The following is a 53,848-nucleotide window of genomic DNA, read 5'->3' as shown; positions in this document are numbered from 1 at the left end:
GTGCTGCTCGGCGACATGCCCGGCGTGCGAGCGGAAACCGTCAATGCGTTGATCGACGCATTCGCGGTCGCGCCGGGCGCCAGCGCCATTGTGCCGCTGCGCAACGGCCGGCGTGGCAATCCCGTCCTCTTGGCGCGCGCGCTCTTTCCCCGCGTCGAGACGCTTCGGGGCGACGAAGGCGCGCGGCGCCTGCTGGCGGCGGACGACTCGGTCCTCGAATGCGCCGTCGACGACGACGGCGTGCTGGCGGATGTCGACGCCCCCGCCGATCTGGACAAGTTTCGCGCCCCGATCAGACGAAGCTGATGTTCGAATCCTTGAGCGGAACGCTGCGGATGCGCTTGCCGGTCGCCGCGTAATAGGCGTTGAGCACGGCGGGCGCGGCGACACAGATCGTCGGTTCGCCGACGCCGCCCCAGAAGCCGCCGCTCGGCGCCAGAATGCACTCGACCTTCGGCATGTCCTTCAGCCGCATCGAATCGTAGCTGTCGAAATTCTGCTGCTCGACGCGCCCGTCCTTGATGGTGATCCCGCCATGGAACAGCGCCGACAGGCCAAAAACGAAGGAGCCGGCGATCTGCCGCTCCACCTGCGCCGGGTTGACGATCTGGCCGGGGTCGGTCGCCGCCACGATGCGGCGGATTTTTATCTTGTCTCCGGGCAGCACCGAGATTTCCGCCACGGCCGCCACATAGCTGCCGAACGCCATGAAGGAGGCGAGGCCCCGATACACCCCTTCCGGCGCGGGCTTGCCCCAGCCAGCCCGCTCGGCGACGGCGTCGAGAACGGCGAGCTGCTTGGGCTGTTTCGACATCAGCTTGCGGCGGAAGGCGAGCGGGTCCTCGCCCGCCGCCTGCGCCAGCTCGTCCATGAAACATTCGAGATAGATGGCGTTCTGATTGATGTTCACGCCCCGCCACCATCCCGGCGGCACGGAGGGATTGCGCATCGCATGCTCGATCAGGAGATTGGGGAAGTCATAACCGAGCTGCGCCTCGCCGGCGCCGGAGAGGCCCTGAAAGACAGCCGGATCGAGGCCGTCCTTCACCCATTGCGGCATGACGCTCGCGGAGATGGACTGTCCCGAGATGCGCATGTGGAAGCCGGTCAGCCTGTTGCCCGCGTCGAAAGCGCCGACGAGCTTGCATTGCGTCACCGGATGATAGGCCCCGTGCGTCATGTCCTCTTCGCGCGACCACAGCAGCTTCACCGGAACGCCGGGGAACTCCCTGGCGATCAGCACGGCCTGACGCACATTGTCATTGAAGAGCCGCCGTCCGAATCCGCCGCCCAGCATCACCGCGTGCACGTCGCATCTCTCGATCGGCAGGCCGGCGGCCGCGGCGACGGCCTCCCGCGTCGATTCCGCGTTCTGGGTTCTCGTCCAGATTTCGCATGTCTCCGGCGTGTAGAGCACCGTCGCGTTGAGCGGCTCCATCTGCGCGTGATTCTGGTGCGGATAGCTGTAGACCGCCTCGACCGTTCTGGCGGCGCTGGCGATCGCCGCGCCGGCGTCGCCCTTGCGATGACCGGCGACGGCGGGTTGGGCCTTGTCGAGCCCCTCGGCCAGCCACTTGGCCGTCCCGGCGCTGGAGGCTTTCGCATTCGGGCCTTCGTCCCAGACGATCGGGAGCGCGTCCAGCGCCGTCTTGGCGCGCCACCAGGTGTCGGCCACCACCGCCACCGCCGTGTCGTCGACGCGGACCACCTTCTTCACGCCCTTCAAATTGGCGATCTTGCTCTCGTCGTAGCTTGCGAGCCGGCCGCCGAACACCGGGCAGGCCTTTATGGCGGCGTTGAGCATCCCCGGCAGTTTGACGTCGACGCCGTAAACGGTCTTGCCGGTGATCTTGTCGCGCGTGTCGAGGCGCTTCATCCCCTTGCCGGCGATCTTCCAGTCGCGCCGGTCCTTCAGCGGCGCATCCGCCGGGGGTGTGAGTTTCGCCGCGGCCTCGGCGACCTTGCCGTAGCTCACCGAGCGCCCGGAGGCCCCGTGCGTGATCACGCCCCTGTCCACCGTGCATTCGGCGGTGGGCGCATTCCATTGATCGGCGGCGGCCTGAATCAGCATGGCGCGCGCGATCGCGCCGGCCTTGCGCATGTAATCCTGCGATTTGCGGACGCCCAGACTGCCTCCGGTGAGGAAATCGCCCCACACGCGTCCGCGCGCCGCGCTCTGGCCCGGAGTGGGCGACTCGGTCGTCACTTTCGACCAGTCGCAATCTAGTTCCTCGGCGACAAGCTGCGCGAGGCCGGTCAGCGTGCCCTGGCCCATTTCGGCGCGCGCCACGCGGATGACGACCGTGTCGTCGAGGCGCACCACGATCCAGGCGTTGATCTCCGGCGCGGACGACGCAGCATCCGCCGGCGCGGGGAGGGTGAGGCCCAGCGAAAAACCGCCGCCGAGCGCGGCGGCGCCGGCGATGAACTCGCGACGGCCAAGAGGCAGGGCGTTCGGCAAGGCGTTGCGCATGTCGGTCTCCCTCACGCCTTCACGGCCGCATGGATCGCCGCGCGAACCTGCTGGAACGTGCCGCAGCGGCAGATGTTGGTGATGGCCGCGTCGATGTCGTCGTCGCTTGGCTGAGGCTTTTCATTTAGCAAAGCCACGACCGACAGAATCATGCCGCTCTGGCAGTAGCCGCATTGGGGCACATCCGCGTCCAGCCAGGCCTGTTGCACGCGATGTAGCGCGCCGTCATTCGCAAGCCCCTCGATGGTCGTGATATTTTTGCCTGCCGCGTCGGCCGTCGTCACCGTGCAGGCGCGCACCGCGGCGCCGTCGAAGAGCACTGTGCAGGCGCCGCAGGCGCCCACGCCGCAGCCGTATTTCGTGCCCGTCAGCCCGAGATTTTCGCGGATTGCCCAGAGCAGGGGGGTGTCCGGCTCCGCATCGACGTCGATCTTTTGCCCGTTGACCAACAAGCCGGTCATATCGATTCCTCTTCGCCGCAGGGTCTGCCTTGCAGCGAAAATCCTAGCAAAATAAGCAATTTTGGCCAAGCCGCCTGCGCCCGCGGCGCGTCGATTCACGCGCTCATTCCGGGTCGATTTCGCGGGAGCGACAAAAAAGCAGGCGTAAAAACAAGGGGAATGAGCGGGTCTGATTGCGAATCATCATGCAAATCGTTAGCAATTTGCTGTTGGCTGAGGCTCGCAGCATGTGGCGGCCGATTGCGACGAGGAGAGAATTCTGATGGCCAAGGCGAAAACCACCAAGGCTGCGACCACCAAGGTCAGCAAGGCCGAGGCGCCCAGCATCCGTCCGGTCAAGGAGACCATGACGAAGGCGGCGCTGATCAATCATATCGCCGAGCAAAACGAGTTGCCGCGCAAGACGGCCGCCGCCGTTTATGCGACGATCGAGAACGCCTTTCTCGGCTCGGTGCATCCCAAGGGCGTGGGCGAGTTCACCCTGCCGGGCCTGCTGAAGGTGACGCTGCGCAAGGTTCCGGCGCGCAAGGCCGGCACGCTCGTGCGCAATCCCGCGACCGGCGAGATGGTGAAGGCCGCGGCGAAGCCGGCAAGCGTGCGCGTCAAGATTCGCGCCCTTTCCAAGCTGAAGACCGCAGCCTCGAAGTAAGGGGCGCCTGAGGTTCCGCCGGCGGATGTTGCGCCAGCCGGCCTCCAGGGCGACGGCCGCTCTCAAGCAAGACGGCCGCCGCCTTTTTCATGCCTGCCCGGTCCAGGCGCCGGGCCAGCGCGGGCGTCGCCTGATTTTTGCAATTCAGAGCTATATTGAGCGGAACACCAGGCTCCGGGTCTCTGGCAATGCAAACCGAACCTCTTCCTCCGGCTGCGCGCGTCATCGACGTCGAGGGGCTTCACGCCCTGATCGGCGCGCTGCGCGGCGAAGGCCGCCGCGTCATCGGCCCCGCCGTCGCGGGCGGTGCGATCGTCTATGACGAGATCGACGGCGTTCAGGATTTGCCGAAAGGCATGACCGACGAACAGGAGCCGGGGCGCTACGCCTTGCGGCCGCGCGACGATGGCGCCCTGTTCGGCTTTGCGGTCGGTCCGCACTCCTGGAAGAAGTTTCTGCATGTTCCCGCGCTTCGTCTGTGGCGGGCCGAACGCCGGGGACAGGACGTGACGGTCGAGGCGCCGGCCCCCGAGGCGCCGGCGGTCGCGTTCATTGGCGTGCGCGCCTGCGAGCTTGCGGCCATCGCCATCCAGGACCGGGTGCTGACGGGCGGGGAGTACGTGGATCCCCATTATCAGGCGCGCCGCGAGAATGCCTTTCTCGTTGCGCTGAACTGCGGCAAGGCGGGCGGAACCTGCTTTTGCGTCTCGATGGAGGCCGGGCCGAAGGTCACGCGCGGCTTCGACCTCCTATTGACGGAAATCATTTCCGACGACGCCCACGCGTTTCTGATCGAGGCGGGCTCGCCCGCAGGCGCGGCGCTGCTGGCGCAACTGCCCGCGCGCCCCGCGACGCAGGCGGACATCGACGCGGCGGAGGCGATCGTCACGCGCACGGCGGCCAATATGGGGCGCGCCATGCCGCAGGAGGACGTGCCGGCGCTGCTCATGCGCAATCTTCAGCATCAGCGTTGGGAGGAGGTGGCGCAGCGCTGCCTGTCCTGCGCCAATTGCACCATGGTCTGCCCCACCTGTTTCTGCACCACCGTCGAGGAGCACGGCGATCTGATGGGCGTGGAAAGCGCCCGCGACCGGCGCTGGGATTCCTGCTTCACCATGGATTACTCCTACATCCACGGCGGCTCGGTGCGGCCGACGGTCTCGTCCCGTTACCGGCAGTGGATGACGCACAAGCTGGCGACATGGCATGAGCAGTTCGGGACCTCTGGCTGCGTCGGATGCGGCCGCTGCATCACCTGGTGCCCGGTGGGCATCGACATCACCGAGGAAACCAACGCCATCAGCGCGAGCGAGACGGCGGGAGGCGGCCATGGAGACTCTTGAGCGCATTCTGTCCGGGCACCCCTTCTTCGAGGGTCTCGACAAGACGTTCCTCGAACTTGCCTGCGGCTGCGCCAGGAACGCGCGCTTCGAGGCGGAGCAGTTCATCGCCCATGAGGGCGATCCGGCGGATCAGTTCTATCTCCTGCGCGAAGGGCGCGTGGCGTTGCAGGTCTCGGCGCCGGGGCGCGGGGCCGCGACGTTTCTCACGCTCGGGCCGGGCGAGGTGTTCGGCGTCAACTGGCTCGTGCCGCCCTATCGCTGGACCTATGACGCGAGGGCGCTCGATCTCACGCGCGTCATCGCCATGGACGGCAAGTGCCTGCGCGGGAAATGCGAGGCCGATCACCACATGGGCTATGACATCATGAAACGTCTGATGCCCATTGTGATCGACCGCCTGCACACCACGCGGCTTCAGTTTCTCGATCTCTACAACGCGCATGTCTGACATTTCCAAAGCTTCGGCCGCGCCAATGGTTCCGCAGGTCGCGCATGTGCGCCGTCGCCGTCACGACGCGCCGGACGCCTGGACTCTCGAGTTGGAAGTGGCCGGGGGCGCGCATTTCGATTATGCGCCGGGGCAATTCAACATGCTCACGGCCTTCGGCGTCGGCGAGGCGGCGATCAGCATGAGCGGCGATCCCGCGGCGGACCGGCTGATCCACACGATTCGTGCGGTGGGCCCGGTCTCGCGCGCGCTGACCGAGCTTGGCCCCGGCGATCCGATTGGCGTGCGCGGACCTTTCGGCGTGGGCTGGCCGATGGCCGCCGCCGAAGGCAAGGACGTGGTGCTCGTCGCCGGCGGCCTCGGCATGGCGCCATTGAGGCCGGCGCTCTACCGTCTCCTCGGCGAGCGGACGCGTTACGGAAAGGTCACGCTGCTGTTTGGCTCGCGGCGCCCGGAAGACATTGTCTTTCGTCATGAGGTCGAAAGCTGGCGCGGGCGTTTCGACATTGACGTCGAGGTGACCGTCGATCACGCGGGCGCCGACTGGCGCGGACGCGTCGGCGTCGTCACCACCCTCATCGCGCAACTCGCGATGGATCCCGCCAGGACGATCGCCATGGTCTGCGGACCCGAAGTCATGATGCGCTTCGTCGCCATGGCGCTCTTCGACAAGGGCGTTCCCGAAGAGAGCGTCTATCTGTCGATGGAGCGCAACATGAAATGCGCGATTGGTCATTGCGGTCATTGCCAGCTTGGGCCGACGTTCATCTGCCGCGACGGTCCCGTCTTCACCTATCGCCGGCTGAAGCCGCTCCTCGGCGTGAAGGAGCTTTGACATGCCGCATCGCAAGCCCCGTCTCGGCGTCTGGAAATTCGCGTCCTGTGACGGCTGCCAACTGAGCCTGCTCGATTGCGAGGACGAGCTCCTCGCAATCGCCGGCGCACTGGAACTCGCTTATTTTCCCGAGGCGACGCGTGGCGAGGTGAAAGGCGTCTATGATCTCTCGCTGGTCGAGGGGTCGATCACGACCCCGCATGACGCGGAGCGCATTCACGACGTGCGGCGCCGTTCGAAGAAGCTTGTCACCATCGGCGCCTGCGCGACGGCGGGGGGCATTCAGGCCCTGCGCAATTTCGCCGACGTGCGTGAATATGCAAGCATTGTCTATGCCCACCCCGAATATATCGAAACGCTCGCGACCTCGACGGCCATCGCCGAGCATGTGACGGTGGATTTCGAATTGCGAGGCTGCCCGATCAACAAGGCGCAGCTTGTCGATGTGATCTCCGCCTTTCTCGCCGGGCGGCGGCCGAACACGCCGGCGCAGAGCGTGTGCATCGAATGCAAGCTCAAAGGCAATGTCTGCGTGATGGTGACGGGAACGCCCTGCCTGGGGCCCGTGACGCATGCCGGCTGCGGCGCGCTCTGTCCGTCCTATGACCGGGGGTGCTACGGCTGTTTCGGCCCGAAGGAGACGCCGAACGCCCCCTCTCTGAGCGGCTGGCTCGCGGGCATGGGGCTGGACGAAAAGGCGCTGGAGCGCATCTATCGCACCTTCAACGCCAACGCTGAACCGTTCCGCAAGGAGAGCGAACGTCATGACGCGCAAGACGATCAAGGTTGACCTCCTCGCGCGCGTCGAGGGTGAGGGCGCGCTGAAGGTCGTCGTGCGCGACGGCCGGGTTCAAAGCGCCGAGCTCAATATCTTCGAGCCGCCGCGCTTCTTCGAGGCGTTTCTGCGCGGGCGCCATTTTGCCGAGACGCCGGACATTGTCGCACGCATCTGCGGGATTTGTCCCGTGGCCTATCAGATGAGCGGCGTGCATGCGCTGGAAGATCTGCTGGGCGTGACGGTCGACGGGCCGTTGCGTGAGTTGCGGCGGCTTCTTTACTGCGGCGAATGGATCGAGTCGCATACGCTGCATGTCTATATGCTGCACGCGCCTGATTTCCTGGGTTACGACGGCGGCGTTCAGATGGCGCGCGATCACGGCGAGGCGGTCACGCGCGGCTTGCAACTCAAGAAGGTCGGCAACGAAATCTTGCAGTTGCTTGGGGGACGGGAAATTCATCCGATCAACGTCCGCGTCGGCGGTTTTCACCGCGCCCCGCGCAAGCGCGAACTGGCGCCGCTGGCCGAACGGCTGAAATGGGCGCGGGAGGCGGCGATCGAGACGGCGCGCTGGGTGGCGACATTTGATTTTCCGGAACGCGAGCGCGATTACACCTTCGTCACGCTGAAGCATCCGTCGGAATATCCCTTCAACGAGGGGCGCATCGTCTCGAGTCGTGGCCTCGATATTCCGGCCGCCGATTATGACTCTCATTTTGTAGAGTCGCATGTCGCCCATTCGACCGCGCTGCAATCTCACTTTCGTGATGGCGGCGGGTCTTATCTGACGGGGCCGCTCGCGCGTTTCAATCTCGCCTTTGATCAGCTCTCGCCGCTCGCGCAGGAGATCGCGCGGGAAATCGGCCTCGGCCGCGAGTGCCGCAACCCTTACCGCAGCATCATGGTGCGCGCGGTGGAAATTCTTTACGCCTGCGACGAGGCGCTTCGGGTCATTGACGTGTATGAGGAGCCCGAGCGGCCGTTCGTGCCGGTTGAGCCGCGCGCGGGCGTTGGCTATGCGGCGACCGAAGCGCCGCGGGGGCTTCTCTATCACCGCTACCATATCGACGACGCCGGAACGATCACCGACGCCCAGATCGTGCCGCCGACTTCGCAAAATCAGGCCTGCCTGGAACAGGATCTGATCGACTTTGTCGGCGGCTTCCTCGATTTGCCGGATGAGGCGTTGCGGCATCGCTGCGAGCAGACGGTGCGAAACTACGACCCTTGCATCTCCTGCGCCACGCATTTCCTTCGGCTGGAAATGGACCGGGGGTGAGCGCGCCCATCCTCGTCATCGGCGTGGGAAATCCCACGCGCGGCGACGACGGCGCTGGCCGGGCCGTCGCGCGGCGGATCAGCCAGCGCAACCTCTCGAATGTGCGTGTCGTCGAGACGGAGGGCGAGGCGACGGCGCTGCTGTCGCTGATAGAAAGTGAGCAAGCGGTTTATCTGATCGACGCCTGTGTGTCAGGCGCGGCGGCCGGAAGCGTGCGCCGCATCGACGTCACGCAAACGGATTTGCCCGAAGCGGCCTATGGGCTGTCGTCGCATGGCTTCGGTCTCGCCGAGGCGCTGGCGCTGGCGAAGACGCTCCGACGCTTGCCCCGCCACTGCATCGTCTATGCAATCGAAGCCGCGCGTTTCGATATGGGCGCGCCGCTTTCCGAGCCTGTCGGCCGCTCCGTTGACGCCGTCGCGAGCATGCTGATCAAAGAGATTGCGAGATTGGCTTAACGCGGCAAGGCGTCGCGGAGCCGCTCGGCCGCGCTTTCCGGCGTGATGTCCCGTTGCGGCGAGCCCAGCAATTCGAACCCCACCATGAATTTCCTGATCGTCGCCGAGCGCAGCAGCGGCGGGTAGAAATGGCCGTGGAAATGCCAGTGCGGATGCGCGCCGCCATCGCTCGGCCGCTGGTGAAAGCCCATCGAATAAGGGAAGGGCGTCGCAAAGAGGTTGTCGTAGCAGCGGGTGATCTGGCTGAGAATGTCCGCGAGCGCCCGCGAGTCTTCCGCCGTGAATTCATCGAGCGCGACCAGATGACGGCGCGGCAACAGCATGGTCTCGAAAGGCCAGGTGGCCCAGAAGGGCACGAGCGCGACAAAACCGTCATTGGCGCAGACGATGCGCGCATCCTGCTCGAGCTCGAGAGAAAGATAATCACACAGAAGGCAACTGCCACGCGCCGCGTAATAGCCGCGCTGGCGGGCCGATTCCTTGACCAATTCATTGGGCTCGCTGTGCGTGGCCCAGATCTGGCAATGCGGATGCGGGTTGCTGGCGCCCATCATCGCGCCGCGATTCTCAAAGATCTGCACCGCGCCGACAAGCGGATCGGCGTCGAGAGCTGTAAATTCCGCGCGCCACAGCTCCACGACCTTCTCGATCTCCCCCACGCTCATGCGCGACAGCGTCAGATCATGGCGCGGTGAAAAGCAGACAACCCGGCAGACGCCGGGCTCGCCCCTTGCGACGAGCAGTCCGTTGTTGTCGATCTCCTCCTGCGGCGATTCCGGCAGCAGCGCAGCGAAGTCATTGGTAAAGGCGAAGACGTCGTCATAAGCCGGATTGCGCTCGCCATTGGCGCGCAGATTGCCCGGGCACAGGTAGCAGCCGGGGTCATAGGCGGGGATGGCGGTCTCGGCCTTCGCTTCCGTCTGGCCCTGCCATGGACGGCTGGTCCGGTGCGGCGAGACAAGCACCCATTCGCCTGTGAGGGCGTTGAGCCGGCGATGTGAATCATGTTGCAGGCGAAGCATGTCGGCGTCCGTCACAAATGCGCCGGGCCAGCGCCCGCGCCCGGATAGCAGGAGAAGATCATTGGCGAGAGTCCGGTCGCCTCTTCGTACGCCGGACCAACGATCGCGGCGAAGCCTTCGGCGGCTTCGGCCGCCACAAGGCTGACCGCGCAGCCGCCAAAGCCGCCGCCCGTCATGCGCGCCCCATAGACGCCCGGCGCTCGGCGCGACAACTCCACCATCAGGTCGAGCTCGGGGCAACTGACATTATAATCGTCGCGCAGGCTTTCGTGAGAGGCGTTCATGAGAGCGCCGACCGCCGCAAAATCGCGGGCTTCGAGCGCCGCCACCGCGTCCAGGACGCGGGCGTTTTCGCTGACGACATGCCGGGCGCGCTTGTGGATCAGCTCCGGCAGGCTCGCGCGATGTTCGTCGAGCTGCAAGAGACTCACGTCGCGCAGCGCGGACACGCCCGTGAGCTTTGCGGCAAGACGAGCGACGGCGTCCTCGCAGTCCCTCCGCCGTTGATTGAACTCGCTGCTCGCCAGCTCGTGATGCACCATCGTGTTGCAGACGACAATGCGGATGGCTGGGTCGATGGGAATCGGCCTGGCGTCCAGGCTGCGGCAATCCAGAAGCAGAGCCGCGCCTTCGACGCCATGGCAGGAGATAAACTGGTCCATGATGCCGCAACGCATGCCGACGAACTGATTTTCGGCCCGCTGACAGATCTGCGCAAGTTTCAGACGGTCGATGGTTTCGCCGGAAACGCTCAGCAAGGCGTAGCCAAAGGCGACTTCCAGCGCGGCGGAGGCCGACAGACCCGAGCCCATGGCGAGCGTGCTGAAAACACTGACGTCCGCGCCCCTGAGCCGATAACCCGAGTTCATGAGCTCGACGGCGACCCCGCGAATATAATCGCTCCAGTCATGGGCGGGCCTTTGAGGCGTGTTGAGGTCGAACTCGAAGGCGGCTTCGAGATTCAGCGAGTGAACGCGGATCACGCTGTCGGCGCGAGGCGCGATGGCCACGAAGGTCGCGAGGTCCAGCGCCGCGGGCAGCACGAAGCCGTCATTATAGTCCGTGTGTTCGCCGATCAGGTTCACGCGCCCGGGCGCGCGAAACAGCTCGGGCTCCCGGCCGAAACGATGTTTGAAGGCTTGCGGCAAGTCGCTGGCGGCGCCCGTGTGCATGTCGTTTTTCTGCCTCTCGCTCCAGGCTGTCTTACAGAATTTTCACGTCACGCTGAAGGCTCCTGGGTGAAAAATGCTGGCGCTTTTACGTAGTTTCGCGTAGGGGTTTTCGCCTCGCTGATCGTAATATTCGCAATCTGGATTTGTCTTCCATTCGACCCTCGAGTAACGGCCGGGTTGCTGGCCAGGGACGACGTCTGTGAAGAAAGCGCGTATCAGCCTCGATGGCATGTGGGAATTCCAGTATCTCGGCAGCAGCGCGCCGTCGCTCGCCGGGAAGCGGAATATTTCTGTACCAAGTCCCTGGCAGGCCCAGTTCCCGGATCTGAGCATGCGGGGCGGCGTCGCCGTCTATCGCCGCAGGATCGATGTGCCGGCCGAGTGGCTGGTGCAGCGCGTGTTTCTGCATTTCGGCGCCGTGTTCCATATAGCGCATGTCTTTGTGAATGGCGCCTTGATCGGCAGCCACGTTGGCGGTTTTCTGCCCTTTCACTTCGACATCACAGACAATCTCTCGGTCGGCTCCGCCGATATTGAGGTGCGCGTCGAGAGTCCGACCGACGATCCTGCCGAGTTTCCGCATACGCCCTTCGCGGAAATGCCGTTTGGCAAGCAAAGCTGGTACGGGCCGCTCTCGGGCATCTGGCAGTCTGTCTTCATCGAGTGCAATGCGCCCGATCGATTGACGTGCCTGCGCGTCGGCTCTGATCTCGACAGCGGCGATGTTTCGGCGCAGTTGCGTTTCGAGCGCGCCCTCTGCTGTCGCACGGACGCCGTTCTGGATGTGTTGGACCCGCGGGGCGAGGTCGTCGCAACAGCAAAATCCGAACTCGCGGTCGGCGCGGAGCATGCGACCATGCGGACGCAGGTCGCCGCGCCGCTGCCCTGGTCGCCCGATGCGCCGAATCTGTACCGCCTGCGCCTGCGCATGAGCCGGCAGGGCGTATTGGTGGATGAGAAGGAGACGGATTTCGGTTTCCGCAAGATCGAGACGCGCGCGGGCAAACTCTATCTCAACGGGAAGCCCTTCTATCTGCGGGCCGCGCTGGACCAGGACTATTATCCGGATTCGATCTGCACGCCGCCGTCCCTGGAATTCATCGAGGATCGTTTCCGCAAGGCGAAGGAGCTTGGCCTCAACGCGCTGCGCTGTCACATCAAGGCCCCCGACCCGCGTTATTACGAGGCGGCGGACCGTCTTGGCCTTCTGATCTGGGCGGAGCTCCCGAACGGCGGCTATTCGACGGAGCGGTCGCGCGAACGCAAGGAAATGACTCTCAAGGGCATCATCGACCGAGACGGCAATCACCCCTCGATTTTCTGCTGGACGCTGATCAACGAGAACTGGGGCGTCGATCTCGTCCACGACGCCAAGCATCGCGCATGGCTGCGCCGTCTGTATCTGTGGCTCAAGGCCTATGATCCGACGCGCCTCGTGGTCGACAATTCGCCGCTCGCGCCGAGCTTCCATGTGCAGAGCGACCTCGCGGATTACCATTTCTACGCCGCCATCCCCGACAGCCGCCACGACTGGGACCGCTTCGTCGATGCGCTTGCGAGTCGCGGCGACTGGCTGTTCAGCCCCGAAGGCGACGCGGTGATGACGGGCGAGGAGCCGCTGCTGTGTTCCGAGTTCGGCAATTGGGGCCTGCCCGATCCCGAGAAGCTCAACGACTCGGACGGGCGGGAGCCGTGGTGGTTCGAGACGGGCCATGACTGGGGCGAGGGCGTCATGTATCCCCATGGCGTGCTCAACCGTTTCCACGACTGGAGTCTCGACCGCGTCTTCGGCAGTTTCGAGGGCTTTATCGAGGCGACCCAGTGGCAGCAATTCCGCGCGCTCAAATATGAGATCGAGGCGATGCGCCGCCATTCGGAGATCGCTGGCTATGTCATCACCGAGTTGACCGACTGCCATTGGGAGTCGAACGGCCTGCTCGACATGCGCTCGAACACGCGCGCCTTCCATGACGTCTTCCACACGGTCAACGCCGACACGACCATTGTGCCGCGGCTCGAGCGCGCCGCGTTCTGGTCGGGCGAGACGCTTCGGCTTCCCTTGCGCATCGCGCATGGCGGCGGCGAGGCGCTGGAAGGGCTGACGCTGGAGGTCCTGTCGGACTGGCCGCAGACGCTTCCCGTTGCGCGGATCGATGCGGCGAGCGTGCTGGACCTTGGCGAGGTCGCGATTCCGTTGCCGGATGTGGACAAGCCGGCCATGCGGCGCGTCTCCTTCCATTTGCGCGCGGGGAGCGACGGTCCGGTGATCGCCCGCAACGAGATCGAGTTTGCGTTGCATCCGGCGCGCAAGGAGGCCCCGAACGTCTCGCTCTGGTCGCCCGATCCAGACGTGCGCGTTCGCCTTCAGGGTCTGGGCTATCGCCTCGCGACGGCAATGGGAGACGCCGATGTCGTCGTCGCGCTGACGAGCACGCCGGAGCTTGCCGCCCATGTTCGCGGTGGCGGACGCGCGCTGCTGTTGCCGGATGAAGAAGGCACGCTGACGCCCTTCTTCCCGCACTGGCAGAACGTGAAAGTCGTCGCGCGCGACGGCACGCTGTGGCGTGGCGACTGGGCCTCGTCCTTCGCCTGGCTGCGGCGGCGCGGCGCGTTTCGTAGTTTGCCGGGCGGGCCGCTGATCGACCAGACCTTCGATCGCGTCATTCCAACTCACGTGATCTCCGGCTGCAATCTCCTCGACTTCCACGCGCGCGTCCACGCGGCGCTCGCGGTCGGATGGATTCACAAGCCGGTGGGACTGGCCGTCGAGCGCAATTACGGCGAAGGGCAGATCGTAATCTCGACGTTCCGGCTGCTGCGCGACGCGCCGGGCGTGGACCCCACCGCCACGACCCTGTTCGATGCGCTCGTGACCGTCGCGCTCAACAGAGCGTCCGCTCCCACGCTCCAGCCGGTGAAGTTCGAGTCGGCCTGACGGCGCTTACGCCGCCGGGCGCGGGGCGGCATCGCGCACGTCGGCGTCGACAAAGGGCGCCAAACTCTCAAAGTTCGCGCGAAAGAGCTCGACCACCCGCGCCGCGGCCTGCTCATAGGCCGCGCGCGCGCCCCAGGTGCCGGCCGGGTCCAGCAGGGACGGATCGACGCCCGGCGCCGAGAGGGGCGTCTCGAGGCCGAAGTAAGGATCGCGCCGGAAGGCGACCTTGCTCAATGCGCCCTGGAGAGCGGCGCGCAGCAGGGCGCGCGTCAGGGTAATGGGCATGCGATGGCCCTCGCCATAGGCGCCGCCTGTCCAACCCGTGTTGACGAGCCAGCAGGCCACGCCGTGGCGCAAGATCCGTTCGCGCAAAAGCGCGCCATATTCGCTTGGATGACGCGGCATGAAGGGGGCGCCGAAGCAGGTTGAAAACACCGCCTGCGGCTCGCGGATCCCGGCTTCCGTCCCGGCGACCCGCGCCGTGTAGCCGGAGAGGAAATGATACATGGCCTGCGAGGGGTCGAGGCGCGCGATGGGCGGAAGCACGCCGAAGGCGTCGCAGGTCAACATGACGATGTTCCTGGGGTGCCCCGAACACCCTTGCCGCGCCGCATTGGCGATGAAGTCGAGCGGATAGGCGATGCGCGTGTTCTCCGTCTTCGAATCGTCGTCGAAGTCGACGTTTCGCGTCATCGGGTCGAATCCGACGTTTTCCAGCACGGCGCCGAAGCGTTGCGAGGCTGCGTAGATGTCCGGCTCGAACTGCGGGGACAGGTGAATCGCCTTGGCATAGCAGCCGCCCTCGAAATTGAAGAGGCCGGAGGCGCCCCAGCCATGCTCGTCGTCGCCGACGAGGGCGCGCTCGGGGTCGGCCGAAAGCGTCGTCTTGCCCGTTCCGGAGAGCCCAAAGAAGACGGCGGCGCCGCTCTCATGGTCGTTCGCGGCGCAATGCATCGGCAGCACGCCCTTCTCGGGCATCATGAAGTTGAGGAAGGTGAAGACGGACTTCTTGATCTCCCCGGCGTAACGGGTGCCACCGATGAGCGCGATTCGGCGTGTCAGGTCGAGGGCGATGACGGTTTGCGACCGGCAGCCATGCCGGGAGGGCGTGGCCCGGAAGGAGGGCAAATCAATAATCGTCAGATCAGGCTCGGCGTCCGACGGCGCGGCCGGTCTGATGAGCAGATTACGAATGAACAGCGAATGCCAGGCATATTCGCTGTAGGCGCGAATGCGCAGCCTGTGCTGCGGATCGGCGCAGCCCTGGAGGTCCTGAGCGAACAGCGCGAGGCCGTGCGCATGCGCCAGCATGTCCGCATGGAGGCGCTCGAAATGCTCTGGGGTCATCGCCTGATTGTTGTCCCACCAGACGGACGGCCCTGTCAGCGCGTCGCGGACGATGAATTTATCGGCCGGGGAGCGTCCGGTATGCGGCGCGGTCTCGACGACCAGCGCGCCGCTCCGGGCGATGGCGCCCTCGCCACGGCGGATCGCCTCCTCGTAGAGGCGGGGGGCGTCGAGGTTCCTGAAGGTGGGCCGCAGCTCGTGGAGGGATGGATGGTTGAAGGGGGCGTCCGCCGAAACCCTCATCTGCGCCGTCATCTGTCGAAACCTCGCCCGTGTGAATCTTCGGCGAAACGCGCGCTTGCGACCGGATGTTCCAGCACGGCTCTCTCTTCGGGGCGGAGCAACCCGGGCGCCTGTGCGCCAAAACCCCAGACATGGGCCCAAGCTTGAAAATGGGGATTTTGGAGTTGACAGGGGCGGGGCAAGGATCGCATATGCCGCTACCGATTGGCCGCCGCTGGCGGCTCGGTCTCACGCACAGCCGTGAGAAATGGGGGAATGTCCCGAGCGGCAAAGGGGGCGGACTGTAAATCCGCTGGCTAAGCCTTCGTAGGTTCGAGTCCTACTTCCCCCACCATTATTCCCGTCCACCATCCATAACATATTGAAATAAAAGCGGCTTCAAGAAAGCCTGATTTCGGCTCTGTCCCAAATCCCCAGCCAGCTTGTCCCAAATCTTGTCCCAGAAAAGGGCGTGAGCAAGAGAGCGCCTCAGCCCTCCCTCAACGCCTTCCGAACTTCCTCCTTCGTCACGTAGCCCCGCTCAAGATTGAACAACGTCATACCGTCCAGCCCTTCCATCCATCCGTCGTCCTCCTCACTCGTATGCGGCTTGCTTTCACCGCTTAGCAGTTCCTCAAAGGAGCGTGGCTCTATAGAAGGTCTGGTCTGTGCAAAGCTGAGTAACGGGTCTAGCTTACGCTCAACCCTGAGCATTATCTCTTTGAGTTCAGCGTTAGCGATTAACTCATCACCAGAACTAGTATTAGTCATATAATTATGCTTCTCCATTAGCGTATATGTGATCGTAATAGGACTTAACGCTAGATAGCAGTCCCTCCTCGCTTAGTATCTCCCTCACCATCTTGCCTAGCATCTTGTAAATAGACTTCTGAGGATTATACTTATCTCTTAACTTAACAACTTGGTCGTATCTCCTAAATTCTTGATTAGCCCATGATGGCTGCTTCTCAACTCTAACCTGATAGACCTCCCTCTCTTGCTCGACCTTTGCCCAACCGGCCACGATCTGGCCGACCACTCGATTTGTGAAACCGTTCCTGATCCTTGGCCCGAATACCTGGTCCCTGCGCCAAGTGTAGAGCTCGGCGACTAGGTAGAGCTTGACGATTGACAGCGGATCGCCAGCCCGCTTATGCAGGAACCAAGCAAGAATGACCTCGGCCCGTGTCCGCTGCGTCATCTGCTTCTGAACCTTCCTTGGCGGAATAGCTGAGCTAGGCGGGGCGCTGATCTCTCTTGCCGCTGACTTCAGCCAAGCGTCCACCCGCTCCTTGCCGTGCTTCTCTGCCAACCACGCAAGCATCTTGTCGCCTTCGGCAAGCATCCACTTCCGTTCCTGGCCCCTTGGCATCACCAAGAGGGGATGTCCTCTGTCCTGATGCTTGTGAGCGTGAGCTTTACAGAACTGCGAGATACCCCGCCTATGGACTTCACAGCCGGGGACGCCGCATCTAAGTCGCTCGTTTACCGCCGTTTGTTCTTTGATTGTTTGTCTGGCCCGCTTGCGCGTGGCGTCAGACTCGATTGTGTAGAGGATCACTGGTCCTGAAAATCCGTGATAGTTGGTCAGCCCAACGGGGATGAACGATGAAAACCGAACTTCACCCCCGTTTAACAACAGTCAAACCCTTGAAAACAAAGGAGAAAAATGGTCGCCTTCGACCCCTGCAATGTTAAATTTTAACAGATGTCAGTCTAACTAATTGAAAAACAAAAGCTTACCGCTCAACCCGTTCGCCTCCGCCTAACTCCGTTAACCCCCTGCAAGCCTCTGTAGACTGAGAGGGAGTGGGAAGCGTCTGTCGGCAGCGGCCATGCGGCTTAGAACTCAGGCGTCATATCGACCCAACCGCCAGCCTTCTCCATCTGCTCAGCAATTTGTTTGACCAAGTAAACCGCCTGACCTCTAACCTGAGTGTCAGTAGTAGCTTGATAAGCCTTGAACGCAGCCTCAAGCATGGCAACGGGGTCCGCTTCGTCCTTCCCCTCGCTTACCTCGTCAACGCCAGCGTTAGCAACAGGCTTAGCCTTAGCTGACCAATCCACATCCTCAACCTTATCTCCCATCGCAGAATAAATCTTAGGAAACTCAGTCTTCATCCAGTTCCTTAGTGTTCCATAGTTTATAGCCAGCTTAGTTCCCATATCACGATAAGACATATATCTAGTCTTACCTTGTCGATCTTTTCCCAATACGTTCTGCTTAGCTTCGACAAACCTTCTGAAGGCTTCCTTAAGCTCTATCTTAGTCGCCTGTAGACCATGGCTCATATTAGCCTCAGCAGCCTTCCACCGGGCCAACTCAGGCTCCAAATCTTCAACAGTCGCTTGGATTTCGACCAAGCCAAGCTTCTGATAGGCCGCCAGCCTGTGAAACCCGTCAATAAGGACAAGCATTGGCTTACTAGGGCTACGCCCATTAGCGTTGTCAACCTTCACCCTAGCAAGTCTAACAGGCGGCATGACCACGCCAGCCTTGATGGTCTCTGCATACCTATTGACTGTAGCTTGGTCAGTCTTCTGCCTAACCTGATACTCAGGGGACTGAGTGATAGTTGCTATTTCGACCGTTATGACCTCATTAGTATCAGTCTTATCAGCAGGGGCATTAGGCGTAGTGTAAGTATTAGCCGCACTATTGCTTGCAGGCTTAGCCTCATACTCACTTGTATCGGTCCTAGCTACCACTCGTTTTACATTGTTTAACTTCACCATCTAACTTATTTCCCAATCGTTATTAGCTTCATGTTTCACCTGTTTGTATCCTGCTTACTTCTTAACATAAACTTCACACTGAAAGAGGGCAGCGGACGGAAAGGAGCGCAAGCCGAGGGAAAAGGAGCCCCACAAAAGGCTTCTAGGAAGCCCGTAGAGAAGCGTTCTGTTCTCCCGCGACCCGTATTGCTCCCTCTCCCGTCTCGCTTGTCCTAACTCGCAGCCCCCACGTTCTATGCCGCCTCACGCATGGGGCGTGACCTGCCGTGGGAAGGCGGAGGTTTGTAGTTCCTAAACCTCAGTCCATGGTCGCCTTCTTCCACGGCCTTCCCGGCTGCGATACCGACCTCAGCCCTCATGCTCATAGTTGACCCTCTATAGGTCTCAACAGCATCCATAGCATCAGCCTTGCCATTCTTAAGCAACCACCTAGCAGATGCAAACAGAGGTTCACTACTTACGCCTATATGCTCACCCCTGTAGAACATATTGGCTCTACCGTGTTTAGTAGGCGTCAGGTCAATCCTGTGGGTTAGTCCTTCTGTATTGCTGTCTATTACGATCACATTGCTTAGTCTTATCATCATTCTACAGCTTAATACTCAGTGTCATTGCTACTCTTATTCTTGAAATACTTAGCGCCAGCCCCAGCAACAGAGCTAGCAATGTTCAACCCCAGCGCCACACCCGAAGGCTGAGTCTGATAGCTCATAGAGTTAATCCGATCCTGAGCTTGAGCTTGAACCATCTTCCCTTTTGAGCCGTAGGCTCCCTTGAGGTCATCCACCTTGAGGCCGTAGTTCTGTTCGTTCTCAGCTACCCTGCGAGCCTCATCAGCCATCACAGCGCCAACAGTCAGAGAGGAACCGGTGAAACCAGAAGCGCCAGCAGAGGCTAAGGCAGTCCCTTGAGCTTGCCTGCCTTGCTGGACAGCCTGTTGAGCCTCTTGCTGAGCCGTTCTCGCCTCATAGGTGAACTGCCGCCCAAGATCGCCATACTGATTGGAAGCGGCGATCCCTGCGCTCTGAGCGTTCAACGCCACGCTCTGGTTATACCTATTGGTCGCATCCCGATCGGCATTGTAACCCACGCCAGCGTGGAAGGCTTTTGTCCCTGCGTTAATGCCGAATGATAGCAAAGGTATAGCTTGTTGTATTGGCCCACACACTGTTAAGCAGCCTCTACAGAGGCCATAGCAGCCTTACAACCGGGCATAGCCTTATCAATAAGCTCAGCAATCACACTCGATACTGTAGCCTTAGTTCCATACTGCTCAGTGTAGACCTCAATCAGCCACTCAACCTTAGCCATTTGCTCAGCCGTGAGCCGAGTTCCTACATTGATCCTACCGCCCTTAACCTGCTTACGCTTATGGATACCCTTGCCAAGCTTATTGATATGCCTGTGAGCGCCAGCGAGCGCCTTAGCAACCGGGATAGGTGTATTGAGGAAGGCTACTTGGTGGAGGTCTCCACTTGTAGAGTCTAAGTTAGTTAGGTCAGTCGCAGTGTCATACTCATTGTGTAAGTCATTGTTATTCATGGTGTCAGTCATGTAGTCCTTTGTCGTGTTCCGTCCCGGAAGTTACGTTCAAGGTAGCTCCAGTGGGGAGGCGTTATCAATCCGTATGCTGACGATGCAAGCGATTGAAATTACTGCATTTGCAAGCCAGAACTTCGGAAGGGTTGTTATCAGCTCATACTGATGTGCAACTAATGTTAACTGTTTGATTTCACGAGGCAAAAATTTAACTTAACCTTTGCGTTTGTTTGGGTGCCCGACGCCTCAGCCGCTGTGTTCAAGTCTCAGCATCTCTCGCCCGAACGTCGATTGCAGACAAATGTGAAGTTCTAGGCTGTTTAGAGCCTCCGCCATCTCGGCGTAGCTCAAGGACGTTCTCGGTCCCGCTGTAAAGGCTGACCCGCATCCTTTGAAAGCACCTTATAGACCATCGCCCGCTTGCATCCGACCTTGGCGGCAATATCCGTAGCGCCCATGCCTTGCGCCCTAAGTTCCCTGATCTTGCTGTGGTCGAGCTTGGCGGGCCGTCCCTTGTAGACCCCCTCGGCCTTGGCCTTCTCAATGCCAGCCCGCTGGCGCTCTTTGATAAAGCCGAGTTCCATTTCAGCCACCATGCCCAGCACTGTGAGGACCATCTTGCCCATAGGACCGGCTGTGTTGACCTCAGGCTCAAGCACCCTCAGGCTAGCTCCCTTCTGTTCAAGCTCATGGACAAGGTTGAGAACGTCTCTGGTGGACCTCCCAAGTCTATCGAGCTTGACCACTACAAGCTGGTCGCCCGGCCTAACGAAGTCCAATATGGTCTCAAGCTCGCTGCGCCCCTCTCTGGACCGCCCTGAGACCTTCTCTTGCCGGATGACTTCGCATCCCGCCGCTTTCAATCGCTCAACCTGAGTGTCCGTCTTCTGGTCAGTGGTGCTGACTCTCGCATAGCCGATTACGGTCATTGCCCCGTCTCTCTGTGTCTACTCTGGGCTTGCCCTTGGTAGGCGTCTACTCGGAACCCGAAAAGCGTCTACGTTGGGTCCATATTGGATCAGTAGACGCAACGACTCCTGTGGTCAAGAGGCAAAGTAGACAAGTGGGCAGGCCGTTGGCAAACGAGTTTGCTTGGTCTCCATTTGCTATGAAGCTTCAGCTATCCGAGCGGATGTTAATGACCTCAACGAGGCGACCCGTCTGGGAATGCTACCTGTCCACCCAAGTAGACAACGCTGCAAATTCAATAAATTGCGCTACTTAGAAATAGGGGTGAGAAGGCATGAGTAATGCAAAAACCCTCGCTGATCAAATCGGTTGAGACACAGGACCAGTTGCTCATCCAGCGGCAACTGGGAGACGCACTACGTGGTTCGTTTGAGGCGCTAACGCTCGAAACGCTCCCTGACCAAGTCTCGTTGTTACTCTTGCAGTTGGCTCTTGCCGAGTTAATCAAGCAGATGCGAAACCCCGAAGAGGGTGAACGTTGAACCTTGAGGGCATGTTCTTAAAATGCCGGAGCCTCCAGATTTCGGCCTGTCGGAAACCCCGCAGGAGGAGTTGATCATTCAACGCAGGCTGGGGCAGGAGTTGCGCCGCTCGTTCCAGGCGATGGTAGACGAACCTTTGCCTGAGCGGATGGCATTGTTGCTTATGGAGTTGGCTTTCGCTCAATCGCTTCGAGTTCGTCCTACCCAAGAGAATGAAGCCGAAGGAGAGAAGCCCACCTCTGGCAATGCCGGGGAGGCTTGACCGCTTGGGTTGCCGCCACGTAGCTGCGCTTACGAGATTGCGAAAGCCATCTCAATCCGCACTGAACAGACCCGGCCACCCAGACGGGGGAAAAGTTTGCCTTCGGCAATAGCAAATAGGCTTTCAAATGTTCGTGACAAAAAAATGAAGATTCACAATGCAAGAGGCTGGATCAGCATGGAATGGATAAAATGGTTTCAGCAGCAATCAACCGAGGTTCGGCTGCTTCTCAGCGTCAGTTCTGTTCTACTCAATGCTGCCTTTGTCTGGATTCTATGGAGTGGGCCGAGGAGTGAAAATGAACCGCTCGCTCAAGGCCGCAAAGCAGAGGTAGGCAACATGATGGAAGCTGAGAGCAATGGTGTAACCATTTCAGGCAGCAACAATACGGTGTCGATTGGGCAAACCGGCGGCGTTACGGCTGGCACATACATCAACCAAGCCGTTCAGCCGGCCCTAAAACTGGTGGAGGAAAAGGATTTCGAGAACCAAGATGGAACTCATACAAAGGTTATTCGTGTGGCTGTTGCCTCTACTCACACGCCGGGCCGTCTTCTGATGAAAGCCTCAGGGAATGGAGTTCTATCAGGGGACGTCAACCCGATCGATGCGGGAATAGTGAACTTTAGTGGCGGTGTCGAACATGGCGGATATAAGGTTGCTATCCAAGCGCCATTCGGGAGATATGATGTCTCTGTCACAACGACGGTAAAAACACCAATAAACCTTGATTACGCCTTCGAGCGAATAGCCCGTTAGCGCTTTTCCGCTTAAAAAGAATACGAGAGCCATCCCCGTCCGCATGTAATAAACCGGGCCACCCAGACGGGGGAAAACGCCGCTTTGATCGATAGCAGATAGGCTCGGACATTTTCCATCAAAAAATGAAAGCCTTACGGAATTCAGGGGGGTTGGGCCGCATGTCCGTGGTTGAAAACGTCATCACAAGAATTGATATTCCTACGCCTACGGGAACACTCCCGCTTGAACTAAGGTCCGGCCACTCAATCATCTTGGCAGGAGCCAACGGTGCCGGAAAGACCAGACTCGGCGTCTATCTAGAGGAACGACACTCTCCGCAGGTGTTACGTCGGATCGCCGCACACCGATCATTGTCTATGTCTGATACCATATCTGCGATCACGCTCGAACGAGCACTGAAGGGATTGGCGTTCGGAAATCCTGACAACGCTAATGCAGATAATAACATGCGGCAAGCGTTCCGCTACGGCAATAAGCCAGCTGTCGCATTGCTGAACGATTTCGATTTTCTACTCCAGGCACTTTTCGCTGAGACGAGTCGAGTAGCGATCCAGCATCTTGAAGCTCATCGTACAAACCCCTGTGAGCCTACGCCAGATACTGTCTTGATCAGGCTGAAGGGTATCTGGGAGCGTTTGCTACCTCACCGCAAACTCCGCGTTCAGGAACTTGGTGTTGTCGTCACTCCGAGCGGGACTTCTGCAGGTGAATATCCCGGTTCACAGATGAGCGACGGAGAGCGAGTGATTTTCTACATGTTAGGGCAGTGTTTGCTAGCCGCCCCTAATTCAGTCATCGTCATCGATGAACCAGAACTACACATTCACAAGGCGATTCTTGGTCGGTTGTGGGACGCCATCGAAGCGGAGAGAACCGACTGCGCATTTGTCTACATCACGCACGATCTCGACTTTCTAGTAAGCCGACCCACGGCAACAAAGCTACTCGTTGCCTCCTACTCTTCCGAGCCTTGCTGGCAAATCGAAGCTTTGCCGAATGAGACGGGTTTGCCGGAACGGGTCTTGTCAGAACTGATAGGAAGCAGACAGCCAATTTTGTTTGTAGAAGGAACCAGAGGCAAGCTGGATGCTACAATCTATCAATGCGTTTTCCCTAATTACACGGTCGAGCCGATCGGCTCATGCGATGCGGTGGTACATGCCGTAACTTCATTCCGGACCAATCCAAGCTTGCATAGAATAACCGCCTTCGGAATAGTCGATGCAGATGGGCGTGACAGCGATCAGGTCAACCGATTGAGAGATTGCGGCGTCTTTGCTCTCCCCGTCGCAGAGGTAGAAAATCTCCTACTGTTACCGAAAGTCTTCAAGCAGTTAGCTTTGTCGTTACATTTCACCGAACAGCAAGCGGAGGGATTGCTAGCAGAGCTGACATCAGCGGTTATGGAGATAGCAAGCGAACAGGTAGAAGAGGTTTCCGCACGTTTCGCTGCTCGCAGGTTGGACGCCGAACTGAAAAAACTTGTCTCATCAGCGAAGACTATTGCAGCACTGAGCAATGACTTCCAGACGAACATTCAATCACTTAATCCTGAAGCCTTAGCGAGCGAATACAAAGCTCGCCTCCAGACGGCCATCAAAGCTAGCGACCTCGAAGGTGTCTTATCTCTTTACGACAACAAAGGGTTACTCAGTATCGCAGCGCGAGTTCTGAGGCTCAAAGGACGTGCTGACCTAGCTGACTTATTGAGCCGTCTATTGGCCGGCAAGGATGCACCGATTACGGCGGCAATCACAGCGGTTCTGCCTGAGATTGCTTGAGTGTGTCACTGGTAGCGTCAAATGGATGGCTGAGCGAGGCGTGAGCTTCCCCACGCCCTGCCAACCACCTTGGATCACCCAAAGCAGGTAGGACCTGCCGAAGAGAACGCCCACGCCACTAAACCCTTCTGAAACAACCGCTGCCCTGCCTTGTCATAGATAAACGGTAAACCCAATTCCTTCTCCCGTTCCTCGATCCACGGACCAAGTTCTTTCGCCTGCTCTCCTATCTCCTCAATGAAGAAGGGCTCGAAGCCTCTGATATAATCCTCGATTGTTATATATCCCCCAGCCATTTTTCGTCCTTTTGATTATTAAAGAATGTGCAGCACTTCGACAAAAGGAGCAACAGGGGCTTGTCCCCCAACGAAGCTCTAAAGGCGAAGCCTGCTTTCACTGCTACGTGCTGGAGAAAGGGAAGTCAACTAAAATATAAATAGCGTTAGTGTAATGGCTGCATAAGGGTAACAAGTTCAGGTGTGGGTCCACTTCTCATTCATTGGCTCATCTTCGTCCTCAACGCCAAGCGCCTTCTCCAGCGCCCTACTTAGAACGTCCAGCCAATACCCATTGCCGTAGCGATCCGAAATCTGGCCACGGTCATGGGCCATGATTGCATCTTGTAAGTCGGAGTCGATGAGAGCGTTCCTCAACTTGTCTTTCATCCGATGACGAGTTGAATACGCCGTGATCTTCGGATCAGCAATCTTAAGCTTCTTGCGAATGAGTTTGTTTTGAACTGCTGAAAGAGCATCCGCCCCTCTCGGTCGCCCGTAACGAGGGAACAAGGGGGCGTTAGGTAAGGCAGTGCCGCCGCCATTCCGCTTTCGAGCTTCCTCGACAGCCTCTCTGGCGCTCACCAAGGCAGGGCCAATCAAGGGAAGCACACGCTTGCTAGCGGGGGTCTTGAGCTTCGGCCTAGTTTCGTTGGGGCGTATGAAGATGTGAGGTATTTCCCCATCATGAAGCGCAACGTCTTGAACCTCCAGACCGGCAATCTCGTCTGTTCTCGCTCCTGTATAAGCCATCAGCACGGCGCAATGCTTTGCCTGTGAGTTCATCCCCTCTGATGCAGCGGCTAGATAAGCCTCTAGCTGTTCGTCCGTGAACGATTTTCGCTTCTCTCCCTTGGCCTCATGGTCTTCAAGGTAAAGCCCGCTGAAAGGGTTCTTTACATCAAGGGTATATTCCCGGATTGCATGATTGAAGACGGCCACGATGGCTTGCAAACTTCGGTTGATGCTTTCTGGTGCAAGCGCCGTCCCATCACGAGAGTCCTTGCGTCCCTTCAGATAATCTCTGAACTCACGCGCATCCCCACGACTTATATCCGTGAGCGGTTTGTCTCGCTTAAGAGACGCAAGCAAGTATCGCTCATTGCGTCGAATGTGCAGCTCGAACTGTTTCGCCTTGCTCTCTGTCCGCTTGCCGGGTGGATTTCTTTCACGGAGATAAAGGTTCACCGCATCCCTGACGGTAGGACTTGGCCGCTTAAGGCTTCCCTGTAGAGCGGCGATCTTCATGCTGGTGAAGGGATCAGGCTTGCGCTGATACTCTTCAGCCAACTGATCAGCGTAGCCAGACCGAGCATCAAGCTCGCTGTCTGAGGTTTCGCCTCGACGGAGTTTCTTGTTCTCCAATCCGAGGGAGTGCAGCCAAGAGACCGCTTCGTCAAACATTGTCAGCGCAGATGCCGAGCCGGTTTGACCAGCGAGTGATTGCTCAGCAACGAGGAAGCGTCCCTTCCATTCTTCATGAAGCCGCATGGCCATAACGAGGGCCTTGCGATGGTCTTTCGTCTTGAGTGACTGTTTAACCTCCCGCTTGCCGATGACCGGGCGGAGCTTCTCAGGGACGGCAATGCGGAAGGAGAAGGCGCCCGTCTTTGGGCTTCGCTTGAGGTAATTGGGCAGGTTCATGGAGGGGCAGGGGGCAAGGCCGCATGACGGCTAATGGACGAGCGCTTGTGCCAAATCTATGTGCCAAATCCGGCACATAAAATCAACAAATACAATGTGATCAGATACATGCTGAAGGTGCTTAGATTTATACTTCCCCCACCATCCTCTCCATCCATGGCATTCGAACGCGCCGCCTGCCGGCTTGCGCGTCTGCCTGTTTTCTCGGCAGTCACTATGTGCCTTAAAATCGGGCGCCGGCTTGAGGGGGCTATGGCAAAAAGCCAGCTTCTCCAACGAGATGAGTGTGGCACGACCATTGCTGTCCCAAGGTGACACACGTCTGGGAGGCAATCGTCGATGAGGTTGATTGTGATCTTGGCTGCCCTTGTGGCGCCTGTGAGCCTTGCAGGCGCCACGACTTATGAAGCTTCCGTCGACCGGGCGATGAGCACAGAGAGCGCCACTGTCGATTATACGGACGCGTCGGGGCGCCTGATCGGCAGCGTTACGAAAATCGGCGGGGTCACTTATTTTGCCGGGCCGGACGGCGTTCCCCTGGGCGTCGCGGAGACGGTCAACGGCAAGCGCGTCTTCAGGCGCTACTGAACGCTTGCCTCGATGATTCGGCGGCGGGGTGGGGAACGCCTCGCCCGAAGCGGCGGCCCGGCCGCGCCGCAGGCTTATTTCTTGGTTTCGCTCTTCGCGGTTGCCGCGCGGTTGCGAGAGTCGGCGGCGGCGAACCCATTGGTCGGCGGCGTGGCCGAGGCCGAGAACCCCACGAGATGGGCCGGCCGCGTCGGCGGGAGCAGCGTGGCGGCGTCGCCTGCTCGGGCGGCGGAACGCACGCCCGTGATAGGCGCGCCCAAAACTGTGCGCGCCGAGGCGCGCGCGGCGGGCGTTGCGGCGGTCAGCGTATTGAAGTTCGAGCGATCCAGCCGGGCCGGGACGAGGTCGCCCTTCTGGGCCGACGCGCGCGCGGGTTTGGCGTCTTCCGGCTCAGGCGCGGCGGAGTCCCCCGCCGGGGCATAGGCGAGCGCGGGATCATCCTGGCCCGCATGGCTTTCCGGCGAAACAGCGTCCGGCGCGAGGGCGTGGGCGGTCCTGGATTTTTGCTCGCGCTCGTTGGCGCGTTCAGGTTCAGTCGCCGCGACAAGCTTCGCAGGACGTCGGGGAGGAAGCGGGGCGCTGACATAATGACGCTTCCCCTGCTCGGAGCCTTCGTCGGCCTGGGCGTCCGTGGTCGGGCGCAGGTCCGCGGGGTCGTTGTCGAGGCTCGCCGTTTCCGTGGTTCTGTTTTCGAGTGACGCCGGGCGACCCCTCGGCGGCAATGGCACATTGGCGTAGTGGCGACGCTTCCCGTCTTCGGCGGGCGTCGCGTCGGAGATGTCTTCCGGCGGAACAGGCGCCGCTGTCTGCGCGCCGCGCGCGGGCTGGGGTGCGACGGCGACGGCGCCGGTCGCCGTCATGACAGTCTCGCCGCGCGGGAGATCGGCCTCCGCTCGGGCGATCTGCCCGCGGCCGCGCCGGCCGCCGGATTGTTCCTCGGCGCCGCCTTCTTCGCCGCCGCCGTCCTCGCCCTGCGCGCCACGCGACCCGCGCGGGGCCAGCGCGGACCATTGTTTGCGGGCGCTGGGCGGTGGGGCGGCGATCTCCGCGTCCTCGTCTTCGCCGCCTCCGCCAAACAGCGCGGCAAGAAAGCCGCCGAAACTCCTGCGGGGCGGCGCGGTGACATAGGCGCCGTTGCCCCGCGCTTCGATTTCGGCCCGGGCCTCCTCATAGCCGGGAAGCGGCTGGCCGTTCGTGGGCAGATGGACCGTTTTCCCATCCGGGAAAAGCCGGACAAGCTGTTCATAGGTCATGCGCGGCCAGGCGCGCACATTGCCCACGTCGAGATGAACGAAGGGCGTGTTGGCGTTGGGATAATAGCCGACGCCCCCGCGCTGCATCCTCATCCCGATCTCGCGGACCTGGGACATCGGCATGCCGGGCATGGTCGTGTCCATCGCCTTCCCGAGCATGTGCTGGGAGTATTTGGCGACCGCGCGAGAGCGGGCGCGCAGCATGGCGTTGGTTTCGGGAGAGCGATAGGCGGAGACGACGTTGATGACCTGATTTCCCGCCCCCGCGTTGCGATAGGCCTCCCAGACCACGTCGAACAGGCGGGGGTCCATGTTTGTCGGCTCGTCGCGTCGCCAATCGCGCAGGAACCAGTTCAACTGTTCGAGGACCCGGCTGTCATACTGTCCATTGACCAGATAGGTCGCGGCGATGTCCTCGCCGGTATGGGCGTGATGGAGATAGATGGTTCGGGTGTCGCCATTGGCGACGGCGGTTTCCGTGGCGCCCGGGATCAGGGTGAGAGCCAGCGCGGCGAGACAGCCCAGCGCAAGCGAAACCGGCGATTTTGAATAGCGTTGGTCGCTATCGCGAGACGTCGTCAATAGGATCGCTTCCCAGGCTGGCTTGAAGCGAAGCCCCGCCAGGCTCTGCCCAAGACTGTGCTCCATCCCTTGCCCTTCGTGGCGGCTGACAGCCGCCCGGCGGACACTTCCGCGCTCGGCGGAAATTGTTTTCTTCGACCTCGATCGTGGCGCGGCCTTGTGTCGGCCCCGGCGGAGCGCCGGGCCGCCAAGCACACGGCCCCAAACGCCCTTAGCGCTAGGTTAACATCATGGCGAAAAATAGCCAGACAGGCAGGCGGATGCGTGGCGCGCTTCCCGTTACCGCGCGTCCACGGGCAGGAATTTCGCGCTGAGGATCGGCTGCGAGCCAGGAATCATCCCGTAGAGGGGGGCGGCGTCCCTGGCCGTGAAGGCCTCGGATGGCGGGCGGCGCGGCGGCAGGGGCGGATTCTCGATGAGCGGAGCCGAGCGCGGAATCGTCGTCGCGGGATCGGAGCGGGCGACGGTGTCCGACAGGGTGCGGTTCTGGGGAAGGTTTTCGCGATCCGCGACCGCGATCCGGATGGAGGCCGCCGGCTGCTGGCCGGCTGGAGCGGACAGCGCGCTGGCGACGGCGGTCTGGACCCGGCTGGCGAGATCGCTGAAGGGATTGATCGTGGCCGTGGCGGCGGGCGCCGGCGACCTGACCGGCCGCGCGCTGGCGACGGCGGTGGGCGGCGCCTGCCGCTGCCTGCGGCTCGCGATCAGGACCGGATTGTCGCCCTCGCAATTGCGCATGCCCAACGCAATCAGCTCGTTGCCGCGCAGCACCCTGTATTCGCGCGTCAGATAACCGAGCCGCTGCTGCACGGCCGAAGGGTAGGAGGCGAAGAGCTTGGCCGAAATGCCGAGATCCGTCTCCCTGGTGATCGCGTTATAGGCCTGATGAAACTTGATCTGGGAATCGGGATAGACGCAGACGTTGGGGAGGCTGAGCGCGAGGGTGCAGGCCGAGCGGCACTCATGGAGCCGCACGTCGCGATTCTCGCGGCGGTATTGTTCGGTCTGAGCCTCATAGTCGCTGACGAGGCCGCCGACGTCCTTGTAGACGATCACGGGGGCAGGCGCCGGCGGCGGCGAAAGATATCCCAAGACGCACCTCTACTCTTCTGGACGCAACGCCTGGGGAATCTTCACCATGTCGTGGTGAACAAGATCTTAAAGAGCGATCAGCTCCTTATGCCCACGCGGAGGCCCGGCGAGGGTCGTTCTTGCAGAACATTGCGGCGAAAATGAAATAGAGCCGCCGGGCGACCGCCGGTCCGCAAGGACATCTCGCCCGTGGGTTCGACGATTGCAGACGTTTCCACCAGCCGGCGGAAATTCTGCTTGTGGAGATGGCGCCCGGCGATGGCCTCAACTGTTCGTTGCAGTTCGGTCAGCGTAAAGGCCGCGGGCATGAGTTCGAAGATCACGGGCCGATACTTCATTTTGGCGCGCAAACGGCCCATGGCGGTCGCGAGAATGCGCCGGTGGTCATGCCGCATCGGCGCTCCCAGCGGCTCGAGGGCGCCCCGCCGCGCCGCGGCTTCGCGGCCGTCCCGCAAGGCCTCCTCGATCATGCCCGCTTCATAGAGCAATTCATATCGCTCGAGGACGTTCTCCTCGTTGAAGCCGCGCGCGCCGAAGAGCAGTTCGACGCGCTGGCGGCGCGACAGCCCCGAGGATGAAATCGCTTCCGGCGCTTCCGTCACCCAGCCGGCGAGGCCGGGACGGATGCTCGATTCGATGAGCTCCGGGCGGCCGTTGCGCCAGTCCTCCCAGGGGAAGAAGTCGTACCAGCTCCGCCAGGCGCCGAAGGCTCCGCGCTGTGCGTCTTCGCCGATTCGGGTCAGGGCGAGATAGCCCACCGAGACGACGTGCGGATCGCGGTCGCCGGCGCGGGCGTGCCGGCCCCGGTCGCCAAACGTATAAAGCTGCTCGACATAGCCGAGCGGCGCGCCGGTCTGCTCGGCGACCCAGGCGCGCAGGCCGATTTCGAACGTGCGGTGGCGGATGGGGTCGAACGGCCCGGAGGGAAGGGCGGCTTCGGCGTTCTTGTCTCGCGCGGGGGCGGTCAGGATGAGCGGGGCGTCTCCCCCCACCGCCACGATCGCCGCCGTCAGGCCGATTTCAACGGGCGGGGACAACATCTGGCGTGGGGCGCTGGCGCTCGCTTCGATCAGGCCAGCTCAAGCGCGAAAGGCGCCCCCTCGAAACAGTCCGCCCCGCGCCCGATGGCGGCGATGGCGGCGACCATGCGGCCTTCGCGGCCCAGGCGGCGGTCAGCCAGCGCGACCAGGCGCCGATTCGGCGTGGCGGTCGGCGAGATGCGGCGAAGCTCCCGCGCAAGTTCGAATTCGCAGCGCTGGGGGGCGAGGGCGCAGGCGGCCACATAGGCGGCGGCGGGCGACCGGCTGACGCCGGCATAGCAATGAATGACCATGGGATCGGTCTGATCCCACTCCTCCATGAAGGCGAGGAGCCGGTCGATATGCTCTTCGCCGGGCAGGATATGCCCGTTCAAGGCCGTGTCGATGTCCGAGACGGCGATCCGCAGATGGCGCTCGCGGGCGATTCCACAGGGGCGCACGAGGGAGGCGCCGGCGGTCAGGATTGTCACGAGCGAGCGCGCCCCGCTCGCCCGCACCGTGTCGACCACCTTGGTCATGGAACAGACGTACAGTCGCCCGCTCGACATCTAAACCCTCTTGGTCGTCAACTAGCCGCGATCAATCTCAAGGAAACGGGCGAGGAAACGCGCCTGCGTCGACTCCACGGCGGTTGGCGTCATCTCGTCCGTCAGGGCCTGCGGCGAGATCGCAGGGAGGCCGAAAATGCGCTCTGCCTCGCGCCGTGTAAAGCCTGCGAGAGACACCGCCTCGAAAAAAGCGGCCGCGCGGTCCGCCTGTTTGGCCAGTTTCAGCGTCGCCTGCGCCGGGGCGGGCGGAAGCGAAAAGCGCAGCATGATCGCCTCCAATATTCTGTTTTCAACGGATTTATAAGCGTCGCCGATGACCGCCTTGAACGGCGAGATCATGTCCCCGATGACATATTCGGGGGCGTCGTGGAGCAGCATGAAGAGGCGCTCGGCCCGCCCGACGGAGGGTTGTATTTCGGCCGCGATCCTCTCAACCAGCAAACTGTGCTGCGCAACCGAGAAGATATGCGGCCCGATGGTCTGGCCGTTCCAGCGCGCGACCCGGGCGAGGCCGTGGGCGATATCCCCGATTTCGATATCGAGCGGGGAAGGATCGAGCAGATTGAGCCGGCGGCCGGACAGCATGCGCTGCCAGGCCCTCGGCGGGGCGTCCCTGGAGAGGCGTTTCGGGGCGGATGAAAAGGTCATCGGCTCTTCGTCCGCAGGTGGCAGTCCACAAGATGGTCGTTCACCATCCCGACCGCCTGCATGAAGGCATAGACAATTGTCGGGCCGCAGAACTTGAAGCCCCTGGCTTTCAGATCGCTCGACAGGCGCAGCGAAACCGGGCTCTGGGTGGGAATGTCTCCGATCCGCCTGGGATGATTCACGATCGGCTCGCCGTCGACGAAGTCCCAGATGTAATGCGCAAAACCGCGCGATGCCTCGATGTCGAGCCAGGCTTGCGCCGACAGGATCGCGCCTTCGATTTTGGCGCGGTTGCGCACGATCCCCTCATTTTGCATCAACGATTGCACGCGGGCGCCGTCAAAACGGGCGACGGCGGCGGGATCGAACCCTTCGAAGGCGCTCCGGAAGGCGTCTCTCTTGCGCAGAATGGTGATCCAGGACAGCCCCGCCTGAAAGCCGTCGAGAATCAGTTTCTCGAACAGCGCGCGGCTGTCCCTTTCAGGTCGTCCCCATTCGTTGTCATGATAGGCGACATAGAGCGGGTCGCGCCCCGGCCAGGGGCAGCGGGACAGGCCGTCCTCGTGCAGGAGCACGCAATCTCCCCAACTTGCAGGTTGTTCCCGGGTCGGCGGCAAGACCTTTGCACTCCATGGTGGCCAGATCGAGCGCTTTATGACGCGTTCAGATTGCGTTCACAACCGTGTTGGGACTATCGTTGCGCCGCCGCTGGACGCATCGTCGCAGCCATATGGCGCGCTGCGTGCTTGATCGCGCCTGTCAAGTCGCCGCCACATACCTCAGCGGCTTCCATAAGGGAGATTTATATGGTGATCCGTCTTTTTGTTTCCCGCGCTGCGGTGGGTCTCTTCGCCATGGGCCTCGGCGTGGCCGTTTCGGGCGAAGCCTTCGCCCAGGCCAATGTGCTGAAGGAATGCGGATCTCGTTATCAGGCGAAGAAGGCCGCCAATGAACTCGGCGGCCAGAGCTGGCAGGAGTTTCTGAAGGAGTGCCGCGCGACCCTGGCCGAACCGGCGCCTGCGGCGGAAGCCAAGCCCGCGGAAGCCAAGCCGGCTGAAACCGCCGCGCCGGCCGAAGCCGCGAAGCCCGCCGAAGCTGCGAAGCCCGCGGAGACTGCCGCGCCCGCCGAGGCGGCGAAGCCTGCGGAAGCGGTGAAGCCCGCGGAGACCGCCAAGCCCGCCGAGCCGGCGAAGCCTGTTGATGCGAAGGCCGCCACTCAGGCGCGCCAGAAAAAATGCGCCGCCGAGTGGAAGGCCCAGAAGGCCGAACTGCTGAAGAACGACAAGAAGCTGACTTGGCCGAAGTTCTGGAGCGCCTGCAACAAGCGCCTGAAGGAAGCTGGCGAGTAACAACCGGAAATCTGTTTCGACGCGCCCGGCGGAGCTTTTCGCCGGGCGCTTTTTTGATCAGGACCGATCTTGCCCGTCGCCCGCGTTCATGTCACAGGACGGGCGACGCGCGTATCAAGGAGGCGGGAGTGGAAAAAGGCGAATTGCGAAAGCTGCAGGCGTTTTTGCGCCGCTCCTTCGGCAATGACGACATCCGCGTCGCGCTCGATCCCAAAAATACGGAGACCGCCGCCGTGCATCTCGGCGAGCGCAAGATTGCATCGCTCTCCGTCGACGATGAGGACGGCGACCGCTCTTTTGCCTTCGAGATGAAGCTGCCTGTCGGGCGGGAAGTGCTGCAGTCTTATCTGCGCAAACTCTTCGAGAACGACCGTCTGACCATCGCCGCGCGCGGCCGCAAGACCGATTCGGTGGAGCTCAACAGCGACGGCGAGTTCCTCGGCGTGATTTCCGCCGACGACGCCAAGCTTTCGAGCTTCACGCTGCAGATGGCGATTCTGGATTTCGATCTCGAAGAAGAGTGACCGTCAGCGGGCCGGGCGCACTGCAAGACGCTGCATGCGCGCGAGCAAGGCTCGCGCGCCCTCATAAAGCGCGTCCCAGTGGTCCAGCAACTCCGGCGGATAGCGCAACTCCACTTCGAGCGCGCCAGTGCGGAAAATGGACAGACAGCCCTCGCCCGGCGCGCCGAGTTGCGCCTTGGGACAGCGCGCGAAGAACTCGCGGCCATCCGGCGGCGCCAGGAACAATTCCTCCGAATCATAAGGCGAGTCCGGCTCGAAGCGCCGTAACACCAGGCCGCTTGGTCCCTCCAGAGTTTCCGAGGTGAGAAAGCGCGCGTAAAGTTTGGCGGGCCGGTCCTGCGGATCGAGCCCTTCTTCAACCGGCGTGACGGTGACCTTGACCAGCGGCGCACGCGCTTTCCCAACAGGCGCGGTGAAGCGGGGGTAGGAGGCGAGGAACGCCAGACGGTCGGCGAGACCGCCCGCCGCTGTCACCTCGTCTCGCGCATAAGCGCGCTCATAGGCGAGCTTCATGCCGGCGAGTTCCGCGCGCACGAGACGAGCAGGGCTGTCGTCGCGCGTCAGCGACGCCAGCGCGGCGCCGGCCACGGCCGCCAGCAGCAACAAGGCGATGGCCCGTTTCATCGAAATGGCGTCGGACGACGTGCGGGGATCAGCTCTTCACCCGCCATTCGCCGTTGTCGCGGCACGCCTGGCCCCTGGCTTCCTTCGGCCGACCATTCACAAAGATGCGGTGGGCGTACTCACGGCAAACGCCATTTTCAGCCCCCGGCGTGACAATGCCATAGGCCCCACGCTCTCCGCGCCAGCTCTTGCGCGTTCCGGATGAGACCGCCTCGTGCTGGGCGGCGATCGCGGCGGCGCGATCCTTCTCGTCGAGCGATTGGCCGATCGGGCCGTCGAGAACGCCGGGCGCGGGCGGCGGCGGGGGAGCGGCGACCACGACAGGCGTCGGCGCCGGCGGCGCCGTGGAACTGCAGGCGCCGAGGGCGGCGAGGGTGGAGAGAAGGGCGATCGTCAGGGTCGCTTGTGCGCGCGGCATCGACAACTCCCGTTCAAGGTTCAGGTTGCGCTGTCATGCCGGATGGGGCGCCGGCTGTCAAAACCCCGGCAGGCGGAGCCGCGCGCGCAATCCGCCGCATGGGCTGTCGTCCAGTTCGAGGCGCCCGCCATAGGCCGCCGCGAGATCGACCACGATCGAGAGGCCGAGTCCGGAGCCCGGTTTGGTTTCGTCGAGCCTGCGTCCGCGTTCGGTCGCCTGCGCGCGCAGATTCGGCGCGAGGCCGGGGCCGTCGTCGTCGATGGTGACGATGAGCGCGCTGCGGTTCAGGTGTTCGCCCGGCTCGACGGCGGCGGCGAGGGCGACGCGCTCTCTGGCCCATTTTCCTGCATTGTCGAGCAAATTGCCGATCATCTCTTCCAGATCCTGGCGCTCCCCGAGGAATTTCAGCTCCGGATCGACCTCGCCGGAAAACGCCACGCCGCGCTCGCCGTAAATTTTGGTGAAGGTGCGCAAAAGGCCTTCCACGCAGGGGGCGACGGGGGTCGCCGTTCCCAGCGCGCCGCCGCGCGCCGCCGCGCGGGCGCGATCGAGATAGAAAGAAATCTGGTCGCGCATGATGCGCGCCTGCTCATTGACTTTTTCGGCAAGCGGCGAGGGCGCCGCATCCGCTTCGTTCACCATCACGCTGAGCGGCGTTTTCAGGGCGTGAGCAAGATTGCCGACCTGAGTGCGCGCGCGTTCGAGAATGTCGCGATTGGCGCCGATGAGCAGGTTGAGCTCGCCGGCAAGCGGCGCAATCTCGTTCGGATAGGCGCCGGTAATATGGTCGCGCTCGCCGCGTCGTATGGAGACCAGTTCACGCTGGAGCAGGCGCAAGGGCCGCAGGCCGAACCGCACCTGAAAGGCCGCGACGCCGGCAAGCGCGATCGCCAGCGCGGCGAAGGCGATGATCAGCTCGAATTGGAAGCGCGCGGTCTGCTCTTCCATTTCCTCGGTGCTGGCTGCGACTTGAATAAGATAAACGCCCATGTCGCCGGCGTCGATCACGCGTTCGACGATCCGCAGCCGACGTCCGTCGGGTCCCCGGGCGTCGCCGCGACGCGAGCCGCCGACTCCCGCTTGCACGCCGAGATCGGACAGCTTGGGCAGGCGCTCGGCGAAGAGCGAGCGCGACGCCTTGATCTCATGCGCGGAATCGTCCATCCGCGTGATCTGCCAATACCAGCCCGAACCGGGCAGCTCGAATTGCGGATCGCCGAGCTGGCCCGGACCCGTCCGGCCCTCCTGTCCGGATTCCGATACGTCCGCGACGATGGCGCGGAGATAGACGTCGAGCCGCCGCTCGAAAATCTCTTCGGCCTCGCGACGGTAATAGGCCGTGAAGAACATGCTGGCGATGAGCAGCACGACCGAGCTCAGCGCGGCCGCCGTCAGAAAGAGCCGCGTGGCGATGGAGCGGCTGATGAAGCGCGGCAGGCGCATGCGGCTAGCGGTTCACGTCCTGAGCCGGAGCCGCCGCCATGTAACCGAGGCCGCGGATGGTCTGGATGAGATCGACGCCGAGTTTCTTGCGCAGCCGCCCGACGAAAACCTCGATCGTGTTGGAGTCGCGATCGAAGTCCTGATCGTAAATATGTTCGATGATTTCGCTGCGCGAGACGACCCGGCCGCTGTGGTGCATCAGATAGGCGAGCAGCCGATATTCATGCGAGGTGAGTTTCACCGGGGCGCCGTCGACCACGACGCGGCCGGCCTTGGTGTCGAGCCGTACGGGGCCGCACACAATCTCGTTCGTGGCGTGTCCTGCCGCGCGCCGGAGCAGGGCGCGAATGCGCGCGAGAACTTCCTCCATGTGAAACGGCTTGGCGACGTAATCGTCGGCGCCGGCGTCGAAGCCCTGGACTTTTTCGCTCCAGCGGTCGCGCGCGGTGAGGATCAGCACGGGCATGGCGCGGCCGGCGGCGCGCCAGGACTCGAGCACCGTGATGCCGTCCTTCTTTGGCAGGCCAATGTCCAGCACGACGGCGTCGTAAGCCTCCGTCTCGCCGAGATATTGGCCTTCCTCGCCGTCGAAGGCGCGGTCGACGGCGTAGCCGGACTGTTCGAGCGCATCCGCGATCTGGCGGTTGAGATCCTTGTCGTCCTCAATGACGAGAAGCCGCACCTTTTCTCCTCCTGGCGAACGCCTGGCTGGCGTCACCGATCCTTGTGGCCAGAATGCGGCTTTCCCGTTGCGGCGTCGAAAAGAAGCCGCACGATCCGCCCGTCCGGCCGCAACAGGCTGATCTCGTAGAGAAACTGCTCTTCGACACGGCACAGACGCGCGCCGAGGGGCTCGCCATGATGCTCGCGCGCGGCGGAGCGCATGCAGGCGAAAGGATCGACAAGCTTGTGCGCCTCGATCCTTTCGCGGGTCTGGGCCGTCGAGAAGCACTGGCCGCGCTGGGCCGTGTGCTCGGCGCGTTCGACCTCCTCTTCAGCCGCCCATGCGCCGCCGCCCCCCGCGGCGACGACCGCGAGGGTGAGGAAGCTGCAAAGCATGAACGCGGCGCTGGTCATGTCCTCTCCGGCCCGAACCTAACCCGTTCTCTCCTGAATGGCCGCTGAACGCCGCCCAAGCTGATCATGGCGGCCTTCAGCGGCTTTCGCAATCAGCGTTCGGGGCGCAGGAACGTCATGAGGGCGCCTGCGGGCGTCGTCGTCAGGCTGCGCATGACGGCCATCAGGATCGCGGAGCCCACGGCGACGGCGCCGGCCTTGGGATCGTTCAGGAAGGCGATCCAGTCGGTCGAGGCCAATGCGCCAAACATCGCGACGAGCGCGGCGGCGAGATAAGTGCGGTATCCGGTCATTTCGGTTTCCTTCGGTTTGTCCCTGGGTGGGATGGGTTCAGCGGGCGACGGCCTGGAAATGCATGGGGTCGACGTCGCCATTGGCGCCGCGCCAGATCAGCCCGCACTCCTGGAAGACGCGCGCCGCTTCGATCGGGATGAAGCCGGGGCGCCATTTCGACCGGAACGGATTGTGCTCGGGATCGATGTCGAGCGCCGCGCCGAAACTGTGCGTCGACCAGCTATTGCTGGAGCCGCGCTTCAGCCGCACCATCAGCGAGCCGCCGGTGAGATGCAGCCGGTGAGCCTCGATGTCGTTTTGCGTTCCGTAGAGTTTCTTCACCGCGAGGAGCGCCTCGCCGAAAGCGTCCCGGCATTTCCTGTGGAATCGCAGTTTGGTCACTGGCGGACCCCAGGAGTACCGCATGGCGTAGGGCGGGATGAGATCGACGATGTTGTCGCGCTCCCATTTGGGATTGATCGAACTGTGCAGCACGGGGTCGCCGTAAAAGGCGACCAGTTCGGCGCTGCGTTCATGAGGCCATTGCATGTTGGTTGCTTTCCTTTCGGGAAGGGTCAGGCGCGGATCGCCGCCGCCTGCCGGAACAGGCGGTCGAGCGCGGCGGCGTCGAGATCGAAGGTCTTGGCGAGCGCCTCGACAAAGACGCCTTCGCGCGTGACTTCGGTTGCGTATTCCCAGGCGAGGGCGAGGGTCGGTTGGTCGCTTCGGTGCGCGTCGACATAGGCGTTGACGGCGTCGAGCAGACAGGACCCGTCGGGCGTCGGAACGCGCCTCAAGGCTTCGCGCGCCTGAAACATCGACACGGACGCCGGGGGCGCGCTGTCGCTTTCGTGAGGCGGCGAAAAGCGCCCGCCGTCATGGGTCCATCCCGGGCCGGCCTCCGCGGAAGCGATCGCGCGCAGGCCGGGCTCGGGAGTGAAATCCGTGTCGGCTTCGATGACGTTGATGACCACGCCGTCCTTGATGAGGGCCAGCCGCATGGGGGTCTCCTTTCAGAAATGCTCGACGATGACGACGAAGCCCGCGCCGCCGGTCCCGCCCGCGCCGCCCGTTCCGCCGTTTTGAAGCGCGCCGCCGCCGCCACCGCCGCCGCTCGGGAAGCCGCCGGCGCCGCCGTTCCCCGCCACGGTCAAACCGCCTGCGCCGCCGCCTGCGCCACCGCTGGGTTGGTTCAGGGCGCCCGTCAGGGTCGAGCCGTCGCCGCCGTTCAGCGTCCCGGACGTCGAGCCGGCGGCGCCTCTGATGTCGACGCCGCCGGGAAAGAAAGCGCCGCCGCCGCCTCCGTTCGCCGCCACATTCGCGGCCGACACGCCGCCGCCGGAGCCGCCGCCCGAGGCGCCGTAAAATGCGTTGCCGGCGGCGTTGCCGGCGCCGCCGGACGAACACCCGCCGCCGCCGGAACCGCAGAAAAGGGTCGTGACGGGGCTCGTTCCCGGTCCCGCGGAGCCGCCGGTGCTCAAATTGGCGGGGCCCACGCCGCCCGTGGCGCCCGAGGCGCTCGCGCCGGCTTGCAAATGGTTGCCGCCGGCGCCTCCGCCCGAGCCGATATTCAGGCCGCCGCCAGACCCGGCGCCCCCGCCATAGGCGCGCAGGAGCGAACCGAACAGCGTGGTTCCGCCGGCGGCGCGGCTGACGCCAGCGGTCGAATTGGTGGTCTGCGCCGCGCCGCCGGCGCCGCCGGCGCCCACGGTGATCGTCTGCGACGTTCCGATCGCCGAGGCCGGGAAGATGGCCCGTGCCATGCCGCCGGCGCCGCCGCCTCCGCCGCCTGAAGCCGCCGCGCCCGGCGCCTGCCGGGCGCCGGAGCCGCCGCCGCCGCCGCCGCCGAAGAGGATCACGTCGAGGAAGCGGACGCCCGGCGACGGGGTGTAAGTCGCGCTCGCGCGGAAGGTCACGATCCTGGACGGCCCGCCGCTGGGAAAGGAGACCGCGCCGGTGGCCTGGTCGATCACAAGGCTGTCCCGCCAGGCGGCGCCGTCGGCCGAGACCTTGATGCGGAAACTGTCGTCGCCTGTCAGTCCGGTTTCCGCGCGGCCGGAGTAATTGGACTGATAGAGCTGGGAAACCGTGCGCGCCGGTCCCTCCTTGTTGAGAGAGAGCCGGAGATCGCCGGCGCCGCCTTCGGCGACGCTCCGCGCCGTGAAGAGCGCCGCATTGAGCTTCGCGGCGAGCGGCGTCGTCTGGTCCGCGGTCGTTCCCACGCCAAGGCGCGTGAGGTTCTGCAACTCGCGCAGGCCGGAGCCGAGGTCGGTCCAGTTGGCGCCGTCGAAGAGCAGCATGAGCTGCTCCGCCCCCACATGGAGACGCCAGCCCGCGCGCGGCTGGAGGAAGCTCCAGCCGCCGGCGAGAAAGGCGGCGATCTGTTTGTCCTTGCCGGTGAAGGCGCCCGTCGCGCCGGTTCCGATCAGAAACCGGTCGCCTTCGGCGGGCGAGGCGGGCGGAGTGATCACGTTCCGCGACGTCACGGAAAGATGCACGAGCAAGTCGAGCAGCGCCAGCGCCTCATTGTGCGTGACGTGTTTTTGCGCCTGTGCGGCGTCGATGAGCGGCAGAGAGAGATGGGAGCTTTGGGTCACGCATTGACCTCCTGGACCGGCGTCAGGCCGGTGAAGGGAAAGCCGCGCCCGACAGTGGCGCTGAGCTGATAGAGCGAGAGGCTGAGCGCGCTCTGGGGAGTGCCGAAATCGGCCAACTCCTGGGCGGCCGGATAGAGGATGGAAGGCGTCGTCGCCGACAGCAGGCGCAGACCCGTCGGCAGGGCGATCTCCGCTTCATATGCCTCGCTCGCCTCGCCGAGCGGGATGTCGATCGCCTGCCAGGCGTCGGCGTCCTGACGTCCGCGTCGCATGAATGTGATGCGAATGCCGGCGGCGCTTCTGACGGCGCGCACCTGCGTCGGCGCATAGGGCGTCAGCGCCTTGCTGGTCGCGGTCACTGTCGCCCGCGCGTAAAGAGGATCGGCGAAGTCCCGGTCCGATGGGCCGATCGCATAAGTGATGGGCGCGCCGATGTCCGAGACGGCCGTGGCGAGAGGCGTCAAGGCGTCGTTCAGGAGCACGACCGTCGCGCCCGCCGGAGTCGACCGCGCGGCGAGGCGTTCCTCGCCGCCGAGCCCGCGGATCAGGCGTGACAGGCGATACGTGTTTTCGGCGACGAGTTCCGCGCGCGCGAAGGAAAAGATTTCCCATGCGCCGTCGCCGCCCTGAACCGCCGCCGTCGTCGTTCCGGCCAGCGCGCTCAGATCGTCGACGGAGGCGAGCTGTCCATCGCCGAAGCGCACCGTCACGCTCGATCCCTGATCGAAACGCCCGACAGGACCCGCGGGCAGGACGTCGAGCGTGTCCCCGATCGTCGCGCGTTTCTCGATCAGCCCGACGGTTTGCGCCGAAGCGCCCGTCAGTTTGACAATCGCGAGCGCGCCTGGCCACGGGTCCGCGAAAGCGGCGACATGAGACAGCGCCTCCGGGTTGCGCGCGAGCGCCAGATCGAGCACGACGATACGCGGCGGCCCTGGAATCTTCGGCGCGGCGATGACCGGGTGCGCGAGCTTCGGCGCTGGCGCGTCGTAGACGCGCTGATCGACCGCGCGCGCGCTGACGCGTCTCGCGGCGCCGTCGGTGATCCGCTGAATCTGAAACAGCCGGCCTGACCCGAGGCGCACGATGTCGCCCGGTTGCAGGGCGACAAGGCCCGGACGCAGCGAGAAATCCGCCGTCTCCCGGCCAGCCCAGATGTCCTGCAACCAGAGATCGACGAGCTTCTGCGCGGCCGCCCGATGCAGCATCACTGCAGCCTGCGCGTCGGTCTGGCGTACGGAATGGCCTTCGAGACGGCGCGAGAGAACCCGCGCGAGCTGGCCATTGTGTTCCGAGTCGGCGTATGTCAGCGCGATTTCGCCGGGCAGTTCGCTTTCCTGCGCGCGCGTCAGGGTGACGAGCGACATGTCCTTGCCCGCGACCAGATCGTCGTCGGAGAGGGCGCGCGCCGGCTTGCCGCGTCGGTCGACAAAAGTCAGCCTGCCGCCGCCGACCACCGCGTCGACGCCATGCAGCGCCGCGAGCGGATCAATGGCCTCGCGCGGCGACATTGGCCGGTCGAGCACATAGCCGTCGATAAACCCGCTGATCTTCGGCCGCTCGATTGTCAATCCGGGAGTCGCGACAGCCTGCGCCAGAGTCATGACGAGGCGATCGAGCGGCGCGCCTTCGAGGCGGCCGTTCAGCCAATGCCCGGCGCTCCAGTTCGGCCCGTCGCTCCACTCCGCCGTCACGGCCGGGAAGGCGGGAAAAGGCCGCGCGTCCCAGCACCAGATATGGATGCGCGCGGGATCGACCATGGGCCCGCCATAAACGCTCGACCATGGATTCGCGGCCGCGCCTCCGGGACGGGTCGGATCAAAATGCGTCAGCATCGCCTCGATGAAGCGCGCCTGCATGAGGTCGTCACGGCCGTCGCGCGAGAAATAGGGCAGGCCGCCGTCGCTGGAGTGCGCATCGGGGAAGACGTTCGGCGCGTTTGCGCCGCGATCCACGGCGGGACACCCCGTCTCCGTGATCCAGATTGGCTTCGATCGCGGACTCCACGCCGTCGGCTGTCCCAGCTCCACGCCGCGGACGCGCTCGTAATGCGGCTGCGACCAGAATGATGCGAGGTCCTTCGGGCGATAGACCCAGGGCTTCCCGAGGCCGTCGGTAATCGGCGTGCGGATCTGCGCCTGCCGCGCCTGATCATCCGCGTAAAACCAGTCATATCCCTCGCCGCTGGCCACGCGCGCCGTCAGATAGTCGAGATCATAGACGCTCGACGCCGCCTGCGCGTCCAGATGTCCGTCGCCGTCGCGCCAGTCGGAGAGCGGCCAGTAGACGTCTATTCCAATGAAATCCACCGAGGGCGACGCCCAGAGCGGATCGAGCGGGAAACGCAATTCGCCGGCTTCCGGAACATGCGCGCCATATTCCGTCCAATCGGCGGCATAGGAAACCTTGACGCCGGGTCCGAGCGCGGATTTGACCTCGCCCGCCAGCGCGGCGAGCGCGGCGACGAAGGGATATTGGCCGGGTCCCGAGCGAACGCGCGTCAGGCCCAGGAATTCGGAGCCGATCAGAAAGGCGTCGATCCCGGACGATCGACACAGCTCGGCATAGTGCAGGACGAAGCTGCGGTAAGACGCGGCGAAAGCGTTGATCTGCGCGGCGGCCCCCGCGGTCGTGTCGGGAGACCCGGCGCGGCCGGGAGCCGGATCGCATGTGATGCGCCCACGCCAGGGGAACGCGGGTTGCCCGATCAGGCCGGTACGCGGATCGGGGAGCGCGTTTCCCGGCGGAACGTCCATCATCACGAAGGGATAGAAAACGACGGACAGTCCGCGCGCGCTCAGATCGCTGATCGCCGCGCGAACCGAGGCGTCGCTCGGCGTGCCGCCATATGCGGAACGCCCCTCGATCTGTGAGACGAGCCTTGCGCTGGCGCGTGTCCGGCCTGCGACACTCCAGTCGGCGGGCCAGGCCGTTCCCAGAACAAAATTGAACTGGCCAATCGTCTTGAACCGCGAGTCGACGCGCGGCTCGATGGTGCAGTACTGGGCGCGCAGGTCATCGCCGAACCAGGCGACGACGAGCGCCACGCTCGTGAGATTCGGACAGAGCGCCTGCAATGCGTCAATCGACGCGATCCAGTCCGTCTTCGCGGTCAGTTGATGGCGGTTTTCAGCGCTCGACGCGCCGGGAGACCAGAAATTGAGCTTCAGCTCCGGCAAATATCCCGCTTCGCTGGCTCCGGGGATGAGGTCGATGGCGCGGATCATCTCGCCGAGGCCGGCGACGGGCTTGACCACTTCGAAGGTGAATTGGGGAATGCGATTGCCGAAGGACGCGAGCGGCAGCGCCTCGAAAACCACATAGGCCAGTCCGCGATAGGCGGGAGCTTCGCTCGCGCCCTCCTTGGCGACGATCAGAGGATCGGGCTCCTGGTCTTCGCCACCCCGATAAATTCGGATGGGAAGCGTCGTCAGATCGAGTTCGGAGCCGTCCGCCCAGATGCGGCGGACGAAGGCGATTGGGCCTTCGCAAAGACCAACCGCAAGATTGGTGAAATAGGAATAGCTGACGTTCGTCTGTATCCCGCCGCTCCCGCCGCCGCCGCCGCCTTTGCCGCCGCTTGTCGCGGGCGTGGCGGCGAAGGAGACATTCGTCGTCTCGAGGAAGCGCGTCGCCCAGATCATCTGGCCGCCGATGCGCGCGCGCCCGTAAACGCGTGGGATGCCGGCGCCCTCCGTCGAGGTGATCCCGTCCATGGATTTGAGGCGCGGCCCGACCGTCACGCGCGCCGCCGTGTGCGACGGCGAGCTTTGATCGACGAGGGCGCCGCCGAGGGCGCCCGCCATCCGGCCAAGGGCGGAGCCGACCGGCCCGCCGATCGCGCCGCCGACGGCGGAGCCGACGGTCTGAAGAACCAGCGTCGCCATTGAGGTCTCTCAGGGTTTGATCAGAAAAGCGTCAGTCGATGACGTCCGGAAAGGCGAAAGCCGCGGCGAGGCGCTTGCGCCAGGGCGCGATGGCGACTTCCGACACGCAGGCGCCGCTATGCGCGTGCGCCATATGCGTCGCGGAGGTCGCGACGCCCAGATGCTTGGCTGGCAAGTGATCGCGGAAGCGAAAGGCGAGCACGTCGCCCGCCCGGAATGCATCGACGGGCACAGGCGTGAAATGCCGCCCGGCGGCGTCGAGCAGGGTTTCGACGCCGAGCGTTTCCGCCCACTCCGGCGTATAAGGAGGGGCCGCTTCGGGTTCCTCTCCGATCACCTCGCGCCAAACGCCGCGCACGAGGCCGAGGCAATCGCAACCCACATGGATGAGCGACGCCTGATGGCGATAGGGTGTGCCGATCCAGCGCCGCGCCGCGATCACAATCGTCTGGCGTGCGACGCTCATCGGAACAGGCTCCCGCCGTCCATCGCCGGTTGCCGGGAGCCGGGATAGGCGATCACCCGGTCGTTGCCCGGCATGTGCGGGAATCCACGAAAGTTGGCGATGTTTGCGAATTTGTTCCAGCAGGTCGCGGGGGTCTTGTCGCAGCCCGCCGTGAGCAGAACGGCGTCGCCCGCGGCGATCTCCCCGGCAGGCGGCGTCCAGAGCTCGATCGACCCGCGCAGGCCAGCTTCGAGCCTGTGTGATTTGACGACGAATTTCGCGCCTGCGTTGGAGCCGCTCGAAAATCGCAGCACGCCACCCGTGAAGAAACCGGTCGGCTCGGCGTTCGCAAGATCGACAGTCACGACGCCGCCCGCTGAGGCGACAACCACGCCGGCGATCGAACAGGCGGCCAGATTCACCTTGCAGCGCGCATCCCCCAGATCGGCGCTGCAGCCGCGCTGAAAGGTGCGGCCCTGCGGCTGGTCGAAGAAATGCGCGTTGGAGCGCAGCTCGGCGCTGAAGGCGTGTTCGCCGCGCCGCACCTCGCCGATCGACGCGATGTCCAGGAGCGTGCGATCGTCGCTGTTGGTCCAGTCCACGAGCCATATCTCGACAGAGGCGCCATCGTAGACGCCATTGAGAAGATCGCTTTCGGAGAGACTGTCGTCACTCAACGCGCCAGCGGCCTCCGTCGTCGTCGCCGCGAGTCCGAGGCTCGACTCCGCTTCGCTTGCCGAGAGGCTGGTGTTGGCGCGAAAGGTGACGCCGTTGAATGAAAGATCGCGATCGTGGTCCGTGAAGCCGAGGACGCGTCCGTCATTTGTGGCGATGCGCCAGCAATGACAGAAGGTAGTCGCGCGCTGATCGAGCTTTTGCTGAAGAGTTGATGTCAGATCAAGCATGGTCGAGCCTCACGGCGTGATTTCGATGATCGGGATTTTCGGAATCGCGCCGGCCTCAAACGCCTGCATGTCGATTTCGAGATAATCCGAGTCGAATCGCGCCGGCACGTCGAAGAGAAAACCAGCTGTCACGATCGACCCGGCCGGCGGCGCATTGCCCGGCGAGAAGGTGACAAGCCCTGTCGTCGCGTCCAACGAGAATTGCGGCGCCGTCTTTTCCGCTCCGTCGACTGCAACCCGGACACTTCCGGCGACAGGCTTGGCGATGCTGCGAACATAAGGCGCAAATGCGCCGCCATAGGTCTTGGTCAACGGGAAGATGCGTTGCGCGCCGTCGCCGACGCCAATCCGCTGATCGCCCGCCGCGACCGAGGCGCCGGGCGCGCAGGAGGCGAAATCCGCGCGGTCGCGCCAGCGAAAGCCATAAAGCCGTCCCCGCCGCTCTTCGAAGAAGGCGATCACGTCGGAGAGCTGCGCGAGCGTCTTGACGCCATAGCCTGCTTCGTAACGCCGCCGTGAATGCGCCCAGCGCGCATTGCGCGACTCGCGGTTCGATCCCAGCGTGACGATCTCCGTGCGCCTTTCTGGCCCGCCCCGCCCGTTGAGCGAAACGTCGAGCGGAAAGCGCACTTCGTGAAAGTCGCTCATCTTGCGAAACCCATCAGAGCTGGCGCTGGCCGCGCGCCACCGCGCGGGCCAGTGCGCTCGAAATCTGCGCCTCGGAGCGGCGGAAACTGTCGATGTCCTGCGCGGCGATATTCACCGTGACCGCGACCGGCCGCGCGCCGCCTCCGCCCTGGGCCATGACGCCGAGCCTCCCGTCAGCCCCTCGCGCAAGCGGCATGACCGCCTCCGCGCCGCGTTCGCCCATCAGACCCATGGCGCCGCCATTTCCGAAATAGGTCGGGCTGGCGACGACGCCGCCCTCCGCAAAAGGCGTGATTTGCTGAGCGCCGCCAAAAGCGGTGTTGAACAGACCCGAGAGACTGTTCGACAGCCCCTCGGACAGCGCCTTCGCGCCATCCCGCAGCGCAAGGCGCGCCATCGACTGGCCAATCGTCACCAGCGCGTCATTGAAGTTTCTGCCGCTCGACGTCGCGGAGCCAAAGCCGGTTGAAAGCACCTTCGCCACCTTCTCACCCGATGCGCCGATCTGATCGAGCAGGGTTTTCATCGACGTCAGATCCTGCGTCGCGAGAGACCCTGGCGCGCTTGTCAGATTGAACATGTCTGTGAGAGTCGTGTTGCCGTTATTGTTCATGGCCCCTGTCTCCATCAGGAAAATCATGTATCAGCGCGTCGAGCGCGGCGCGGCTCATGGAGCCGTCGCCGATCCCGTAAACACCTGCGGCCGCACGAAACAGCTCGCGCGGCGTCATGGACCAGAAATCTCGCGGAGCAAGCCGCAGGACGCCGAGGCCAAAGGCCATCGCACGCGAAAAGGGGAACGGCGCGCGGGGGGAGGAGGCGCGCACCGTTCCACGTTCAATTTCGCTCAGGCGTCCTGCGGCGACCGGGGGTTTGCGCCATGCGTCTTCGGCTCGTCGCCGAATGTTGCGGCCAGGAGGTCAGCCGCAATTCGCACATAGGCCGCAAAGCCGCCCGATACTTTCATTCGTGAGATGTCATCATCGCTGAGAGCGTGGCCCGCCCCGCGCAGGCCGCAGCCGATAATGCGCAGAATATCTTTCGCGGAGAGTCTCCCGCTTTCGAATCTCTGCGCGAGCGCCACGAGATCGCTCGCCTCAAAGCCGCTCTCGAGCTCGGCGAGCGCGCCGAGCGTGAGGCAGAGCGTGTAGCGCTTGCCATCAAGAAGCGCTTCGATCTCACCACGTTTTGCATTTGCCATCGCGACGTCTTCTAAAGGGCTGTGAAGGTCAGGGCGCCGGCGGAATCAAGCGAAATGTCGAAGGTGACTTCGGTTGCGTGCTCGCCGCGATAGTCGAGATTGGAGATTTGAAACGGCCCGGAGAGAACGCCGAGACCTGGAATCACGATCTGCCAGTCGCGCAACAGCCCGTCGAAGAAGACCTGGCGCAACAGGAGATCGGACGCCTGGTCCTTGAAAATGCCGGTTCCCGAGACGCTCGCCCGGCGCACGCCCGCGCCCGCGAGCAATTCACGCCACCGACCGGACGATTCCGCGTCGGTGACGTCGACCGTGTCGGCGTTGAGCGCGAGGCGGCGTGTGCGCAGGCCGGCGACGGTCACAAAGGCGCCGGCGCCGTCACTGATCTTAAGGAGCAGGTCCTTGCCTTTCTGGGCGGGCATCGTTCGTTTGTCCTCGAATGCTAGAGATATTCCGTCGTCGCTCGAAACAGGATGGAGACGCGCGCAAAGCGCCCGGCGGCGTCACGCTTGGTTTCCATCGACACGAAGCGCAGATCGACAAGCGCATGTCCCTCGAGCGACAAGGGCGCTTCATCGAGCAGATCGATCATTTGTTGCGCGGCTTTGAGCGCAGCGCCGAAGCCCCGTTGCGTGGTCACCACCGCAATCGTATGGAAATGTTCGGCCCCGCGCGACGCCGCGCCGGACCAGTCGCGCATCTGCGCATCCGCGAATAACACATAGGGGGTGGCCGCGCCCTGCGGGGCTTCCTCGTAAACTCGGGGTCCGCCGAGCATGGCGACAAGCGCTGCGTCCGACAGCAGGCGGGCGCGGATGGCGGTGCGAAGCGCAATGACTGGAGACGCGCTCATGAAGAGTCCCTCATGCGATTTCCTCGCACTGACAGATGAGAAAGCGTCGGCGCTCATCGCCATCCACGACGCCTTTGATCAGCAGTTTTCGGCCCCGGAAATCAAATCGCATCTGGCTCATCACATCGCTTCGCCAGCGGATCGTGACCGCTGAGCGACGCAGTTGCTCCCGACGCTGTTCGACAAAATCCTCGTTGACGCTCTGTGTCTCGACGCGCGCCCAAATCTGCGCGAGCGGCGCGAAGTCGCGTGTGAAACCGCCGAGGCCGTCGTAAAGATCGACCGGCCCTTCGAGCGTGACGCGATGACGCAGCGCACCGATCGGCGGGGGCGCGCTCAATTGAGCCTCCAGCGTCGAAACGGCGCCGCAAGCTGCGCCGCCGCGGCGGGCAAGGGGTCGTTGGCGTCGTCCCCACGCTTTTCACGCCAATGCGCGACAAGCATCATGATCGCGCGTCGCAGCGGCTCGGGGACATTCGTCGCCAGACCGCCATATCCCACCGCAAAATCGATTTCCACGCCATCGGCGGAGCGGCCGGGCGCGGGTGGCGCGGATCTGAAGATCAGGCGTCCCTCCTCGCTCGACGCCGGCGCCCGATAGGACGTCGGCGCCAGCGCCAGCGCGACGTCGGAAGCGTCATAGATCCGGATTGCGGAGACCGTCTGAAACGGCGCGAAGGGAATGACGATCACGTCACCGCCTGGCGGCCAGGCGTCGAAGATGATCCGCCAGCTTTGTGTGATGAAGAAACGCCGGGTATAGGCTTCGAGCGTCATGCGCGCGGACGCGATGAGGGCCTGGATAAGCTGATCCTCGTCACTTGAATCCTCACGCAGCCATGATTTCATTTCCGCAATGGAAACCGGCTCGAGTGTGGGCGCGGCGATGAGCATGGGTCTCATGACGGCTCCTGAAGGAATTGGGGGAAGGCGCCCGCGGCAAGGCCGCGGGCGGAAGGGCTTAGGAGACGCTGAATTTCAGAAGCTTGATCGCTTCGAAATTCTGCACGCCGCCGCCAACGCGCTTCGTCGTATAGAAGAGCACATAGGGCTTCGCCGAATAGGGGTCGCGCAGCACGCGGATTCCGACGCGATCCACGACGACATATCCGCGCTCGAAATCTCCGAAGGCGATGGAAGAGCTGTTGGCGGCGGGGTCCGGCATGTCCTCCGCCTCGACAACCGGGAAGTTCATCAGCGTCGCGGCGCCGTCGGCGCTGACGGGAGGCGCCCATAGGTAGTCGCCCGTCGTCGTCTTGAACTGCCGCACGAGGGACTGCGCGCGGCGGCCCATCACGAATTTGCCGTTCTGGCGATAGCCGGCGCGCAAGGCGTAGACCAGGTTGAACAGTGCGTCCGATGGATTCGTCGCGGCAAAGGCTCCGGAGACGCCGGTCGCCACATAGCCGATATTTCCCCAGCTCCAGCTCGCGTCGGCGACAGTCGTGTAGGAGAGGAAGCCTTTCGGCTTGTTGACGCCGTCGCCAGCGACAAAGGCCGCTCCTTCCTGCTCGGCGAAGGCGACTTGCACTTCGTCTGCGATCCATTGCTCGATGTCGACGACAGCGTCGTCGAGCAGCGCTTGCGTCGCCGCCGGCATGGCGTAAAGCTCCATCGCCGGAAAGGTCATGTCGGCGATCTGCTGATTGGATGTCTGCGGACGCGGATCCGCTTCCGCCACCCAGCCGGCAGCCGGGCCGGTGGTCGAATAGGCGCGGCGGAGCGATTGCGTCGAGATTTCCTGCACGCTCGCGATGGCGCGAATGGGTGACAGTTTGGCGAGGCGGCGCAAAATCTCCTTTTCAGCGGGCGTCGGCACCAGATAGCCGCCGTCGGCGCCGGAGGTACGCGACATGGCCTTGACTTCGAGCGCCTTCAGGCCGTTCGACTCGCCCGAGCGCATGTAGCTGTTGAAGGCCGACTTGTGCTCCCTTTCGGTGTGATCCGCCGGCGGCGCGCCGCCCATGCGGGGACGCGCCAGATCGAGCGCCAGACGATCGAGACGGCCTTTTGTTTCGTCGAGCGCCTGGTCGATGCGAGCGAGCTTTTCTTCGGACACGACGTCGACGCCCATGCGCGTCTCGATTTGCGCGAGACGCTCGTCATTCGTCTCCTTGAACGCGGAGAAGGCGCGATTGAGATCGGCGATGATTTCATCGCCAGTTGTCTTGGCGTCCATTGGTGACATGGTGATCCTGTCTGAAGGCGCGCGAGTTCGCGCCGGCCGGCGGCAAGGTCGGCAGGAGCGATGGACTCGGAGCGCGGATATGGGCCGTCGCGGAATTCATCCGCGCCAGACGGCAGGCGACGCGGAAAGGCTCTTCGCCTCTGTCAGAGGCGGGCTGATTGCAACATGCGAAGGCGATGCTGGAAGCGCATTGCCGCCGCTTGCGCCTGTAATCGCACGAAGGCGGCGTTACGCGCCTGCGGTGTTTGCAGGGGCGCCTTCTTGACGGCGCTGATGCGCGCCAGCGTCTGCATCGGGAAGGTGACGACCGAGATTTCCCAAAGGTCGATTTCCAATAGCCGGCGCAGGCCGCTTCTCTTGTCGGTCCTGGCGTTCTTCACGCGAAAGCCAATGGAGAGGCCATCGATGGCGCCGCCGCGAATGAGTGAGAGCGCTTCCCGGGCTCGTGCTATGGAAAGATCGAGTCGGCCTGAGACCTTCAGTCCCTTTGCGTCTTCCACGATCGACGTCCACACGCCGATTGGCTCGGCGGCATTGTGTTGCCAGAGCATTTTGACGCCCTTGGCGCCACGGCGCGCCAGTGACCGCGTGAAAGCGCCGGCCATCACAATATCCCGGCCGTCATCGGCGACGCCGAAAAGCGATGCATAACCTTCGATGACGCCAGCGGCGTCCGTATGAGGGAGCGTGGGGCTGGCGCGTTTGAGCTCAAGCAAGGCCATCAGGCTTTCTCCGACGCCGGAGCCTCGCTGGCCCCGTTCTTGGCATGCGCCTGCATTCGGCTCAGCAGATGTATGAAGGTCTTGAAGATCGCCGATGGATCGTCACTCCGGCGCGGCCGGCGTCGACCGCGTCGCGCGAAGGGCAGTTTCAGTTTCAGATGTGTCATGTGTCGTTTCCACAGCGGCGGTTGAAACGGGCGAGTTCACGCACGAAGGCGTCGATGCGCCGCGTGGCTTCGCTGACCTCTCGCATGGCGAGATGCGCCTGGGCGGTCGCGGCGCAGGCCCACAGAAACAGCGCGAGATGGGCCAGATCGCCGCGCTGGAGGATGGCGTCGAGAATGTCGGACAGTGAAGCGGTCTCCTTTCTTTCGAGCAATCTTTGGTGGGGTGAGCAGTTCTGCCGGCGAAGCGGCGCGGCTTTGTCGCACGGCGCTGACGGTCGCTGGGGTCAGGCCAGTCTTTGCTCGATGATGGTCAGAACTCGGGGCAAGGCCTGAACGACAGCCGGTTCATCTGGAGGCGCGCCGGGGCCAGAGTGGGAATCGGTCCCTGGATGAGCGCGCTTCATTAATTTGCTGAGCTGTTCCGCGGCGTCGGGTCGCTCCATTACGCTCGAGAGGAAGTCCCGCAAAATCACAAGGTCGTCGCGCGCACACCAGCTCAGCCCGTATTCGATGGCTCTGTCGAGATCGGCCCCGCGAACCGCCTTCGGCACGCCTTGCGCATCCGCGTTCAGCGCAATATCGAAGCAAGCACAGAAGGCCTCGAACTGCTGCGGGGCGACCGGATCTTTGATCACTTCATGACGGGCGCGCATCACCTCGAAGAGCTTGCGGCAGTTGCTGCGCCGGCCCCGCATTGGCTGTAGCGCCGCTTTCGATGCGCGCCAGATTTCGCGCAGCTCGGTTTCGGAATAATCCCCCGACTGTATCTGGTCGAGAAAAGCTCGCGCGGAGCGCTGCTGCGTCGGAGTCAGCGATCGCCAGCCATCGTCGATCATTTCTTCGACAGAAGCGTAAATTTCATCGGCATACTGCAAGAAGAAGGCCGTGAGCTGGTTGAATTCCGGAGGATTGTGCGGCGTTGTCATTTCTCTCGACCTCGATTTTCCTCCTGAGGACGAATGCGCGATTGCCGCTTAGGCGAGCTTCTGTTCTATGGCTCTCAGCACCCTCGTGAAAATCTGAAGGATAGCCGGCTTATCCGCCGGTGCGTCGGGACCGGAGAAGAAGACGTATCTCGGACGCGTCTTTTTCCAGAGTTGATTCATCGTCGCTGCGCTGTCATGGCCTTTTAAAACGCTCGTCAAAAAGTCCCGCAGAATCACAAGATCCCCGTGTTCCCATCCATCTAGCCCATAATCGATCGCGCCATCGATAAACGTGTCGAAATCGCCTTTGCGCTTGCGCGGGGTGTCCCTGTAGAGAGCCACGTCGAATCCGACGCAGAAGCTTTCGAACTGTTCGGGCTGGAGGATGTCGCGCATGTAACTATTCCTTTATATCGAAGAATGGGAAAGCTGTGACTATGGAGAACCCTCGCTCAGTATTCGGGTTTTTGACTATGACAACTGCGGCACCGTAGGTGTCTCGAATTGCTATTGGCGCACTTGGGTCCCATGGACGGTCTGTGAAAGCTTCGAAGCCAGTGGGCGACGCGAACCACTTGTTGAGCCTTATCTGTTTTCGTGACGCTCCCGAGATGACTTGTTCGACCAAGGAGCGGTGCTCGGCGAGCACCGAGTTTATAAGCTTGTTTGCCGCACCGAGCGAGCTAAATGTCCCCGCGCGGCTATAACCGCCGCCGGCAAGGCGTGTTCCCCAAGCGGATTCCCGTATGCGTCTTACCAGGTACTCCTGGCCCTTGCCGACATGCTCCCTGATCGCGTGCCCGCCATACGCGCCGCCCTCTTCATCGACGCTCGGCGGCGAGAGCTTCCAGTCGGTCGACGTTGTAGTCGAAGCGAAAGTCGCCGAAGCCCGGCCGCAGCCAGGCCTGAAAACTCTTCTGCACGCGGGTGACGAGCGGCAGCACGGTCTGGCGCCAGAATGCGCGATTGGCTACCGAGTAATTGGTAACAGTATTGTCGCCCGGCGGCCTGCAGCAATTATAAATGTCTCAGGTGTTGGTTTTCCAATAGCGGCTGATCAGGTCGAAGAGGCGCGCTTCATCCGTCTCTACATCCTCGGTCCCGACGAAATAACTAAACTCGAAGTGGTCGACGAAGAAAGTTGCTTCCACTCGACATCCAACGAGGTCAAACGAAACCTCGATTCCATCATCCACCTGTTGCTGAATTCGGTAGGATATGCCTTTCGTTCGCAAGAACGCAAGGAACTCGAGCATTCCTTCCAAGCCGTTTTTCATTGATGCGCTCCTTCTATTTCCTGAAACGATCTTCGTTTAGCAGCTTTTTGCATTTCCTTGCTGCGACGTCGCCTGTCTTCGCCTGCTGTAGCACTTCGCGCACCAAAGAGCCCAATAATTGTCCGGGGATTTCCCCTGCTATCGACCCCGCGCAATAGCCTGAAACAAAGTCTTGGACAGTCATATCAAGCTGCTCCGGCGTAAAGCCTCCGGCGATTGTAATCCTGTCTCTGCCGAAACGAGGAACGTTTTCCTGATTATTCCCTCCCCCGCCGCTCGTCCACTGCCCGCCGTCCGGCGATCCCGCCGGCACGCGCGGCTGGCTGGGAGAGTAGCGCAGCTCCCCGCCAACCCACTTCGCAAACACCGCGTCCTTCGGCGCAGGGCTGTATCCCACCGCCTCGCGCTGTTCGTCGAGCGTGAGGAAATGCGCCTTGCCGATGCGCTCCCATTCGCTGGCGCGCTCGGCGGCGAGAGCTTCCAGTCGGTCGACGTTGTAGTCGAAGCGAAAGTCGCCGAAGCCCGGCCGCAGCCAGGCCTGAAAACTCTTCTGCACGCGGGTGACGAGCGGCAGCACCGTCTGGCGCCAGAAGGCGCGATTGGCTTCGGAGTAATTGGCGAAAGTATTGTCGCCCGGCAGGCCCAGCAGCAGCGGCGGCACGCCGAAGGCGAGCGCGATCTCGCGCGCGGCGTTCGCCTTC

General features: G+C 62.9%; 65 protein-coding genes, 1 tRNA gene and 1 pseudogene (1 of these 67 cut by a window edge). 17 read left to right on the top strand and 50 right to left on the bottom strand.

Features of this window, described 5'->3' with window-relative positions; translation table 11 throughout:
* A protein-coding gene (locus tag ACR652_RS25785; RefSeq protein ID WP_434509331.1) for a nucleotidyltransferase family protein crosses the window boundary here: on the top strand, positions 1-306 show its end. 306 nt of this gene lie to the left of the window's left edge; the window shows 306 of its 612 coding nt (coding positions 307-612); its start codon lies off the left edge, out of view; its stop codon occupies positions 304-306.
* On the opposite strand, the gene ACR652_RS25780 is transcribed toward ACR652_RS25785, so the two are convergent.
* Together ACR652_RS25780 and ACR652_RS25775 are read right to left on the bottom strand one after the other, a co-directional pair.
* Positions 293-2,473 (bottom strand): molybdopterin cofactor-binding domain-containing protein, encoded by a 2,181-nt coding sequence (locus tag ACR652_RS25780; RefSeq protein WP_434509330.1) that lies wholly within the window; start codon positions 2,471-2,473, stop codon positions 293-295. The two genes, ACR652_RS25785 and ACR652_RS25780, sit on opposite strands and share 14 nt — an antisense overlap.
* Positions 2,474-2,484: 11 nt before the next feature.
* On the bottom strand, positions 2,485-2,934 hold the full coding sequence (locus tag ACR652_RS25775; RefSeq protein WP_434509348.1) for a (2Fe-2S)-binding protein: 450 nt from the start codon (positions 2,932-2,934) through the stop codon (positions 2,485-2,487).
* A gap of 262 nt (positions 2,935-3,196) precedes the next feature.
* On the opposite strand from ACR652_RS25775, the gene ACR652_RS25770 reads away from it, so the two are divergent.
* The 7 genes from ACR652_RS25770 (at position 3,197) to ACR652_RS25740 (ending at position 8,724) form a co-directional block, all read left to right on the top strand.
* A complete protein-coding gene (locus ACR652_RS25770; protein ID WP_434509329.1) occupies positions 3,197-3,583 on the top strand; it encodes an HU family DNA-binding protein in 387 nt (128 codons plus the stop codon).
* A gap of 188 nt (positions 3,584-3,771) precedes the next feature.
* Complete coding sequence (locus tag ACR652_RS25765; protein ID WP_434509328.1) at positions 3,772-4,926, top strand: 4Fe-4S dicluster domain-containing protein; 1,155 nt, start codon at positions 3,772-3,774, stop codon at positions 4,924-4,926.
* Positions 4,913-5,374, top strand: a complete 462-nt coding sequence (locus tag ACR652_RS25760; protein WP_434509327.1) for a cyclic nucleotide-binding domain-containing protein — start codon at positions 4,913-4,915, stop codon at positions 5,372-5,374. The genes ACR652_RS25765 and ACR652_RS25760 overlap by 14 nt, the downstream gene beginning before the upstream one ends.
* Positions 5,367-6,209 (top strand): FAD/NAD(P)-binding protein, encoded by an 843-nt coding sequence (locus ACR652_RS25755; RefSeq protein WP_434509326.1) that lies wholly within the window; start codon positions 5,367-5,369, stop codon positions 6,207-6,209. The genes ACR652_RS25760 and ACR652_RS25755 overlap by 8 nt, the downstream gene beginning before the upstream one ends.
* 1 nt (position 6,210) lies before the next feature.
* Positions 6,211-6,999: an oxidoreductase gene (locus ACR652_RS25750; protein ID WP_434509325.1), complete on the top strand. Its 789-nt coding sequence runs from the start codon at positions 6,211-6,213 to the stop codon at positions 6,997-6,999.
* Positions 6,974-8,266: a Ni/Fe hydrogenase subunit alpha gene (locus tag ACR652_RS25745; protein WP_434509324.1), complete on the top strand. Its 1,293-nt coding sequence runs from the start codon at positions 6,974-6,976 to the stop codon at positions 8,264-8,266. Before ACR652_RS25750 ends, ACR652_RS25745 begins: the two co-directional genes overlap by 26 nt.
* Positions 8,263-8,724, top strand: a complete 462-nt coding sequence (locus tag ACR652_RS25740) for a hydrogenase maturation protease (protein WP_434509323.1) — start codon at positions 8,263-8,265, stop codon at positions 8,722-8,724. Before ACR652_RS25745 ends, ACR652_RS25740 begins: the two co-directional genes overlap by 4 nt.
* Here the strand turns inward: ACR652_RS25740 and ACR652_RS25735 are convergent.
* Both ACR652_RS25735 and galK read right to left on the bottom strand, forming a co-directional pair.
* On the bottom strand, positions 8,721-9,746 hold the full coding sequence (locus tag ACR652_RS25735; RefSeq protein WP_434509322.1) for a UDP-glucose--hexose-1-phosphate uridylyltransferase: 1,026 nt from the start codon (positions 9,744-9,746) through the stop codon (positions 8,721-8,723). The two genes, ACR652_RS25740 and ACR652_RS25735, sit on opposite strands and share 4 nt — an antisense overlap.
* An 11-nt stretch (positions 9,747-9,757) precedes the next feature.
* The gene (gene galK, locus ACR652_RS25730) at positions 9,758-10,918 is read right to left on the bottom strand and encodes a galactokinase (protein ID WP_434509321.1); all 1,161 of its coding nucleotides are present in this window, start codon (positions 10,916-10,918) and stop codon (positions 9,758-9,760) included.
* A gap of 199 nt (positions 10,919-11,117) precedes the next feature.
* Here galK and ACR652_RS25725 point away from each other — a divergent pair, with 199 nt between their 5' ends.
* Positions 11,118-13,853 (top strand): glycoside hydrolase family 2 protein, encoded by a 2,736-nt coding sequence (locus ACR652_RS25725; protein WP_434509320.1) that lies wholly within the window; start codon positions 11,118-11,120, stop codon positions 13,851-13,853.
* 6 nt (positions 13,854-13,859) lie between these two features.
* Here ACR652_RS25725 and ACR652_RS25720 read toward each other — a convergent pair whose 3' ends face one another.
* Positions 13,860-15,455, bottom strand: coding sequence for a phosphoenolpyruvate carboxykinase (locus ACR652_RS25720; protein WP_434509318.1), 1,596 nt, complete (start codon positions 15,453-15,455; stop codon positions 13,860-13,862).
* A 237-nt stretch (positions 15,456-15,692) separates the two neighbouring features.
* Between ACR652_RS25720 and ACR652_RS25715 the strand changes: the two genes are divergently transcribed.
* Positions 15,693-15,777, top strand: a tRNA-Tyr gene (locus ACR652_RS25715).
* 134 nt (positions 15,778-15,911) lie between these two features.
* Here ACR652_RS25715 and ACR652_RS25710 read toward each other — a convergent pair.
* The 7 genes from ACR652_RS25710 to ACR652_RS25680 form a co-directional block, all read right to left on the bottom strand.
* Positions 15,912-16,193 carry a hypothetical protein gene (locus ACR652_RS25710; RefSeq protein ID WP_434509317.1) on the bottom strand — a complete coding sequence of 94 codons (282 nt, stop codon included), beginning with the start codon at positions 16,191-16,193 and terminating at the stop codon, positions 15,912-15,914.
* Between the two features lie 4 nt (positions 16,194-16,197).
* Positions 16,198-16,767: a hypothetical protein gene (locus ACR652_RS25705; RefSeq protein ID WP_434509316.1), complete on the bottom strand. Its 570-nt coding sequence runs from the start codon at positions 16,765-16,767 to the stop codon at positions 16,198-16,200.
* Positions 16,768-17,264: 497 nt separating this feature from the next.
* A complete protein-coding gene (locus ACR652_RS25700) occupies positions 17,265-18,158 on the bottom strand; it encodes a ParB/RepB/Spo0J family partition protein (RefSeq protein WP_434509315.1) in 894 nt (297 codons plus the stop codon).
* A gap of 233 nt (positions 18,159-18,391) precedes the next feature.
* The gene (locus ACR652_RS25695; RefSeq protein ID WP_434509314.1) at positions 18,392-18,745 is read right to left on the bottom strand and encodes a hypothetical protein; all 354 of its coding nucleotides are present in this window, start codon (positions 18,743-18,745) and stop codon (positions 18,392-18,394) included.
* 8 nt (positions 18,746-18,753) lie between these two features.
* Positions 18,754-19,296, bottom strand: a complete 543-nt coding sequence (locus ACR652_RS25690; protein WP_434509313.1) for a virion core protein, T7 gp14 family — start codon at positions 19,294-19,296, stop codon at positions 18,754-18,756.
* Positions 19,297-19,328: 32 nt separating this feature from the next.
* Positions 19,329-19,712, bottom strand: a complete 384-nt coding sequence (locus ACR652_RS25685) for a hypothetical protein (protein ID WP_434509312.1) — start codon at positions 19,710-19,712, stop codon at positions 19,329-19,331.
* Positions 19,713-20,044: 332 nt separating this feature from the next.
* Positions 20,045-20,626: a recombinase family protein gene (locus tag ACR652_RS25680; RefSeq protein ID WP_434509311.1), complete on the bottom strand. Its 582-nt coding sequence runs from the start codon at positions 20,624-20,626 to the stop codon at positions 20,045-20,047.
* A 321-nt stretch (positions 20,627-20,947) separates the two neighbouring features.
* Between ACR652_RS25680 and ACR652_RS25675 the strand changes: the two genes are divergently transcribed.
* The 4 genes from ACR652_RS25675 (at position 20,948) to ACR652_RS25660 (ending at position 23,953) form a co-directional block, all read left to right on the top strand.
* The gene (locus ACR652_RS25675) at positions 20,948-21,148 is read left to right on the top strand and encodes a hypothetical protein (protein WP_434509310.1); all 201 of its coding nucleotides are present in this window, start codon (positions 20,948-20,950) and stop codon (positions 21,146-21,148) included.
* A gap of 22 nt (positions 21,149-21,170) precedes the next feature.
* The gene (locus tag ACR652_RS25670; protein WP_434509309.1) at positions 21,171-21,410 is read left to right on the top strand and encodes a NepR family anti-sigma factor; all 240 of its coding nucleotides are present in this window, start codon (positions 21,171-21,173) and stop codon (positions 21,408-21,410) included.
* Positions 21,411-21,554: 144 nt separating this feature from the next.
* Positions 21,555-22,169, top strand: a complete 615-nt coding sequence (locus ACR652_RS25665) for a hypothetical protein (RefSeq protein ID WP_434509308.1) — start codon at positions 21,555-21,557, stop codon at positions 22,167-22,169.
* Between the two features lie 161 nt (positions 22,170-22,330).
* On the top strand, positions 22,331-23,953 hold the full coding sequence (locus ACR652_RS25660) for a DUF4435 domain-containing protein (protein ID WP_434509307.1): 1,623 nt from the start codon (positions 22,331-22,333) through the stop codon (positions 23,951-23,953).
* A 74-nt stretch (positions 23,954-24,027) separates the two neighbouring features.
* On the opposite strand, the gene ACR652_RS25655 is transcribed toward ACR652_RS25660, so the two are convergent.
* Together ACR652_RS25655 and ACR652_RS25650 are read right to left on the bottom strand one after the other, a co-directional pair.
* Entirely contained in the window at positions 24,028-24,249 is a 222-nt protein-coding gene (locus tag ACR652_RS25655) for a hypothetical protein (protein WP_434509306.1), read from the bottom strand.
* 177 nt (positions 24,250-24,426) lie between these two features.
* Positions 24,427-25,872, bottom strand: a complete 1,446-nt coding sequence (locus tag ACR652_RS25650) for a DUF6538 domain-containing protein (RefSeq protein ID WP_434509305.1) — start codon at positions 25,870-25,872, stop codon at positions 24,427-24,429.
* Between the two features lie 351 nt (positions 25,873-26,223).
* On the opposite strand from ACR652_RS25650, the gene ACR652_RS25645 reads away from it, so the two are divergent.
* Entirely contained in the window at positions 26,224-26,460 is a 237-nt protein-coding gene (locus ACR652_RS25645) for a hypothetical protein (RefSeq protein ID WP_434509304.1), read from the top strand.
* Positions 26,461-26,534: 74 nt separating this feature from the next.
* Here the strand turns inward: ACR652_RS25645 and ACR652_RS25640 are convergent, their stop codons facing one another.
* The 6 genes from ACR652_RS25640 to ACR652_RS25615 form a co-directional block, all read right to left on the bottom strand.
* Positions 26,535-28,361, bottom strand: coding sequence for a DUF882 domain-containing protein (locus tag ACR652_RS25640; RefSeq protein ID WP_434509303.1), 1,827 nt, complete (start codon positions 28,359-28,361; stop codon positions 26,535-26,537).
* 213 nt (positions 28,362-28,574) lie between these two features.
* Complete coding sequence (locus ACR652_RS25635; RefSeq protein ID WP_434509302.1) at positions 28,575-29,387, bottom strand: hypothetical protein; 813 nt, start codon at positions 29,385-29,387, stop codon at positions 28,575-28,577.
* 77 nt (positions 29,388-29,464) lie between these two features.
* Positions 29,465-30,427: an NUDIX hydrolase gene (locus tag ACR652_RS25630; RefSeq protein ID WP_434509301.1), complete on the bottom strand. Its 963-nt coding sequence runs from the start codon at positions 30,425-30,427 to the stop codon at positions 29,465-29,467.
* A gap of 29 nt (positions 30,428-30,456) precedes the next feature.
* Positions 30,457-30,975: a tyrosine phosphatase family protein gene (locus tag ACR652_RS25625; RefSeq protein WP_434509300.1), complete on the bottom strand. Its 519-nt coding sequence runs from the start codon at positions 30,973-30,975 to the stop codon at positions 30,457-30,459.
* Between the two features lie 21 nt (positions 30,976-30,996).
* Positions 30,997-31,623 (bottom strand): hydrolase, encoded by a 627-nt coding sequence (locus tag ACR652_RS25620; RefSeq protein ID WP_434509299.1) that lies wholly within the window; start codon positions 31,621-31,623, stop codon positions 30,997-30,999.
* Entirely contained in the window at positions 31,620-32,198 is a 579-nt protein-coding gene (locus ACR652_RS25615; RefSeq protein WP_434509298.1) for a DNA-3-methyladenine glycosylase I, read from the bottom strand. The genes ACR652_RS25620 and ACR652_RS25615 overlap by 4 nt, the downstream gene beginning before the upstream one ends.
* 231 nt (positions 32,199-32,429) lie before the next feature.
* Here ACR652_RS25615 and ACR652_RS25610 point away from each other — a divergent pair, with 231 nt between their 5' ends.
* A complete protein-coding gene (locus tag ACR652_RS25610) occupies positions 32,430-32,972 on the top strand; it encodes a hypothetical protein (protein ID WP_434509297.1) in 543 nt (180 codons plus the stop codon).
* Between the two features lie 128 nt (positions 32,973-33,100).
* Positions 33,101-33,496: a DUF3126 family protein gene (locus tag ACR652_RS25605; RefSeq protein WP_434509296.1), complete on the top strand. Its 396-nt coding sequence runs from the start codon at positions 33,101-33,103 to the stop codon at positions 33,494-33,496.
* Between the two features lie 3 nt (positions 33,497-33,499).
* On the opposite strand, the gene ACR652_RS25600 is transcribed toward ACR652_RS25605, so the two are convergent.
* The 30 genes and pseudogenes from ACR652_RS25600 to ACR652_RS25455 all read right to left on the bottom strand — a co-directional run.
* The gene (locus ACR652_RS25600) at positions 33,500-34,120 is read right to left on the bottom strand and encodes a hypothetical protein (RefSeq protein ID WP_434509295.1); all 621 of its coding nucleotides are present in this window, start codon (positions 34,118-34,120) and stop codon (positions 33,500-33,502) included.
* A gap of 28 nt (positions 34,121-34,148) precedes the next feature.
* Positions 34,149-34,538, bottom strand: a complete 390-nt coding sequence (locus tag ACR652_RS25595; protein WP_434509294.1) for a hypothetical protein — start codon at positions 34,536-34,538, stop codon at positions 34,149-34,151.
* A gap of 57 nt (positions 34,539-34,595) precedes the next feature.
* The gene (locus ACR652_RS25590; RefSeq protein WP_434509293.1) at positions 34,596-35,981 is read right to left on the bottom strand and encodes an ATP-binding protein; all 1,386 of its coding nucleotides are present in this window, start codon (positions 35,979-35,981) and stop codon (positions 34,596-34,598) included.
* 4 nt (positions 35,982-35,985) lie between these two features.
* Complete coding sequence (locus ACR652_RS25585; protein ID WP_434509292.1) at positions 35,986-36,663, bottom strand: response regulator transcription factor; 678 nt, start codon at positions 36,661-36,663, stop codon at positions 35,986-35,988.
* Positions 36,664-36,695: 32 nt separating this feature from the next.
* The gene (locus ACR652_RS25580; RefSeq protein ID WP_434509291.1) at positions 36,696-37,058 is read right to left on the bottom strand and encodes a PepSY domain-containing protein; all 363 of its coding nucleotides are present in this window, start codon (positions 37,056-37,058) and stop codon (positions 36,696-36,698) included.
* A 92-nt stretch (positions 37,059-37,150) separates the two neighbouring features.
* Entirely contained in the window at positions 37,151-37,351 is a 201-nt protein-coding gene (locus tag ACR652_RS25575; protein ID WP_434509290.1) for a hypothetical protein, read from the bottom strand.
* A gap of 37 nt (positions 37,352-37,388) precedes the next feature.
* Complete coding sequence (locus ACR652_RS25570; protein ID WP_434509289.1) at positions 37,389-37,880, bottom strand: M15 family metallopeptidase; 492 nt, start codon at positions 37,878-37,880, stop codon at positions 37,389-37,391.
* A gap of 26 nt (positions 37,881-37,906) precedes the next feature.
* Positions 37,907-38,332 carry a hypothetical protein gene (locus ACR652_RS25565; protein WP_434509288.1) on the bottom strand — a complete coding sequence of 142 codons (426 nt, stop codon included), beginning with the start codon at positions 38,330-38,332 and terminating at the stop codon, positions 37,907-37,909.
* Positions 38,333-38,344: 12 nt separating this feature from the next.
* Entirely contained in the window at positions 38,345-39,928 is a 1,584-nt protein-coding gene (locus ACR652_RS25560) for a DUF2793 domain-containing protein (protein ID WP_434509287.1), read from the bottom strand.
* Positions 39,925-43,815 (bottom strand): baseplate multidomain protein megatron, encoded by a 3,891-nt coding sequence (locus tag ACR652_RS25555; RefSeq protein ID WP_434509286.1) that lies wholly within the window; start codon positions 43,813-43,815, stop codon positions 39,925-39,927. The genes ACR652_RS25560 and ACR652_RS25555 overlap by 4 nt, the downstream gene beginning before the upstream one ends.
* A gap of 31 nt (positions 43,816-43,846) precedes the next feature.
* Positions 43,847-44,281: an NlpC/P60 family protein gene (locus ACR652_RS25550; protein ID WP_434509285.1), complete on the bottom strand. Its 435-nt coding sequence runs from the start codon at positions 44,279-44,281 to the stop codon at positions 43,847-43,849.
* Positions 44,278-45,165, bottom strand: coding sequence for a DUF2163 domain-containing protein (locus tag ACR652_RS25545; protein ID WP_434509284.1), 888 nt, complete (start codon positions 45,163-45,165; stop codon positions 44,278-44,280). The genes ACR652_RS25550 and ACR652_RS25545 overlap by 4 nt, the downstream gene beginning before the upstream one ends.
* A 9-nt stretch (positions 45,166-45,174) precedes the next feature.
* Positions 45,175-45,813, bottom strand: coding sequence for a phage distal tail protein, Rcc01695 family (locus ACR652_RS25540; protein ID WP_434509283.1), 639 nt, complete (start codon positions 45,811-45,813; stop codon positions 45,175-45,177).
* A 13-nt stretch (positions 45,814-45,826) separates the two neighbouring features.
* Positions 45,827-46,426: a phage tail tape measure protein gene (locus tag ACR652_RS25535; RefSeq protein ID WP_434509282.1), complete on the bottom strand. Its 600-nt coding sequence runs from the start codon at positions 46,424-46,426 to the stop codon at positions 45,827-45,829.
* Positions 46,416-46,640, bottom strand: coding sequence for a rcc01693 family protein (locus tag ACR652_RS25530; protein ID WP_434509281.1), 225 nt, complete (start codon positions 46,638-46,640; stop codon positions 46,416-46,418). The genes ACR652_RS25535 and ACR652_RS25530 overlap by 11 nt, the downstream gene beginning before the upstream one ends.
* Positions 46,641-46,660: 20 nt before the next feature.
* On the bottom strand, positions 46,661-47,014 hold the full coding sequence (locus tag ACR652_RS25525) for a gene transfer agent family protein (protein WP_434509280.1): 354 nt from the start codon (positions 47,012-47,014) through the stop codon (positions 46,661-46,663).
* Between the two features lie 11 nt (positions 47,015-47,025).
* Complete coding sequence (locus tag ACR652_RS25520; RefSeq protein ID WP_434509279.1) at positions 47,026-47,436, bottom strand: phage major tail protein, TP901-1 family; 411 nt, start codon at positions 47,434-47,436, stop codon at positions 47,026-47,028.
* Between the two features lie 20 nt (positions 47,437-47,456).
* Positions 47,457-47,867 (bottom strand): DUF3168 domain-containing protein, encoded by a 411-nt coding sequence (locus tag ACR652_RS25515; RefSeq protein WP_434509278.1) that lies wholly within the window; start codon positions 47,865-47,867, stop codon positions 47,457-47,459.
* A gap of 10 nt (positions 47,868-47,877) precedes the next feature.
* Positions 47,878-48,207, bottom strand: coding sequence for a phage head closure protein (locus tag ACR652_RS25510; protein WP_434509277.1), 330 nt, complete (start codon positions 48,205-48,207; stop codon positions 47,878-47,880).
* Complete coding sequence (locus ACR652_RS25505; protein ID WP_434509276.1) at positions 48,204-48,770, bottom strand: head-tail connector protein; 567 nt, start codon at positions 48,768-48,770, stop codon at positions 48,204-48,206. The genes ACR652_RS25510 and ACR652_RS25505 overlap by 4 nt, the downstream gene beginning before the upstream one ends.
* Before the next feature lie 58 nt (positions 48,771-48,828).
* Complete coding sequence (locus ACR652_RS25500; RefSeq protein WP_434509275.1) at positions 48,829-50,055, bottom strand: phage major capsid protein; 1,227 nt, start codon at positions 50,053-50,055, stop codon at positions 48,829-48,831.
* A gap of 143 nt (positions 50,056-50,198) precedes the next feature.
* A complete protein-coding gene (locus tag ACR652_RS25495) occupies positions 50,199-50,777 on the bottom strand; it encodes an HK97 family phage prohead protease (protein ID WP_434509274.1) in 579 nt (192 codons plus the stop codon).
* The gene (locus ACR652_RS25490; protein ID WP_434509273.1) at positions 50,777-50,944 is read right to left on the bottom strand and encodes a histidine kinase; all 168 of its coding nucleotides are present in this window, start codon (positions 50,942-50,944) and stop codon (positions 50,777-50,779) included. Before ACR652_RS25490 ends, ACR652_RS25495 begins: the two co-directional genes overlap by 1 nt.
* Positions 50,941-51,129 carry a hypothetical protein gene (locus ACR652_RS25485; protein ID WP_434509347.1) on the bottom strand — a complete coding sequence of 63 codons (189 nt, stop codon included), beginning with the start codon at positions 51,127-51,129 and terminating at the stop codon, positions 50,941-50,943. Before ACR652_RS25485 ends, ACR652_RS25490 begins: the two co-directional genes overlap by 4 nt.
* Positions 51,130-51,228: 99 nt before the next feature.
* Positions 51,229-51,870: a hypothetical protein gene (locus ACR652_RS25480; RefSeq protein WP_434509272.1), complete on the bottom strand. Its 642-nt coding sequence runs from the start codon at positions 51,868-51,870 to the stop codon at positions 51,229-51,231.
* A 48-nt stretch (positions 51,871-51,918) separates the two neighbouring features.
* Positions 51,919-52,266, bottom strand: coding sequence for a hypothetical protein (locus tag ACR652_RS25475; RefSeq protein ID WP_434509271.1), 348 nt, complete (start codon positions 52,264-52,266; stop codon positions 51,919-51,921).
* A 4-nt stretch (positions 52,267-52,270) separates the two neighbouring features.
* Positions 52,271-52,663 carry an RNase A-like domain-containing protein gene (locus ACR652_RS25470; protein ID WP_434509346.1) on the bottom strand — a complete coding sequence of 131 codons (393 nt, stop codon included), beginning with the start codon at positions 52,661-52,663 and terminating at the stop codon, positions 52,271-52,273.
* A 28-nt stretch (positions 52,664-52,691) separates the two neighbouring features.
* Positions 52,692-52,814 (bottom strand): hypothetical protein, encoded by a 123-nt coding sequence (locus tag ACR652_RS25465; RefSeq protein ID WP_434509270.1) that lies wholly within the window; start codon positions 52,812-52,814, stop codon positions 52,692-52,694.
* 84 nt (positions 52,815-52,898) lie between these two features.
* Positions 52,899-53,147, bottom strand: coding sequence for a hypothetical protein (locus ACR652_RS25460; RefSeq protein WP_434509269.1), 249 nt, complete (start codon positions 53,145-53,147; stop codon positions 52,899-52,901).
* 382 nt (positions 53,148-53,529) lie between these two features.
* Positions 53,530-53,848, bottom strand: a pseudogene (locus ACR652_RS25455) (phage portal protein); the annotation flags it as partial.

The sequence above is a fragment of the Methylocystis sp. genome, assembly GCF_051061225.1.
Lineage (GTDB): Bacteria > Pseudomonadota > Alphaproteobacteria > Rhizobiales > Beijerinckiaceae > Methylocystis.
Note: the sequence above shows the minus strand (reverse complement) of the source record. Positions and strands in the feature narration are given on the sequence as shown.

Coding starts and splice junctions, on each gene's coding strand:
- ACR652_RS25490 (WP_434509273.1), bottom strand. CDS start 50,944: ATGACACATCTGAAACTGAAACTGCCCTTCGCGCGACGCGGTCGACGC.
- ACR652_RS25555 (WP_434509286.1), bottom strand. CDS start 43,815: ATGGCGACGCTGGTTCTTCAGACCGTCGGCTCCGCCGTCGGCGGCGCG.
- ACR652_RS25505 (WP_434509276.1), bottom strand. CDS start 48,770: ATGAGACCCATGCTCATCGCCGCGCCCACACTCGAGCCGGTTTCCATT.
- ACR652_RS25500 (WP_434509275.1), bottom strand. CDS start 50,055: ATGTCACCAATGGACGCCAAGACAACTGGCGATGAAATCATCGCCGAT.
- ACR652_RS25550 (WP_434509285.1), bottom strand. CDS start 44,281: ATGAGCGTCGCACGCCAGACGATTGTGATCGCGGCGCGGCGCTGGATC.
- ACR652_RS25780 (WP_434509330.1), bottom strand. CDS start 2,473: ATGCGCAACGCCTTGCCGAACGCCCTGCCTCTTGGCCGTCGCGAGTTC.
- ACR652_RS25575 (WP_434509290.1), bottom strand. CDS start 37,351: ATGACCGGATACCGCACTTATCTCGCCGCCGCGCTCGTCGCGATGTTT.
- ACR652_RS25710 (WP_434509317.1), bottom strand. CDS start 16,193: ATGACTAATACTAGTTCTGGTGATGAGTTAATCGCTAACGCTGAACTC.
- ACR652_RS25480 (WP_434509272.1), bottom strand. CDS start 51,870: ATGACAACGCCGCACAATCCTCCGGAATTCAACCAGCTCACGGCCTTC.
- ACR652_RS25565 (WP_434509288.1), bottom strand. CDS start 38,332: ATGCGGCTGGCCCTCATCAAGGACGGCGTGGTCATCAACGTCATCGAA.
- ACR652_RS25750 (WP_434509325.1), top strand. CDS start 6,211: ATGCCGCATCGCAAGCCCCGTCTCGGCGTCTGGAAATTCGCGTCCTGT.
- ACR652_RS25720 (WP_434509318.1), bottom strand. CDS start 15,455: ATGACGGCGCAGATGAGGGTTTCGGCGGACGCCCCCTTCAACCATCCA.
- ACR652_RS25650 (WP_434509305.1), bottom strand. CDS start 25,872: ATGAACCTGCCCAATTACCTCAAGCGAAGCCCAAAGACGGGCGCCTTC.
- ACR652_RS25520 (WP_434509279.1), bottom strand. CDS start 47,436: ATGCCCGCCCAGAAAGGCAAGGACCTGCTCCTTAAGATCAGTGACGGC.
- ACR652_RS25525 (WP_434509280.1), bottom strand. CDS start 47,014: ATGGCAAATGCAAAACGTGGTGAGATCGAAGCGCTTCTTGATGGCAAG.
- ACR652_RS25770 (WP_434509329.1), top strand. CDS start 3,197: ATGGCCAAGGCGAAAACCACCAAGGCTGCGACCACCAAGGTCAGCAAG.
- galK (WP_434509321.1), bottom strand. CDS start 10,918: ATGCACACGGGCGCCGCCAGCGACTTGCCGCAAGCCTTCAAACATCGT.
- ACR652_RS25580 (WP_434509291.1), bottom strand. CDS start 37,058: ATGACCAGCGCCGCGTTCATGCTTTGCAGCTTCCTCACCCTCGCGGTC.
- ACR652_RS25665 (WP_434509308.1), top strand. CDS start 21,555: ATGAAGATTCACAATGCAAGAGGCTGGATCAGCATGGAATGGATAAAA.
- ACR652_RS25600 (WP_434509295.1), bottom strand. CDS start 34,120: ATGAAACGGGCCATCGCCTTGTTGCTGCTGGCGGCCGTGGCCGGCGCC.
- ACR652_RS25495 (WP_434509274.1), bottom strand. CDS start 50,777: ATGGCCTTGCTTGAGCTCAAACGCGCCAGCCCCACGCTCCCTCATACG.
- ACR652_RS25475 (WP_434509271.1), bottom strand. CDS start 52,266: ATGCGCGACATCCTCCAGCCCGAACAGTTCGAAAGCTTCTGCGTCGGA.
- ACR652_RS25675 (WP_434509310.1), top strand. CDS start 20,948: ATGCAAAAACCCTCGCTGATCAAATCGGTTGAGACACAGGACCAGTTG.
- ACR652_RS25545 (WP_434509284.1), bottom strand. CDS start 45,165: ATGCTTGATCTGACATCAACTCTTCAGCAAAAGCTCGATCAGCGCGCG.
- ACR652_RS25655 (WP_434509306.1), bottom strand. CDS start 24,249: ATGGCTGGGGGATATATAACAATCGAGGATTATATCAGAGGCTTCGAG.
- ACR652_RS25670 (WP_434509309.1), top strand. CDS start 21,171: ATGCCGGAGCCTCCAGATTTCGGCCTGTCGGAAACCCCGCAGGAGGAG.
- ACR652_RS25595 (WP_434509294.1), bottom strand. CDS start 34,538: ATGCCGCGCGCACAAGCGACCCTGACGATCGCCCTTCTCTCCACCCTC.
- ACR652_RS25735 (WP_434509322.1), bottom strand. CDS start 9,746: ATGCTTCGCCTGCAACATGATTCACATCGCCGGCTCAACGCCCTCACA.
- ACR652_RS25745 (WP_434509324.1), top strand. CDS start 6,974: ATGACGCGCAAGACGATCAAGGTTGACCTCCTCGCGCGCGTCGAGGGT.
- ACR652_RS25700 (WP_434509315.1), bottom strand. CDS start 18,158: ATGGTGAAGTTAAACAATGTAAAACGAGTGGTAGCTAGGACCGATACA.
- ACR652_RS25685 (WP_434509312.1), bottom strand. CDS start 19,712: ATGACTGACACCATGAATAACAATGACTTACACAATGAGTATGACACT.
- ACR652_RS25625 (WP_434509300.1), bottom strand. CDS start 30,975: ATGTCGAGCGGGCGACTGTACGTCTGTTCCATGACCAAGGTGGTCGAC.
- ACR652_RS25760 (WP_434509327.1), top strand. CDS start 4,913: ATGGAGACTCTTGAGCGCATTCTGTCCGGGCACCCCTTCTTCGAGGGT.
- ACR652_RS25680 (WP_434509311.1), bottom strand. CDS start 20,626: ATGACCGTAATCGGCTATGCGAGAGTCAGCACCACTGACCAGAAGACG.
- ACR652_RS25765 (WP_434509328.1), top strand. CDS start 3,772: ATGCAAACCGAACCTCTTCCTCCGGCTGCGCGCGTCATCGACGTCGAG.
- ACR652_RS25610 (WP_434509297.1), top strand. CDS start 32,430: ATGGTGATCCGTCTTTTTGTTTCCCGCGCTGCGGTGGGTCTCTTCGCC.
- ACR652_RS25630 (WP_434509301.1), bottom strand. CDS start 30,427: ATGTTGTCCCCGCCCGTTGAAATCGGCCTGACGGCGGCGATCGTGGCG.
- ACR652_RS25460 (WP_434509269.1), bottom strand. CDS start 53,147: ATGAAAAACGGCTTGGAAGGAATGCTCGAGTTCCTTGCGTTCTTGCGA.
- ACR652_RS25775 (WP_434509348.1), bottom strand. CDS start 2,934: ATGACCGGCTTGTTGGTCAACGGGCAAAAGATCGACGTCGATGCGGAG.
- ACR652_RS25705 (WP_434509316.1), bottom strand. CDS start 16,767: ATGCTTGCCGAAGGCGACAAGATGCTTGCGTGGTTGGCAGAGAAGCAC.
- ACR652_RS25535 (WP_434509282.1), bottom strand. CDS start 46,426: ATGAACAATAACGGCAACACGACTCTCACAGACATGTTCAATCTGACA.
- ACR652_RS25695 (WP_434509314.1), bottom strand. CDS start 18,745: ATGATGATAAGACTAAGCAATGTGATCGTAATAGACAGCAATACAGAA.
- ACR652_RS25515 (WP_434509278.1), bottom strand. CDS start 47,867: ATGAGCGCGTCTCCAGTCATTGCGCTTCGCACCGCCATCCGCGCCCGC.
- ACR652_RS25590 (WP_434509293.1), bottom strand. CDS start 35,981: ATGCGCCTGCCGCGCTTCATCAGCCGCTCCATCGCCACGCGGCTCTTT.
- ACR652_RS25540 (WP_434509283.1), bottom strand. CDS start 45,813: ATGAGCGACTTTCACGAAGTGCGCTTTCCGCTCGACGTTTCGCTCAAC.
- ACR652_RS25620 (WP_434509299.1), bottom strand. CDS start 31,623: ATGACCTTTTCATCCGCCCCGAAACGCCTCTCCAGGGACGCCCCGCCG.
- ACR652_RS25755 (WP_434509326.1), top strand. CDS start 5,367: ATGTCTGACATTTCCAAAGCTTCGGCCGCGCCAATGGTTCCGCAGGTC.
- ACR652_RS25640 (WP_434509303.1), bottom strand. CDS start 28,361: ATGGAGCACAGTCTTGGGCAGAGCCTGGCGGGGCTTCGCTTCAAGCCA.
- ACR652_RS25660 (WP_434509307.1), top strand. CDS start 22,331: ATGTCCGTGGTTGAAAACGTCATCACAAGAATTGATATTCCTACGCCT.
- ACR652_RS25570 (WP_434509289.1), bottom strand. CDS start 37,880: ATGCAATGGCCTCATGAACGCAGCGCCGAACTGGTCGCCTTTTACGGC.